A 57,671-nucleotide genomic window follows, 5' to 3' on the forward strand; every position below is an offset into this window, starting at 1 on the left:
CTGCCAAGGGCAGTGCTGGGTAGCTATGTCGGGAGCGGATAAGCACTGAAAGCATCTAAGTGCGAAACCGACCCAAAGATGAGACTTCCCACTACACAAGTAGGTAAGACTCCAGAAAGACGATCTGGTCGATCGGCCCGGCATGTACGCACCGCGAGGTGTTCAGTGGACGGGTACGAATCAGTCGAGGTCTTGACCTAACAGGATGTTAGGTCGTTCGCGGTGGCCTGGATGGCCACAACCGCGAACTTCCTTTCGTCCGCAGGACGACGTGAGGTCGTTCGTCGCCGCCCGGAAGGCGAGGGCGACGGACTTCCTTACTGATGGTCAGTTCGCGGCGGCCGTGATGGCCGACAGCCGCGAACATCCATTGTCCGCAGAATAATTCATCACTCACTAAAATGACTGTGCAGTTTTCAGGGAGCAGAGCAGATCCCCTTCAGGTCGGACCGGGGCGTAGCTCAGCTTGGTAGAGCGCTACCTTGGGGTGGTAGAGGCCGCACGTTCAAGTCGTGTCGCTCCGACCATAGAATTTCAAATGCGGTCGTGGCGGAATTGGCAGACGCGCAAGATTCAGGTTCTTGTAGTCGCAAGGCTGTGGAGGTTCAAGTCCTCTCGACCGCACCATTAAAAAAGTAACCCGTGTTATGAAATCATAACGCGGGTTTTTTGTTTACCTATATTGAGTAGCAAATTGGCATAAAGTATAATGATTTTACAAATAATATTTTATTCACAAAACGGATTATTGAAGGAGGGGATGAAATTGATCTCAAGAGCTGTTTGTAAGAGGCTCATTCTGACCATGATGGTGTACTGCTTATTTTCTTTCGCAACGATTTCAGCAGCAGTAGCATCCGGTGACAGTCCTTCCATTGAACTTAGTTCTTCTCAAGTCGGAATCCTCGACACCAGTGGAAATCGCTATTGGGATCTTGCCGGGAAGCGTAATGTGATGCATGCAAGTGGCGAAGTATTTCGAGTTATGGGCGTATCTTATTTTCGGGCCATTTATGATACGGCGCCGGGGTGCGGTTTTAGCGACTTAGGCAGTGTAAGTGAACCGGAAGAAGGGCAACGGCTAGCCCTTTCGCCCTATGCGATGGCTTTTATTGATACGCAAGAGATCACACAAGGTCACCTCTATCTTCTCAAATCCCAGTCACTTGGCTATTTTGCTGTCTATGTCCATAAGCTTGAGCGTACCGATGATGGCTCTGTCCGCATGACCTTCCGTATTTTTAATGTGAATAGTTCACCATCCCAACCTGCGACATCGAGTTCCGAGTCGACGCAACCAATAACGCCCCAGCAAACCACGGCACAATCAACAACATCTCAGCCTTCCGGAGCAACTCAATCTTCCGGAGCAATCCAATCTTCCGGCACGGAACGAACGACATTGACCGATCTGGACGGCACGATTTATACCGGTGAAGTGAAAAACGGCAAACCCGATGGTGCAGGTAACATGCTTTGGCCTGACGGTGCCGAGTACACCGGTGAGTGGCAAGAAGGGAAAATGCACGGACAAGGATCGATGACCTTTGCCGATGGCAGCAAATATATCGGCGATTACAAGCAAGGAAAACGTGATGGAACGGGTCTATACAAATGGGCGAATGGCGATCGCTATGACGGTGAATGGAAAAACGGTATGGAGAACGGACAAGGAACCTTTACGGCCGCTAATGGAACTGTACAAAAAGGCGAATTCCGTAATGGTAAATTGGTCAATAAGGCGCAAACACTGTCATCTGCATTAGCCAAACCGGATACAGCAGCGCCTCGACTGATTGATTTTGCCAAAGGTGTGTCCAAACAAGGCCCCAAAATCGTCAATGACCGGACCTTTGTTCCCATGCGTGTATTGTTTGAGGCGTTGGGAGCTTCTGTGCAGTGGAATGAGGAAAAACAATCAATCACCGCTTCACGGGGAACGAACTTTATTGAACTGGTTATCGGTGTAGATGAAGTTTCTTTTAACGGGCAACCCCGAAAAATCGATGCTGCACCGTTTAAGGTAGAAACCCCTGAAGGTGGGTTGACCTATGTTCCGCTGCGTGTGGCCGCCGATGCGCTTGGTGAGCCGGTCGCTTATGATGCGGCAACGAAAAAAGTGACTTTTGGCAATTTCTATTTTTATCTTGACGGTGGACAATCTTCGACCACATCGTCATCGCCATCATTACCATCTACGTCTCCCGCCATATCGCCATCCACAGGTGGGACAGCAGCGAATGCCCCGGCAGTATCCGATGAAAATCCTGCTCAGCCCGCTTCCACGAGCCCGGCCTTTACCGGCGCGAGCGGTTCTTTTGAACTGACTATCTATAAAGGATACATCTTTTCGATGCAAAGTGTTGTGGAAAGCAGCGAGAATGCCGATCTCAACTTTATCGACAGCCGCAAATATACGGGCGTTGCCCGGTTGACGGCCGCACAGATTAAAGAGTTTGCAGAGAAGCCTGATACAGCGGCAATTACAGCCCAAGAAATGAGCAACTGGAAAGATTATGTTCTCGGTATTGCACCGGATTATTACTATATCATCCGCGCCAAAGATGGCCGTTGCTACCGATTGAAGCTGAAAGCCTTTGAGAATCAAGGTAAGGCTATGTCCTACTGGCGTGCTTCCTTTGATTATGAAGAGATCGAAGTCAAGTAGACAGCATAAAAGTCAAATCGACAGACATATAAAAGCAAGGGGCCTTCGTGTGCAAACGAAGAGCCCCTCTTTTTTTACTGAATCAACCGGCGGCGCATCAGGTGAATGGGAGGAGCTAACAGCAGTGCAGAACCGATAAAAAACCACAGTACATGCTCGCCAATCGTCGGCCACGCCGGCTGCCCAAGGGCGAGGGCGCGACAAACTTCCACACTGTGTGAAAGCGGATTGAACCAAGCCAGCTTTTGTGCCCAGACGGGCATGCCCGTAAGCGGAAAGAAAACACCACCAAACAAGTACAGGGGCGTCACAAACAAAGTGATGTAGTAGTTAAAATAGTCGATGTTCGGTGCCAGACAAGTGTACGTGACGGCCATCAGCGAGAAAAAGAGGCCCGGCAGGATCAGAAACAGCGGGATTAGCAAGGCCAGGGAGGAGCGTACCTGGCCCATGACGGCAATCACGAGCAAGATAACGGCGCCAAAAACAACACACTTGATCATCCCAAAGAGCGCTTCGGCGATAATAATATCCCGTACTGTGACCGGACCAGCCAAGATGGCATGAAAGGTTTTCTGGTAATGAAGGCGGACAAAACTGCCATAAGTGCATTCAAAGGTTGCCGCAAACATGGCCGAAGAGGCAACGATGCCCGGTGCAATGTATTCCATGTAACTGATGCCTTCCATCTCCTGGACGAAAGCGCCAAGACCGTAGCCCATAGCTGTGAGATAAAGAAAAGGCTCAAAAAAGTTAAACATCGTGTTGGTCCAAAAGGTCCGGCTAAATATGGTCAGGTGGCGACGTAATATGCGCCATGGTTCGATCATCGTTTTTCCTCCTCGGACGTTGTACCGGTCAGTTTCAAATAGACATCTTCCAGGTGCGCCGAGCGTAGGTGGCATACTTTCGGTGGGAGTCCCCAGCTTTCTAAGCGGGACCAGAGATCGTTGCCGTCGTGGGCAAAAAAGAACAAGCTATCGGCCACGGTTTCGACTTGTCCGCCATAGGCGCGCACTTGATCGACAACAGCGGCAGGAACTTGGCTTTGCGGCAGATGAACCTCGATGACATAGGGAAGCACATGTTCCTGCACCAGTTGCTCCGGCGAGCCTTCCGCCAGAATCTGACCGGCTTCCATGATGACGAGGCGATCACAAAGTTGCCGGGCTTCCTCCATGTAATGCGTGGTGAGCACGAGGCTGATCCCTTCACTTTTAAGTAAGCGCAGTTTTTGCCATACCAGATGGCGCGCTTGGGGGTCCAGGCCTGTCGTAGGCTCGTCGAGAATCAGCAAGCGAGGGCGGTTCATCAACGCGCGCGCAATGACCAAGCGCCGTTTAAGACCGCCGGAAAGCTCATCGGGAGATACGTTAACTTTATCATCAAGGCCCCAAAACTGCAGATATTCGGTGGCACGGGCCTTGCCTTCCTGCGATGATAAGCCAAAAAGTGCGCCAAAGACAGTGAGATTCTCCAGCACCGTTAAGTCCGGATCCAGATTATCTTCTTGGGGAACTACGCCCAGTCGGGCTTTGAGGGACGGTGGTGTGAGCGTAATCTTTTGGTCAAACAGCCAGAGGCCCCCTTGATCAACCGTAGAAAGACCGTAGATCATTTTTAAAGTCGTACTTTTGCCGGCACCGTTATGGCCGAGAAAACCAAAGCATTCGCCTTCGTTAATGGCAAACGAAATATCCCGCACGGCCCGCAGTGATCCGTACGACTTGGATAGGCGTTCCGCACGAACAACGCAAGACATGAGCATCGCTCCTTTCGTGTATATAAATATCTTTCATATATATTAATGATCAATTATGCAAGCCAACGAAGAAGCTATTCAAAGTCCCTCGCTTTTATGGCATAATGGTAACAAGTAGCGTATCGCGTCACAAAAGGAAAGGTGACAAGGAGAGTGGCAGAAGTGGCCAACGAGCAATCAGGGACGATGGATGTATCGCTGTTACTCAGCGAACTGAAACAAGCGAATAGCCAAATGGGCCAAGTTGTGAAAACCATCGATCACATCACCAAGCAAACGAATTTGTTGGCGTTGAATTCTTCGATCGAAGCGGCGCGGGCCGGCGAGGCCGGTCGGGGTTTTAGTGTGGTCGCCAGTGAGATCAAAAAATTGGCCGACCGCAGTTTTTCCGCGACGAAAGAAAGTAACGAACTGCTCAATAATATCAAGAAAAAAGCCAACGATGTGATCGCTGTTCGTACGGCTGATGTTGCCTATGATACCATAGACAAAATTGATCGCAACTTGTTTGAGCGCAATTGCGATGTCCAAGCTTGGGCGACCTTTGATCTGATCCGCCAATGTGCGGCCGAGCCTTCGCCGAATAACGTCGATGAAGCGGGCCGGCTTTTGAAGCGAATCGCCGAGATTTATGAGATCTATTATGAAATCATGCTTCTTGACACGCAGGGCCGTGTGATCGCTACCGGCGTGCACCGCAACCTCATGGGCGAAAATTTGTCTGACCGCGACTGGTTCCGTGACGCTCTGCGCAATAATGATGTGACGGTGACGGATTTATATTATTCTCGGGCGGTTGACGGTCACACGGTTGCCTATTCTGCGCCGGTACGTGATGCCAGCGGCAGTGCGATCGGTGTACTGTCTACACGGTTTAACTGGAAATACATCTATGATATCATTGACTCGGCCCGGATTGGAACGCACAGTGATTTGTTTATTGTTAACAAAGAAGGCACCGTCATTGCTTCGCGGGATCGTGAGGGAATTCTGCAGCAAAAACTGACTAACCTTCAAGCGGTGCAACGGGCGCTGAACGGGGAGCCTTATGGCTATACGATCGAGCGTGATCAGTTTGGTAAGATGCAGATTTTTGGATACGCCCATACCCGAGGATATAACTCCTATAAGGGCAAAGGCTGGTCGGCCATTGTCAGCGAATTGCTAGACGGTTAAGTTCAAAGCGAAACGATGATGCGCTGATTGTCAAAGCGTAGCATACCAATAAATCAATGCGTAACGTACCAATAAATCAAAGCGCAGCCTACTAATGGAAAACACGCTATCTTTCTACGATAGCGTGTTTTTGATTTCATAAAAATCGCTGTAGTTCTCAAGAAGCAGGCCCACCAGATCGGCATCAATGGCTCCACTATGAACAGAATCACGGAGAATACTGCAAATACGATCTTTGGGCATTCCGGGACGGTACGGACGGTCTTCAATTAGTGCCGAGAAGATATCAGCAACGGCCACAATACGACTGCCTTGGCACAGTTTGGCGCCGGGGATACGAAAGGGGTAGCCGGAACCGTCGACCCGCTCGTGGTGATAGGCAGCCCACTCGGCGATATCGGCAAATCCGGGAATCTTGTGGAGAAGATGATAGGTATAATAGGTGTGTTGTTTCATGATGCTGTATTCATCACGGGTAAGTGCGCCCGGTTTTTCCAGGATCGATTCAGGGATGCTTAGTTTGCCCAAGTCATGAAGCAAGCTGGCGATTTCCATTTTCATTGTTTGCGATGGTGTCCAACCGGCAAGTTCGGCCAGACGTTTTGCTGATGCCGATACGAGACGGGAGTGGCGCAGGGTAAAGCGGCTTTTGCGATCGATCAGTTCGCCAAACAGTCGGGCGACGCCGCGCAGATCTTCATTATCAAATTGGATGACGGTGTTCCCTTGCTTCAAGGCAGCCAGGGTGGCTTCCTCGAGAAAGATGGAAGAGAGATCGAGCCAGAAGTTTTCCGGTTTGGCTGCCTCATAGAGCGCACTACGAATGTCCGGGTGGAGGGCACCATGAAAATAATTATCAATATGTTCCAAGATGGAGTTACGCTGGATCAAAAGTGGTTTACCGACGAGAGCGACTTCGAAGCGATCGGCGAGATGAATAATATGGCCCAGAAACGGCAACGAAGTATCCGGCAATGAAGCCGATGCCGGTGCCGACGCTGATGCCGATGCCGATGTCGGCGTTAAGGCGTAATCTGCCGTATCAGATTGCCAAAAATCATGATGGTGCAGGATAACTTCGGCAATGGAAGCGAAAGCAGGTACCGTTTTGAGCAAGTGATAACCTTCGGTGCAATGCAGGTGCGGTGTGACCATTTCCAGTTGGGATAAGGGTTGCTTATCCTGGAAGGTAATCGCGCCGATATCATGGACACTGGCGGCGCAGAAAAGAATGAGCATGTCCCGATCCGATAAGCCCAAATGCTTGCCGATCTGTACGGCGATGTAGGTTGCTCGTCGATGATGGCGGGTTAACCCCTCGGCCGTGAAGTCTAACGCAGTAGACAAGGCGCTGAGGAAATGGGTTATTTCGGTTGAAATAAAATGGGACATGATGTCACCCCTTTTATGCTGGTGAAGGAATTGCACATATGGAAATTCATCCTTTTTTAACTGTTCTCATTTTAACATAATTCAACAAAATCAGCAGAAGCATTTCTGTTAATTTTACCGGATAGCCTCTTGACTCGCTGGCCAGATGTAGTATTCTATTAATTGGGTCTTTTTCGAGGGGGTGAAAACCATGAATCATTGGCAAACCGTCGAATGTACGGAATGCGGAACGGTGCGCAATCGTGTGCCGAGTCACCGGGTAACGGACGAACTGCGCGCGGAAATGGAACGCACCCACCTGTGCCCTTATTGTGAGCATACGGAAGCACGTCCTCTGGAAGAGGGCATCGCCTAAGCATTTGGCTACGGTCAAAGACATATTGCACAGAAGCATCAGCGGGTCGGCAACAACGTCGGCCCTTTTTTTATTTTTGACGGTGAGATTAACAAAGACTTTGCATAGCATAAAGGAAAACCGTAGCCAATTCCCCCTATATTCAGGTATGATAGGGGTAGCATTAAAAAAAAGAGGTGAGGAAAGTTGGCGGAATGTTATACGATTCCTGGGATATCACGGGTTGCGTATTTTTGTATGGAATATGGCCTTGCGGCAGAGATGCCAATCTATTCCGGTGGGTTGGGGATTTTAGCAGGTGACTATATCAAAGCCGCAAAAGAACTGAGTCGCCCTTTGGTTGCAATTGGTATTCTTTGGAGACAGGGGTACACAGAACAACATATTGATGAAAATGGCCAACCTTATGATACGTTCAGGGATTATGACTTTTCCCATCTTCAAGATACGGGGATTACTGTCAAGGTACATGTTCGCAGTGATGAAGTGACCTGTAAAGTCTGGCTTTGTGAAAACTACGGTAATGTGCCGCTGTATCTTCTCGATGCCGGCTTCCCTGGCAGCCCTCATGCGTGGATGACCAAACAGTTGTATGGCGGTGGCCGAGAAGAGCGCATTGCCGCAGAGATTATTCTGGGCATTGGCGGTATCCGGGCGTTGCGTGCATTGAACCTCGATGTAGATGCCTATCATTTCAATGAGGGGCATGCTGTGTTTGCCGGGACTGAATTAATCCGTGAAAAGATGGCCGAGGGACATTCTTTTGAGCATGCCTGGCTCGAAACACGGCAATCGGTCGTCTTTACGACGCATACACCGGTAGCTGCCGGCAATGAAGTGCACGGCCATGATATTTTACAACAGATGAATGCCTATAACGGCTTAACCTATGATCAAATGCGCGAACTCGGCGGCGATCCTTTCAGCATGACCGTAGCCGGGTTGCGTCTGGCCTATATGGCCAATGGTGTTTCGAAGCTGCACGGTCGGACGGTACAGCGCATGTGGGGCCACCTCGAAGGTGTGCCGTTGATCTTCTCGATTACCAACGGTGTGCACCCGGGGACGTGGCAAGATCCGCGGATCAAGCAAGCTTTTGAAACACGGGGCGATCTCTGGGCGATCCACATGGATAATAAGCGCCAGCTTTTGCAGTATGTGAAAGATACGATGGGTGTCCAACTGCGTGAGGAGTCGTTGCTTCTCGGGTTTGCCCGCCGTGCCGCTTCCTATAAGCGCGGTGACTTGATTTTCCGTGATCTGGATATCATCGATCCGTACCTGGCCACCGGGAAGATTCAAATTATTTTTTCTTCGAAGGCGCATCCGGCTGATACCATGGGTAAAGAGATCATCGCCAACTTGGTTAAATTCCAGAAAAAGTATCCCAACAGCGTTGTCTTTTTGGAAAACTACAACATGGAGATTGCCAAAAAACTCGTTCGCGGTTGCGATGTTTGGCTGAACAATCCACGGCGGCCGCAGGAAGCCTCCGGTACTTCGGGGATGAAGGCAGCGATGAACGGTGTCTTAAACCTGACGGTGGAAGACGGCTGGGTTGGCGAAGGGGTTCAGCATGGCATCAATGGCTGGTTGCTGGATTTTCATCCCGGTGAAGACACGGCGCCGGCAGATCAGGATGTATGGGATATGCATTCCCTCTATCGCATCCTTTTGCAGGAAGTGTTGCCGACGTACTCGAAAAACCGCAAGCATTGGGTTGAGATGATGCAATTGAGCATTGATATGTCGCGTTGGCAGTTCTCGGCCCATCGCATGTGCCGTGAGTACTATGATTTGATGTATACACCGATCGTCAACAACCGTAAAAACCGTTTGCTTCAAACGGTAATGTAACCGTGCCATAACAAAAAGATCATGTTTTCATAACAGTGATGTCTTACGATGTACCAGTGATCACAGACTCCTCCTGGTAGACAATTTACTAGCCGCAAGGATGCTGCTAGGCTCAAGCCGTTACATTGTTGAGCAGGTACGAGCGATAAAAAAAGCGATAAAACGGGTGCATTGTGCTCCCGTTTTCGCTTATTAGGAGTGAATCGGGATGCCCACTGAGGCAACAGACAATGCTGGAATCCATGCAGCAAGTGGAACCGTGTCCAAGAATTTTGCAAGGTATGAATATTTTACAAACCGGGAATTAAGTTGGCTGGAATTTAATCAGCGGGTGTTGGAAGAAGCGATGGATGGAACCAATCCACTGCTGGAACGGTTGAAATTTATGGCTATCGTTTCTTCCAATCTCGATGAATTTTTTATGGTTCGTGTTGCTGGTGTACAAGATCAGATTGAAGTGGGCCTGACCAAGAAAGACCCGGCTGGTCTGACACCGATGGCGCAAATGAAGCAGATTGCTTTGCGTGCCCATGAATTGGTGAAGGAGCAATACGGTCATTTTTCGGAGCACATCGTCCCCGAACTGCGGGCGAAGGGAATTCGTTGCTTAGGCTATGATGAGTTAAATCGCCAGCAAAAGGCCTTTGTGGAACAGTATTTTGAGCAGACCGTCTATCCGGTATTGACACCGATGGCCGTCGATCAAAGCCGTCCCTTTCCCTTATTGGCCAATAAAAGCTTGAATTTGGCCGTACTCTTGGAAGCGGATCAAGCGCTGGTGGGACGCAAGACCGTCTTTGCTTTTGTGCAGATCCCGGTGCTGCTGCCCCGGTGTATCCGGTTACCCAGTAATCGTGGTGTATCTTTCATCTATTTGGAAGAAGTCATTAAAAGCAACTTGGATGTGCTTTTTCGCGGGAACCGGGTGATCGAGTCGGCTACCTTCCGGATTACCCGTAATGCTGATTTGGCGGTCGATGAAGAAGGTGCCGAGGATCTGCTGGAAGCGATCGAAAAAGAACTGCAAAAACGCAAATGGGGTGCTGCGGTTCGTTTGGAGATCGAAGCCGGTGTCAGCAGTCGGCTCAAGAATTACTTGAAAGATGATTTGGAACTTGGTGAAGAAGACGTCTATTTGATGCCGGGGCCGCTGGATTTGACGGCCATGTATCGCATTGCCGATCTTCCCGGCTTTGAACATTTGCGCCATCGTAAGATGGTGCCTTCCGTGCCGGAGGATCTAGCGGATGCCAAGGACTTGTACCAGGCGATCAGCCAAAAGGATATCTTGGTTCATCACCCCTATGAATCGTTTCAATGTGTCATCGATTTTGTGACGCAAGCCGCCAATGATCCCCATGTGCTGGCGATCAAGCAAACGCTGTATCGGGTCAGCGGTGATTCGCCGATCATTGCGGCCTTAGCTGATGCGGCGACGAAGGGCAAGCAGGTTACGGTGCTGGTGGAGTTAAAAGCGCGCTTTGATGAGGAGCGGAATATTGCCTGGGCCAAGAAGCTGGAACAGTCCGGTTGCCATGTGGTGTATGGCTTGGTCGGGCTGAAGACTCACGCCAAGATTACCTTGGTGGTGCGTCAGGAAAAAGGACGCATCCGGCGCTATGTTCACTTAGGTACGGGCAATTATAACGATTCCACAGCGCGGTTTTATACGGATTTTGGTTTGTTTACCTGTGACGAGCGCTTTGGCGCCGATGCGACGGATTTTTTCAATGAAATCACGGGTTACTCACTGCCTTCGAGCTGGCGGGAGATCGAAGTGGCGCCGCTGGGGTTACGCAAAAAGCTATTAGATCTGATTGAGCGGGAGATCAGTTTGACGACGCCGGAAAAGCCGGGTCGCATCATCGCCAAGATGAATTCACTGACTGATGAGCATATGATCCAAGCGCTCTATCGTGCGTCGACGGCTGGTGTGCATATTGAGTTGATCGTGCGCGGGATATGTTGTTTGCGGCCGGGGATACCGGGTGTGAGCGAACATATTAAGGTGATCAGTATTGTCGATCGCTTTTTGGAGCATCACCGGATCTACTATTTTCACAACGGTGGGCAAGAGGAGTTGTATCTCTCCAGTGCTGACTTGATGACGCGCAATTTGGATCGCCGTGTGGAATTGTTGTTTCCGGTCAAAAAACCGCGTTTGCTCCGGCGGATCAAGGGAATTTTGATCGTCATGCTCCATGATAATGTGCGGGCGCGCCGGTTGCGTTCTGATGGGAAATATGATCGTGTTCAGCCGCAAGGGCAAGCGCGCCTGCAAAGTCAGGTTTGTTTTTTGCGGCTCTTGCAGCGCAAGCCTCAGCGCGGTGGCGACCGGTGGGATGCCTTGCCGACATGGGAAGATGTGGCGACCTCCCCGCAGGTTATCTGCCCGGCTTGCACGACCGAAGAGGATTTGTGTACGCTGAAAACACCGGGTGCGGTAGCGCCGGCGGGGCCATGTGCGGTAGCGCCGGCGGAGTCAGATGCGGCAGCGCCGGAGGAGTCCGATGTGGCAGTGCCGGAGGAGTCGGATGCGGCAGCGCCGGAGGAGTCAGGTGCGGCAGCGCCGGAGGAGTCAGATGCGGCAGAGTCGGACGAGTCAGCAGCGGTAGCGCCGGAGGAGTCAGATGTGGCAGAGTCGGACGAGTCAGCAGCGGTAGCGCCGGAGGAGTCAGATGTGGCAGCGCCGGAGGAGTCAGATGCGGCAGCGCCGGAGGAGTCAGATGCGGCAGAGTCGGACGAGTCAGCAGCAGCAGAGTCGGACGAGTCGGTGGCGACATCGAAGATACCGCCATGGCGGCTCCAAGAGAACTGATGATCTACACCCATTGATTGGTATAAACGAAAAGCCTGAGCTCCCATCATGAGCTCAGGCTTTTATTATGTTGGAAAGAACCTTATACTAGAAAAAACGGTACGCAAATGAGGGAAAGCATTGCAAAAAGAGTGGCTTACGTATGTCGTTAAAGAAGCAGAGGACGGAAGGGTACTGCGGTCAGTGATGCGCGGCGGTATGAAGCTTTCGGGACGAATGCTGCAAAAATTAACGCGCAGTGACGGTTTTCGTGTTAACGGCAAAAAAACGTTTTTGAATCAAAAGGTACAAGCCGGCGATCAGATCACAATTTGTATCGCCGAAGAAGAGCAAAGCACCGTAGCACCGGTGGAGATGCCTTTGCAGATTGCCTATGAAGATGCTCATGTGTTGGTGCTCAATAAGCCGCCAGGCATCGAAGTGCATCCGCCGGAACAACGGGCCAAGTTCCGACCGACGCTGGCTCATGGCGTGGCCTACTATTTTGAGCAGATCGGCCTTCAAGCCAAGGTTCGGCCGCTGCACCGGCTAGATAAAGATACGACGGGCCTGGTTGTCTTTGTGAAAAGCGCCTTTGCCCATCAGGCCCTTGATCGGCAACTGCGCAAAGGTGGTATCAAGCGCACCTACCTAGCGATTGTCCACGGTACACCGGCGGAACAAGCGGGGACGATCACCGGGCCGATTGCCCGCGATCCGGATCGCCCCATGCTACGTTGTGTCGCCGAAGGCGGCGAGGAGGCCATCACCCATTACCGCGTGATCCAGTCTTTTCGTGAGCCCAATTCGGACAAACCTTGCGCGCTGCTGGCGCTTCGTCTGGAAACGGGACGAACCCATCAAATCCGCGTGCATTTGCGCTATCAGGGTTGGCCGATTTTCGGTGATGATGATTATGGCGGTTATGCGGAGTCAATCGATCGCCAGGCGCTCCATGCTGCGTCCGTGCACTTTGCCCATGTGGAAACGGGCCAACCGGTAGAAGTCAAGGCCGCGTTGCCGGAGGATATGGCACGACTCTTGCCGGAGACAATCGGTCCGGAGGGGTTTGATGAGTGGGTCGCTGAGTGGCGTTCAAAATGATAGCAACAAAGAAAGAGGCAGTACGATGCGGTTACGTAGAATAGCAGGCACAAAAGAGAAAATTGTCCAACATACCAACTACCTGGTGCTTGATCCTGGGCACTGGCGAGGCCGGTGGGATGAATTTTTTGAACAGCGACGTACAGGCACCCTGGCGGTACGGCGACCGCTTTATCTGGAACTGGGTATCGGTCGAGGTACTTTTATCACGACGATGGCGACAAGGTCGACCGATGTGAACTGGTTAGGTGCGGAACTTCGTGAAGAAGTGCTGCTGGAGGCGATTGAAAAAGCAAATGCAGGGGAAATGCCCAACTTGGCTTTTCTTTGGATCGACATCGAGCGGATTGCCGAACTGTTCGCACCGGGCGAAGTGGATCGTATCTATCTGCATTTCTCCGACCCGTGGCCCAAAAAGCGACAAGCCAAGCGGCGCTTAACGCATCCGCGTTTTCTGGAGCGTTACAAACAATTTTTACGTCCCGGTGGAGAGATTTACTTGAAATCCGATAATCGTGATCTTTTTGATTTTTCCCTGACATCACTGGCGGACCATGGTTTTTCCCTCACGGAAGTAAGTTATGACTGGCATGGTGAGCGAAAAACCAGTGACGAAGCAGAAGTCATGACTGAATATGAGCGCCGTTTTGTCGGTATGAACATGCCGATTCATCGTTGCGTCGCCGTTAACTTATCCCCGGCGGCTGAGCCGAGATGATCAGGTTGTGGTCAAATACTTTTTTGAAGTCACTGGCCACTTTGCAGGCATCGAACACTTCTAATTCCGCCGGTACGGACGTAATGGCGATCAGATGAACGGCCCCCACATGTTGATGGCAGCGCAGATCCTGGATAACGGCGGCTTCGCTGCGATCGAGCGATTCGGCAATGCGGAGGATGATCGAAAGTTTGCGCAGTGTTTTCCAATCTTCCTCGCTGAGGATATCGCGGTACGCTGTTGGTGAAGGGACCAGCGGTTTTGTATGCGCAGCGGCTACAAAGGCGGCCATGATGATCTCGCGATGGGTTAAGCCATTGATGCGGGAATTAGCGATCAGGTAGAAGCTGTGCTTGTAGTGTTCATAATAGTTTACTTGAATACCGACATCGTGGAGCAGGGAAGCCACTTCCAGAACCTTGCGCTCGTTGCTGCCTAATCCGTGCAGCGGCTGCAGTTGATCGAACATGGAAAGCGTTAAGTGCGCCACGTGGCAACTGTGACCTGTTTCCATGTGGTAGTAGCGCAAGATGTTGTTGACGCTGTGCTGCAGGACATTGTCAACTAACGGGACCGCTTGATGGCGCAAGAGATGCTGGTACCAAAGACCGTCGCGAAGGCCTGAGCCGCTGACGATCATCTCCTTGGCTTGCGTCATCTCACTGAGAATGTGAACAATGGCCGATCCGGCCACAATAATATCGGCCCGGTCTCTGGAGAGGCCGGGTGTTTTTTTGCGCTGTTCGAGGTTTTGGCCCCGCAATTGGCGATAGATTTCGCTGGCATCTTTGCATTTCATACGGTAGTTATGCATGATGCTCAGCGAGTATTTTTTGCGTTTGCGGTCGATTTTGGATAAGTTGCGGATGGTACCGCCGATGCCGATCAACACCGGCGCGGTGATGCCGGTGAGCCAGGGGATGGCGGCAAATTGTGAACGCAAAAAATCCTCCAACTTACGGATCTGCTCGTCCGACAGTTTATGCCCTTCAAGCACCGTTTCGGTTAAGTTGACGGCACCGTACGGAAGGCTGATGGCTTGAATCAACTGCCGATCTTGCATGAGAATGATTTCGGTGGAGCCGCCACCGATATCGACGATCAGGCCGTTAGGGGCGTCGAGGGTATTGGCAACACCGATATGGACGGCTTGCGCTTCTTCCATGCCGGAAAAAACACGGACACGCAGGCCGGTGGCTTCGTACACTTGCTGCAAGAATTGCCCTTGGTTGGTTGCCTGGCGCACGGCGGCTGTAGCGACGGCAATCGTTTCGGTTACGCCGTAGGCGCGGCATAAATGTTGGAAAAGCCGTAACGCGGCGATCGTTCGCTCGATGGCTGCCGGTTTGAGGGTAGCTTCTGCGCCCATGTGCTCACTGAGGCGAACGCTTTCTTTCGCTTCGTCAAGTAGTTTATAAGAACCATCGTCGGCGACGCCGACGATCATCAGGCGTACCGAGTTGGAACCCAAATCGATAATGCCGATATTTTTCAAAGAAATCGCCTCTCTTACAATTGATCCATGGCCCGGACCGGGCGCTCTGTGGCGCTGTTGTGTGGGCCCCTGAGGTAGAACAATGCGTTCGTCGTACAACAATACTTTCTAAATTAGAACAAAAAAATGAGCGATGTGCAATAACAACCTCTGCTTGATCGCAACAAAAATGTAACGGAAACAATTAATAAATTTGCTGTTGACAAAGATATATTTAGGTGCTAGAATACCTAATAGAAGGACGGTGAACACAAATGGCGGGAGCGATACGCATTACGGAAGCCACTTCGCTAGCGCTTCACGGATTGACCATGTTGGCCGGAACCGAAAAAGCAGTACTCAGTGTCCGGGAAATGGCCCAGGAGATGGCCGCTTCCGAAGCCCACTTGGCCAAAGTATTGCAACGTCTTGTCAAAGCCGGCTTGGTTCGTTCCGGACGAGGGCCTACTGGAGGGTTCTCGCTGGCGAAGCCCAAAGAAGAAATTAACTTATTAGACATTTATGAAGCCATGGAAGGACCGCTCATATCCGGTTGTTATCTCAATCATACCGAGTGTATGTTTGCCGAGTGCATCTTCGGCAATATGCTCGACCAATTAACCAAAGAATTTCGCAATTACCTAGCGTCCCGTGATCTGAATTCTTTTGCCGGGGCACTGCGCTGTAAACAGAAAGGAGATTCCCATGACACAACAAATGCGTGAAATCATTCGAATCGATGAAGAAAAATGTAACGGCTGCGGTCTTTGTGTTCCTTCCTGCGCGGAAGGGGCGCTGCAGATTATCGACGGCAAAGCACGGATCGTCAAAGATTCTTTTTGTGACGGCCTTGGCGCCTGCCTCGGTGAATGCCCGCAGGGGGCACTGTCGATTGAAAAACGCCTGACCGATGCTTTTGATGAAGAAGCGGTGCATGAGCACATGAAAACGCTGGGTAAAGCGGCGCCTGCCGCTCCAGCAGCTTCGCATGATTGTGGATGCGGTGATGGGGGCCACAGCCACCATGCATACCACAGCCACCAAGGCCACCATGCAGCCCAAGCCGCAGCCGCGACGCCGGCAGTAGCCGCTACAACAGCAACGGCCCCAGCAGCGGAACCGCCGCGCATGGGTGGCTGCCCCGGCAGTGCGCTTCGGATGATGCAGCGTGAAAAAGCGGCCCCAGCGCAGGCAGCAACGCCGGCACAAGGGGCAGAGCGGCCCTCGGAGTTGACCCACTGGCCGGTACAACTCAAACTGGTTCCGGTGCAAGCGCCCTTTTTTGAAGATGCCCGGCTCGTTGTCGCGGCTGACTGTGCGGCCTTTGCCTATGCGGACTTCCATCAGCGCTTTTTACAAGGCAAGTCGCTGGTCATCGCTTGCCCCAAGCTTGACGATATCGCTTTTTACCGTCAAAAATTGACGCAGATCTTCCGGCAAAACCGGATTCGCTCCATCGATGTGATCCATATGGAAGTGCCTTGCTGTACGGGGCTGGTTCATGTGGTGCAAGAAGCGTTGAACGATGCCGGCCGGGGTGCCCAGGCCGATGCGGGCCTGCGGATTCCGCTGAATCTCGTGAAAATCGGCATTGCCGGACAGGTACTGGCGGAGCAAAAGGGCTAAGCAGGAATATTGCGAATATTGAAGAATAATGTAATTGTCTGTGATTGTTATCGCCAGGCGGTCGGCGAACTACCGCCTGGTGTAACGATAAAGACAGTATCGGCGAGCGTGGCTTGCGATGATACTGCTCGGTGTATGCCTGATAAAAAAAGAGGAGGAACCCGAATGTTTTGTTTTCAATGTGAACAAACGGCAAAGGGAACAGGCTGTACAATCAAAGGTGTTTGCGGCAAGGACGCATCCACGGCAGCACTGCAAGATCTGCTCGTAGAAGTCACCAAAGGCATAGCACAATATGAACACCGCGCACGGTTGCTCGGCTCCCGGAACCGCGATGTTGATCACTATATCATCCAGGCGTTGTTTACGACGGTCACCAACGTCAACTTTGACCCGGAACGCCTGCAAGGCATCGTACTCGAAGGCGCTGCCCAAAAGCAAGCGGCCCGTCAGCGCTATGAAGCTGCTTGTGCCCAAGCGGGACAAACACCGGAGCAACTCGATGGACCTGCGCTTTGGGAACCGGCAGCCGATCTGGCTGGGTTAGTGGCCCAAGGCGGAGCCGTAGCGATTACCTCGCGCCAACAAACCCACGGTCAAGATATCTCGGCACTGCAAGAACTGATCGTTTACGGCCTCAAAGGCACGGCTGCCTATGCCGAGCATGCTTGTGTGCTGGGCCAAGAAGATGATGCCGTCTATGACTTTTTCCATGAAGCACTCAACTTTTTGACCTTGCCGCCGGCGCTGGATAAGCTGGTCGGTATGGCGCTGAAAGTGGGCGAAGTGAACCTGCGCGTCATGGAACTCTTAGATGCTGCCAATACGGGGGCCTACGGTCATCCCGTGCCGACGCCGGTGCGCGTCACCCCGGTTCAGGGCAAAGCCATCCTCGTGTCCGGCCACGATCTCAAAGATCTGGAAGCGCTGCTCAAGCAAACCGAAGGCACCGGCATCAACATCTACACCCACGGTGAAATGCTACCGGCCCATGGCTATCCGGAACTGAAAAAGTACGCCCATCTCGTCGGCAACTACGGCGGTGCTTGGCAGGATCAACAAAAAGAATTCGACGCCTTCCCCGGCGCGATTTTGATGACGACCAACTGCATTCAAAAGCCGGCGGAAACGTATAAAGCCCGCATCTTTACGAGCGGCCTCGTCGCTTGGCCCGGCGTTACGCACATTGCCGATCAAAACTTTGCCCCGGTGATTGCGGCAGCCCAAGAAGCGGCCGGTTTCGCCGCTGATGAAGCAGAAAAAACGATCCTCGTTGGCTTTGGACGCAATGCCGTACTCGGTGTGGCTGACAAAGTGATCGATGCTGTCAAAGCCGGCGCGATTCGCCACTTCTTCCTCATCGGTGGTTGCGACGGTGCCAAGTCGGGCCGGAACTACTTCACTGAAATGGCCACCCAAGCACCGCAAGATACGGTGATCTTGACGCTGGCCTGCGGCAAATACCGTTTCAACAAGCTTGATTTTGGTGATATCGGCGGCATCCCCCGCTTGCTCGACGTGGGACAATGTAACGATGCCTACTCGGCCATCAAAATCGCTGTGGCCTTGGCCGACGCCTTTGGTACTGATGTGAACTCCTTGCCGCTGTCGCTGGTGCTTTCTTGGTACGAGCAAAAAGCGGTATGTATCCTCCTCACGCTGCTCCACTTGGGCATCAAGAACATCCGTCTTGGCCCGAGCCTGCCGGCCTTTGTGACACCGGCGGTGCTGCAAGTACTGGTCGATAACTTCAACATCATGCCGATCGGCACGGCCGAAGAGGATCTGCAAGCCATCTTGGGCTAAGATCCGACGGAATGGCCAGGGATGGTCATCTACGCTCCTTGCTTCCCCCCCCCAAGGGAGGCAGGGAGCTTTTTTTATGGAAGGGCAGAACAGTGAAAAAATCGTGAAACCGGCGAAAGACCTTCCTGGGAGATGGTATAATAAACACCAAGAACAACAAGGAGGGGGTTCTATGGGCCTTGCTGACATCGATTTGTCACCGCGCATTTCGGAGCGGGAATACGAAGAAAAACTGCGCCGGTTGCAGCTTGAACTGCTGGACTATCAATATCGGATCATCGAAGAAAAAGTCCCGGTGATTCTCGTTTTTGAAGGCTGGGATGCTTCCGGGAAAGGCGGAGCCATCCGGCGCTTGACGGAGCAGTCCGACCCCCGTACATATCGTGTGCACCCGATCGGTGCGCCCACACCGGAAGAAATGCGGTATCACTATCTGCGCCGCTTTTGGGCACGGTTGCCTCGTCGTGGTCAGATCGGGATCTTTGATCGCAGTTGGTATGGACGCGTGTTGGTGGAACGGGTGGAAAAGCTCTGCTCCAAAAAAGAATGGCAACGAGCCTACGAGGAAATCAATGGTTTTGAGCAGGTTTTGGTTGACGACGGGACCTTGTTGATCAAGTTTTTTCTGCATATCAGCAAAGAAGAACAGTTACAACGATTTAAGGACCGCGAAAAAAGCCCCTGGAAACGCTGGAAGATCACCGACGAAGACTGGCGCAATCGGGAAAAATGGGATCGCTATGAGGAAGCGATTGAAGAAATGCTGGCAAAAACCCATACCAAGCATGCACCTTGGCAAGTCATTGCCGGTGAACAAAAGAAGTACGCCCGGATTCAGGTGCTGCAAATTGTGCTGGAACATTATCAAAAAGTATTTGGCAAGTAAGCGGCGTAGTAAGAAAGGATGAAGCGATTGGTGAAGACAACAAGCAAAAAAGCCATTCTCCTGGTGGCCTTTGGCACAGCCGTACCTTCGGCCCGGGCGGCTTTAGACAACATTGGTGAGCATATCCGTAGCGCTTTTCCTGATGTAGAAGTGCGCTGGGCCTTTACGGCCAACTTTATCCGGGCCAAGCTGGCTCGGCAAGGTGAACTGATCGATAGCCCGGTGACGGCGCTCGCCAAGCTGATGGATGAAGGGGTTACCCATGTGGCGGTGCAGTCACTTCACATGTTCCCGGGCTATGAGTATCATGATCTGGAAAATCTGGTGCAGCGTCTTGCCGGTGGGTCCCGTCGCGACGGCAGCAAGTTTCGCTTTCAGCGCGTCGTGGTCGGTAAGCCCATGCTCTACCGGGAAAGCGATTACCGGGAAGTGAGTGAGGCGTTGCAAGCCTTGCTGCCCGATGAAGAGCGGGCGGTGGTCTTGATGGGCCATGGCACAGAGCACTCATCCTTTGCTGTCTTTGGCTGCCTCAACGATATGCTCCGCCGCCAAAATGATCGGATCTTTTTGGGTACGGTGGAAGGCTATCCAACGATCGATGATGTCATGGCGGACCTGCAAAAAACAGCCCATCGTGCGGTGACGCTGGTGCCCTTTATGGTGGTGGCCGGTGATCATGCACTCCATGATATGATCGGCAACGATCCAGAATCGTGGAAGTCGCGGCTGAGCGCAGCCGGCTATGATGTGCAAGCCGATATGCGCGGCCTTGGTGAGATTGACGCCTTCGCCCAGATCTTTGTGCAGCATTTGCAGGAAGCCATGGCGGCGCTGCAACCGCCGACGCTGGTGACGGAGTAGGTTGGCAGAGGTCGTTGCTGATGTCGTTGCTGACGTGCGGATACACGTGATCAAGCTGAACCGACGCTAATGATGGAGTAGATTGGAAGTCGTTCTCTGCGGTGACCGTTTTGGCCTTTGCTTGTGCGCATAATGAATACATGGTAAAATTATGTAACCAAAGGCTCAGTGGATCGCTGGGAGGGAAGGAAATGCGTTTTTTTAATACGGCCGGTCCGGTGAATGAGCAAGATCATTATTGTTTGCCTCCGCTTGAACGATGGGATCTGGAAGAAATTATTCGACTCATCGATCAAAAAAAGTATTTTGTACTCCATGCGCCACGGCAGACGGGCAAGACGACTTGTTTACTGGCATTGATGAATTATTTGAACCAAGAGGGCCGATACCGTTGCGTGTATGTGAATGTAGAGTCAGCACAAGCGGCACGGGAAGATGTGGATCGCGGCATCAGTGCGATTTTGCGCCGGTTGGCGACGCAGGCGCGGGATCTTTTTGATGATTCTTATCCGGAACAACTGCTGCCCGATATCCTAGCCACCAACAGCGGCGTTTCGGCATTGGAAGAGATGTTGATCGGCTGGGCGAAAAAAAGCCCGAAGCCTTTAGTGCTTTTAATCGATGAGATTGATTCGCTGGTTGGCGATACGTTGATTGCCGTGCTGCGCCAGTTGCGTTCGGGATACGCAGGGCGGCCTAAGCGATTTCCGCAAAGTATCTTGCTCTGTGGTGTGCGCAATGTCCAGGACTATCGCATTCATTCAGCGCAGGAAAAGGCGATCATCACCGGTGGGAGCGCTTTTAATATTAAGGCGGAATCATTACGCCTTGTTGATTTCCGTCGAGACGATATGGAACGGCTTTACGGGATCCACACGGTCGAGACGGGCCAAGTTTTTACGCCGGAAGCGCTGGATGAAGCATGGCTACTGACACAAGGACAACCGTGGTTAATCAATGCGTTGGCTTATGAAGTTTGTTTCAAAATCAAAACAGGCCGTGATCGCCGTCAGTCGATCACCCGGGCGATGATACAAGCGGCGAAGGAAAATCTGATTCTGCGACGAGAAACTCATCTGGATCAGTTAACGGACAAGCTGCAAGAGGAACGGGTGCGGCGTGTGATCGCTCCAATGCTTTCCGGTGTACCGGTGATGGGGAATTTGCGCCCTGATGACATTCAGTATGTGGTCGATCTGGGGCTGTTGCGGCAAGCTCGCAATGGGGAATTGTCCATCGCCAATCCAATTTATGCTGAAGTCATTCCCCGGGAACTGGCATGGACGATCCAGTCGGGGTTATCGGAAAAAACGGCTTGGTATGTGACTGCTGACGGTCGGTTGGATATGAGTAAGCTGCTGACGGCGTTTCAGCATTTTTTTCAAGAACATGCGGAACATTGGGTTGAGCGATATCAGTATAAAGAAGCTGGGCCGCAGTTGTTGTTGCAGGCTTTTTTGCAACGGATTGTCAACGGTGGTGGCCAGATTGAGCGGGAATACGGTTTGGGGCGGATGCGTACTGATTTGCTGGTGACCTGGCCCTATTTGGTAGGGCAAGCGGGATCAGCGCAGGAATATCGGCAAGCCCAAGAAAAAGGCCGACAAAAAATCGTGATCGAGCTCAAGTTGTTGCATAAAAGCCGCCAAGCCACTATCGATGCCGGGTTAGCGCAAACCTGGGAATACCTTGACCGCATGCAGGCGGCGGAAGGGCACTTGGTGATTTTTGATCGAACACCGGAAAAGTCCTGGGAGGAAAAGTTGTTTCAAGACAAACAAAAGTACCGTGGACGGGAGATTTGGATCTGGGGGATGTAGCACCGGATATGCCGTTGAACGATGAGGAGCCATCGAATGTTTCGGTGGCTTTTTTTATTGCCGAAAAGCCAAGGTCACTTCCTTTTATTCCCTCTGAACATATAGTAGTCATAAGGAGGGGATGTTGATGTGGTCCAGAACTCAAATCACGTTGATGGCAGCGGTCGGTTTCGGTGTAATTTCCTTTTTGATTCTCGGTGTTGCTTATTTTATGAGGCTTCCCAGTGAAGGCGCTATTGTATCAGTTTTTACGTCCACGGCTACCGGTGTTGTCGCCTTTCTCTTAGGAATGACGCAACCGTTGCGCGAAGAAATCAACCGGGAAATCGCCCGGGAAGAACGTAAGGAAGGCGACCCTAAATAAAGCCTATGGTATAATGAAGCGACCGCTCCAAAGAAAGAGGTTGGAAGAGGATTGCTGCTAGTTATTGCTGAAAAGCCATCAGCGGCGCGCGACATTGCCCGTGTGATCGCACCACAGGCGCACAAAACGCCCGATGGATTTCTGGCCGATGCGAACTGTGTGATCGCCCACGCACGGGGCCATCTGGTCGAACTGGTCTTGCCGCCGGAGATCGATCCCAAATACAAACGCTGGAGTTATGAGCACTTGCCGATCCTGCCGGAGCGGATTCCGCTTAAACTGCGGTATGGCGCTGCCAAGGAGTTTGAGGCGCTCAAACGCCTGCTGCGCGATCGCCGCTTTGAAGCGGTCGTCTGCGCGACGGACGCCGGGCGGGAAGGCCAGTTGATCTTTGACTTTATTTACGAGCATGCCGGCGGACAGTTGCCAGTGCAGCGGCTGTGGCTTTCCACGTTTACCGATGATGGTATTCGCCGGGCTTGGCAAGCGATGAAAAGCCACAGCGCCTATGCCAACTTGTCCTTGGCGGCGCGCTTGCGTTCATACTCGGATTGGGTCGTCGGGATGAACGCCTGCCCGGCTGTTTCGCTGGCAGCCAAGGCGACGATCAATGTAGGACGAGTCATGACGCCGACGCTGAAATTGATCGTGGAACGGACACGCGAAAACGAGAACTTTGTCCCGCGCACTTATTTTCAAGTGGTTGCCGAATTCGGCGAATTGTACCGCGGTACCTTGCTCGATGATGCCGGAGAAAAGCTGGCTGAACTGGAGCAGCGCGAAGCGGCGGAGCGTGTGGTTGAGCGCATTACCGGGCAGATGGGCCAAGTGCTCAGCTATCAAGTGAAGCGGGAAAAGCGCTACGCCAAGCCACTGTACAACCTCGGCGACTTGCAGGTAGAAGCCGCGCGGTTGCTGGGTTTTACGGCCGATCACACGCTGGAAGTGGCGCAAAAGCTTTATCAGGATCGCAAGTGCCTTTCTTACCCGCGGACAAGCTCTCGCCATTTGGAAAAAGCCATGCTGCCGGAGTTGCCCAAGCATATCCGGGCTGTGGCTGCCATCCCGGAAGTGAGCGAAGTGGCCCAAGCGATTTTAGCCAAGCCCTTGCCGTCGTTAAGCAAAGCCTATGTCGATGACACGAAAGTCACCGATCACCATGGCTTGATCCCCACGGAAAAGCCGGCCACCATGGCCGGTTGGTCTGAAGATGAACGGCGGCTGTTTTTGATGGTGGTCCGGCGTTTTCTGGCGATCTTTTTGCCGCCGGCCGAATATGACAAAACGACGATCATTACCGGCGTGCCCGATCAAAAAGGCGATCGCTTTCGCTCGACCGGCAGCCAGTTGATCGTGCCGGGCTGGCAAGTGTTGTACCCCTCTGCTTCGGCAGGCGGGGAGAAGAACGGCGAATCCGGTGCCAAAAATGATGACGATGAGCCCGATCAAGGCGCGTTGCCGGTCGTGGCTACCGGTGCAACCTATCCCGTTACCGGTAGCACTATAGAAGAAAAGCAAACCAAACCACGGCCTCTCTATACGGATGGTTCCTTGATCCGGGCGATGCAAAACATTGCGGCGCAACTGGACGATGCTGCGCTCAAATCGATTCTCAAACCGCTGGGGCTGGGCACCGAAGCGACGCGGGCAGCAACGATCGAAAAGCTGATCAAGCTGGGCATGGTGGCCCGTACCGGCAAAGGTAAGACGAAGCAACTGGTCGCTACCCAATTTGGCCATCAAGTGATCGATGCCATTGCCGATGAAGCGATCAAATCACCGGCCTTGACGGCGCTTTGGGAAGACAAACTGGCCCAAGTGGAAGAGGGTCAATTGCCGGAAGCGATCTACCGGCAGGAACTGGGCGAATATGTGCGCCGCCTGATCGATACGCTGCGCAGTCAGGCCAAGCCGGTGCAAGCGGCGCCGAAACGGGGAACCGGTACGAGTGCGGTAATGACCGGTGCGGAGGAAGGGGCAACCGGCGGTAGCGCTCGGGGACGCGGACGGAGCACAAGCGGTAAAGCCGGTGGTGCAACGAAAGTAGGCGCAACCTCAGCCGGCGTCGCCAAGCGGGCTGCGCGATCAACCGAATTGTCCCCTACCGGCGATGCCCCGTTCGGGACTTGTCCGCTTTGTGGTAAACCGATCATCGAGGGGAAGCGCGGTTATGGCTGCTCCGGTTGGCGCAGTGGCTGCCCCTTTGTTATCTGGAAGCAGATCGCCGGCAAAACCTTAACCTCATCGATGGTCAAGGACCTGATCCAAAAGGGACGGACCCGCAAGCTTACGGGCTTTACTAACAAAGAAGGACAAAAGTTCGAAGCCAGCCTGGTTTTGCAAAACGGGCAGGTTACCTTCGACTTCCGCAACGGTTAGCCATGGTCTATACGTACATTGTGCGCTGCGCTGATGGTACGCTGTATACCGGGTGGACTGTCGATGTGCCGGCCCGCATGGCTGCTCACAATGCCGGTCACGGAGCACGCTATACGCGGGGGCGCCTGCCGGTAACGCTCGTTTATACCGAAGAGCACCCCACTCGCCGCCAAGCCCAGCAGCGGGAAGCAGCGATCAAAAAACTGTCACGAAAGGCCAAAGAACAGTTGCTTCAGCAAACCGGCGAAACGGAGAACGATGAAAAACACAAGCAATTCGATTGCTCGAAATTAACGTAATAACGTACTACGAAGAGTCAGGAGGAGAAATCGTTGAGTAAAGGCGTAAGTTTGGTTATCGACGGCATGACCGGTGTGGGGAAAACCTCCTTGATGGATATCCTGGTCGAGAAAATCGAGATTACCCCCTATCGCGAGATCTTTCGCGATGAAAATGACTTGCTCGGCAAATTTTTCACCCAAGGCAACCGCTGGTGCTTTCCCATGCAAGTCAGTTTTCTCAACAATCGGTTTAATCAATATCAAGAAGCGTGCACCATGACCAATGCACTCATGGACCGTTCGATTTTCTCCGATCCGATCTTTGCTGACTTTTATCACCGTACCGGCGCCATGGAGCCGGAAGAATATTTTGTGTACCGTTCCTTGTTTCGCACCTTAGTGGAGACACTGGAGCCGCCCAAACTGGTGGTGTATCTGGACGTATCCGCCGATGAAGCGCTTCGGCGCATCCGCATGCGCGGCCGGGCCGACGAGTTGCAGATGCCCGAGAGCTACTGGCGTGACTTGCATAGCGTCTATACGGAATATTACGATAACTATCAATTATCACCGCTGCTGCGTATCGATGTGAGCGCCTGTGATTTCGTCAATGATGTGAAAGATCGTGCGGCCATCGTACGCCAAATCGTAGAACGATTGGGCTAACCGGCAGTGAGCCGGTAAGACGAGCCGGATCGCGATAAAAAGAATTACATACGAAAGACCCCTCCTTGTCCGTGCTTGGAACGTGCCAACCACCGCAAGGAGGGGTCTTTTTGCTGTATGTTTACACTTTGGGGATATTGCGACCGCTGAAGATCTCCGACATTTCTTTTTTGAGCCGCTGTTTGATCTTCTTCTTATCGCCGGGGAGCAGTTCTTTTTTGGCGGCACCAAAGAGGTAGTTCTCCAGATCAAACTCTTTGAGAATCATCTTGGTGTGGAAGATGTTGTCCTGATAGACGTTGACGTCGACCATTTGATAAAGGTCGCGCGTTTCTTTGGCGATGTAGTTTTGAATGGAGTTGATCTTGTGGTCGATAAAATATTTTTTGCCGTTGACATCGCGGGTAAAGCCGCGAACCCGATAGTCGATAATGGCGATATCGGAGCAGAAGCTGTTGATCAAGAAGTTCAGCGCTTTGAGCGGTGAAATATGGCCGCAGGTGGACACGTCAATATCGGCGCGGAAGGTGCTGATCCCTTTGTCGGGATGGCTTTCCGGGTAGGTATGAACGGTGATGTGGCTCTTATCCAGGTGGGCGACCACCGCATCCGATGCCGGTTCCGGCAGCGATAACTGGCCGTCTTTGGGGGGCACGCCGCCATAACAATCGGGGCGCTCGCACTCCGCTTGTTCTTCCGAGATCAACATGGTTACCGAAGCGCCTTGGGGATCGTAGTCTTGCTTCGCAATGTTTAAGATATTGGCACCGATAATCCGGGCCACTTCCGTCAGGATGCTCGTCAGCCGATCGGCATTGTATTCTTCATCGATGTACTCGATATAGGCTTTGCGATGCTCTGGGGTAATGGCGTAGCAAATATCATACATGTTGAAGCTGAGCGTTTTGGTAAGGTTGTTAAACCCGTATAGTTTTAGCTTTTTGATCGATTTGACTTCCATCATTTATCGCCCTTCCTCACATGGTTTTTTCCTCATCACACTTTACGCCATCTGAGAAAAACCTGCAATATCCAACAAGGCGAATCGGGCCGATCTGCAAAAAAAATTTTCTGTGATCGCCTAACAAAAGGAGTATGTATGCTTTTTTGTTGTTTTATGTAATTTTACTGAAGCCGTGTGGAAGAACATAATTTGTGGGAAGGGGGAAAAAATAGAAGGCGAGACAGGTCTAACTTGAGAAATGAGGGATAAGTCGTGCATTCTAAAGAATTGACGATCTTAAAAAGGGCGATCACCCATGAACATGAAAACGCCCAGTTTTACCGAATGGCCGCTGAGCAGGTGGCGGAAGAGGAAGTAAAAAGCGTTTTTTTGTACATGGCTACGGAAGAAGACAGCCATGCCGATTGGCTGGTCAAAATTCATCATGATCTGGCCCACGGCAAACCGGTCACCAGCAAAGACCTGCCGGTCCATCGCGATGACCCGGGAACGTTGACCCATGATGCGCTGACCGATGCGGCCACGACGGTGGTGTCGGCCCTGCATGTAGGCGTCATGCTGGAAAAATCGGCCGTTGATTATTACCGCGGGGCGGCCAAGGAGACCGGTGAAGCTACGTTAAAGGAACTATATAACCGGCTGGCCAATTGGGAAGCCGAGCATCTCGGGCAATTGGAAAAGGCCTATGATTTCGCCAAAGAAGAGTGGTGGGATCGGCAAGGTTTTTCCCCGTCCTAGCCGCAATCCGGTGAACCTGAAAAACGCATCTACCCCGGTAAAACCGGCGGGACGCCATACCTGGCAGTGATGGGCCGGTTACGTTACGATGACAGCGCAAGGGCTTCCTTAGCCTTGACGAGCAGCGTGATGGTTTCCAACACCGGTGTGGATACATGATGGGCTTGACCGAGACGCACCATGGCGCCGGTTAAGGCATCGATCTCTGTACGGCGTTGCCGTTGCAGGTCTTGCAGCATCGAGGGGTAATGGGCTTTGGTGGATGGAACCATCTTGGTGAAAAAGTCATCCAGATAGGCATCGGCATCGGGCCATAACGTCCGAGCGTTCATGGCGTCCATTACGGCGAAGATCTCCCGTACCATGGTGATCAGCAGCGCGCGGGAATCGGGGTCGGCGGCAAGTTCACCATAGGTTACCTCGAGAATGGCACCGAGGGAGTTCAACACGCTGTTATAGATGATTTTGCCCCAGATATATTGCATCACGTCGGCCGAAACTCGAGTCGGGATGCCGGCTTGGCGGCAAGCAGAGGCGATGGCTTCCAAACGTGCCGGGTCAATGAGGTTGTGCGGTGAACCGATGATGACGTCGTCGGCCATAACCGTTACTTGCGATGTGGCCGGGTGGGTGACTTCGGCACCAAAAATAACGCGACTGGCGATGAGTTGATGGGCCGGCAGGGATTGCAATGCCGTCTCATAGTTGCCATAGCCGTTTTGCGTAAGCAATACGAGGGTTTGCGGTCCCACAATCGGCGCAAGGGCGGCGGCGACAGCTGCCGTGGCATGAGACTTGACGGCGACGATCACCAGATCCAAAGCGCTTTCGCCGGGCGTAAGTTGATCAAGATCGGTAATTACCTGATCTAAGTGGGCCAGGTGCTGGCCCCAGATGCCATGCACGGTGAGCGGTTCTGATTCCAGTATGGTTGCGAGGTCCGGGCGGCCAAGTCCAATGACGTGGTGCCCGGCTTTTTTTAATAGGCAAGCATAGACGGTGCCCAGTGCGCCAAGACCGAAAACCAGGATTCTCATCATGAACCCTCCTAAGATCGTGGTTTGTTACGAATCAGTAGATCGTGGCTTGTTACGCTATCAGCGTAGCACTATGGTGCAGGAACTGCAAGGGTATGGGGGCTTGCTGGTTCTGCGATAATTATTTTGGTTGAAGAGAAGGAAATCCCGAAAGAATGCAGAATAGTTATTGATGTGTAACCTCAGAATCGTGCAGCACGGCTCTTTCATCTCCGATCGTTCCCTGCACACAATTTATACGGTCTTATTTTTCAGTACGGATTGACCGGGGAATATGAACCGGAATGCACTTTTCAAGGGCAACGAACCAGAAATAAATTTGAGAAAGGGGAACAGAAAGATGAAAGAAAAAATGATGAAACCGGTTCTCGCTGCGATGACCACGGTGATGATGATCCCTGGTGTAGCTATGGCGGCAGGAACAGCGCCTACCACTGCGAATGCAGGTTTTCCTCCCGTGTCCGCTGCTTTCATGATTTTCGGATTCTCGCTCGTCGGCATCGTTTGGGCCGGCATGGCAGCTCGCGAAAACTAGTCTTTTTTATTAGCACTTATTATTCCATAGGCAACCATCAAGCCAACCTTGCGGTTGGCTTTTTTATCTGCCTTGCATTACTATAATATAGTATCCATATATTGTACTTTGAGTTTATCAACAAGCTTTGCTATAATCCTTTATGGTGTTCGTTGCATTTAGCCATTGATAGTGTACAAGACAGCGCAGGCTTTTTTACAGCAATTCGCTTTTTTTGGCTTTGTTTTTCTACTTTAACGTGATTTTAATGTAACTTTTAAGAAGCATGCTAGTTTCCGGTGGATTGAGTAATCAAACTGCCATATCATAGAATCACATGCAGGTAGGAGGTTATTAATGATGCTATCGCAGCGTTTGCGCAATGATGCATTACGCCAACGGATTGTAAGTGCGGAAGAGGCTTGTACATGGATTGAAGATGGGATGACCGTCGGCATCAGCGGATTTACTTCGGCCGGTGATGTCAAAGTCGTTCCCAGTGCACTGGTGGAGCGGGTTAAAAAAGAAGGGAAGCCCTTTAAGATCAATCTTTACACCGGAGCATCGATCAGTGCGGCCGATGGACTGATGGCGGAAGCAGGGATTATTAACTGCCGATTGCCCTATCAGTCGGATCGGCGGATGCGCAAGGCGATCAATCGCGGTGAAGTTCATTATCTGGATCAGCATTTGTCCCATACAGCAGAAATGCTGCGTTCCGGAGCGATTCACACCATTGACGTGGCATTGATTGAAGCCATTGCCATCACTGAAGAAGGGCACATTATTCCCAGTACGTCCTTAGGTAACTCGCATATTTATGCGCAACAAGCCCAAACGATCATTGTCGAATTGAACTTGGCCCAAAACTTAGCCTTGGAAGGGTTGCACGATATCTATGACCCCGGCGAGCAGGGCCACCGTTTACCGATTCCTTTGACGTCGGCAGGACAACGGATTGGCTCGACGAAAATCGAGATCGACATTGAGAAGATCAAGGGAATTGTGATCACCAACCGGCCGGACTTCACCTCGGAGATGACGCCGCCCGATGCGGAAACGGAACAAATGGCTGAGCATTTGGTGCAGTTTTTGATGGAAGAAGTGGAGCAAGGGCATCTGCCCAAGCATCTGGAACCGTTGCAGTCCGGCGTGGGTTCCGTGGCGAATGCCGTGTTTTACGGTTTTTTGAAGTCCGATCTGACCGATTTGGAAGTGTACTCGGAGGTACTGCAAGATTCGGTCTTTGAACTGATCGATGCCGGCAAGATTAAAGTGGCGTCCGGTTGTGCTTTTACCTTATCGCCGGCTCGTTATGGGCAAGTGATGAGCAATCTTGATAAGTACCGCGATCGCATTGTCCTTCGTCCTCAAGAGATGTCCAATAATCCGGGGATCATTCGTCGTTTGGGCTTGATTGCGATCAATACGGCATTGGAAGTTGATATCTATGGCAATGTGAATTCGACGCACGTCATGGGAACGCAGATGATGAATGGGATCGGCGGTTCCGGCGACTTTGCCCGGAATTCACGATTGACCTTCTTCTGTACCAAGTCCTATGCCAAAGACGGCAAGATCTCCAGCATTGTGCCGATGGTTTCCCACGTTGATCATACCGAGCATGATGTCGACGTGGTCGTCACAGAGCAGGGCTTGGCCGATCTGCGGGGGTTAGCACCGCGACAACGGGCTGAGCAGATCATTGAGCATTGTGCCCATCCTGATTATCGTCCGCAACTGCGGGCCTATTTGGAGGAGGCATCGGCGCTGGGCGGTCATACGCCGCATGTGTTGGAAAAAGCCTTGTCGTGGCATGTGCGGTTCCAACAAACCGGTACCATGAAAGATGAAACCACGGTGCACTAAGCAGGTAACGCGGTACTTTCCTCTGGGGGAGGGTACCGCGTTTTGATGTTCCGTGGTGACTGCTTACAATCTGAAGCGGAAAAGGAGAAAAAATTAAAAAAATACCGAATTCCTAAATCTACCGGAATACAAATCGATAATTATGGTTTATAATACATAGGATAGGATATTTTCATGAGAGAGGTCGGGTGTCACGGAATGAAAGGAAACGAAGTGCGCTCCTACGTACTTTCTCCGGAAGAGCTGAAGGCACTCTGGGCGGAACAAGGAAAACCGGGGGAATGGTCGCCAGGTGTGAAAGCACCAAAGAAACGTCCGAAACCGATGGTCGCGTTGCCGGTCAAGCCGCAAAATGCCTGATTCTGCTTCTTGTTTTTACGAAGGAAATACCCGACCGTGAAAAAACACGCCTCCCAGCACTGCGATGGTGCCGGGAGGCGTGTTTTTTCTTGGTCGGGGTGCCGGGATGTATGAGGAAAGGAGTTTTTCGGGATACGAAGAATAAGTTAAGGATGAACTTTTCAAGTTACCTCGGTACAGGTTGTTCATGATAAAAAGGGGAGGCAGCGAAATGCATATTCCCGATGGGTTTCTAGACGCTAAGACATGGATCGGTGCGGCTGCCATCAGCAGCGCCGGTATCGCTTTGGCGGTAAAAAAAACACGCGATTTGCTCGATGAGCGGCAAGTGCCCTGGATGGGCGTCATGAGTGCCTTTATCTTTGCGGCGCAGATGATTAATTTTCCCATCGTCGGTGGTACATCGGGACATTTACTCGGTGCTTTGTTAGCCGGTATTACGCTGGGGCCCTGGCCGGCGATGCTGGTGATGACCACGATTTTGGGCATCCAGTGTTTCTTTTTCCAAGATGGTGGCTTGACGGCGCTTGGTGCGAATATCTTGAACATGGCTGTTGTCGGTGTTTGGAGTGGCTATGGGGCGTACCGGCTGTTGCAACGGTGGTTGCCCGGTGACGGAGGACGCAATGCCGCTGTCTTTATCGCCGCTTGGTTGTCAGTGCTCATGGCGTCTCTGGCGGCAGCGGTGGAACTGGCCTTGGCGGGAACATTGCCGTTTGCGGCGGCGTTGCCGGCGATGGCGGGATGGCATGCCTTGATTGGTGTTGGCGAAGGCTTAATTACGATGGCGGTGATTCAGTTTGTCTGGCGGGTGCGGCCGGATTTACAAAGCATGATCAGACAAGGAGGCGTTCGTTTTCATGAGCAATAACGTGCGCAAGCCAAGATGGTCTTGGCCTTGGTTACCGGTGTTGGTTGCAGCTTTTATCGTAGCGGCATTGCTGTCGCCATTTGCGTCAAGCCATCCGGACGGATTGGAGCGCGTCGCTGAAGATTATGGGTTTGCGGAACAAGGGGAGCGGCCCGTGCTGGCGGCATGGATTCCGGATTACGTCATGCCGGGGATCGGTAACGCGTCGCTGGCGACGTCGGCGGCGGGCGTACTGGGTACGGTGCTGGCTTTTGCCGGCATCTATGGGTTCGGAAAGTTGCTCCTGCGCCGGCCCTCAGCGCCGTCGTGAGCCCATCGGCAGGCCCTCTCGCTGTGGGGTTGACGGTGATTGCCGGGGCAACGCTGCTCGGGCAACCACGGGCCTTGGCCGGGCTGCTGGCCTTGGTCTGGGCGCTTTGTTTTTACCGAGGGGTTTCATGGCGCTTGCTCGTTCGCCGGCTCCTGCAGGTGGCCCCTTTTGTGGGATTTACGATTGTGCTGATGCCTTTTTGGGTGCCCGGTCCGGCCGGCCCCGTGATCACGCTGCCCTGGGGCACGACAGTAGCGTTATCGGTGGAAGGGATAGCGAGGGCGCAAGTGCTGGCGCTCAAGGTGATGATTTCTGTCAGCCTGTTGGTACTGCTGTGGCATCATTACGGCGAGCGGCATTTTTTTGCGGCCTTGGCCCGACTGCGGGTACCGCTGATTTTGATTCGGCTAGCGGAACTGACGCTGCGCTACGGGCAAGTGATTACCGGGGAAGCGCGGCGGATGGAGCGGGCCCGCCAAGCTCGTGGGTTTCGGCTGCATCATGGACTAACTCACAAAGCGATTCGGGCTGTCTATGGCGGATGGCTGGGTACGCTATTCTTGCGAGCGATGGAACGGGCAGAAAGGGTGTATCAAGCGATGCGTGCGCGCGGCTATGATCATCGTGCCGGTGAAGGGCAACGTAGCGATAGCATGGAAATGAGCGGGGAACAGCGGAAGCCTGCAAGGATGGCGCCTGCAGTGACAGGGCCCACAGTGACGGCGCCTTCAGCGATGGCACTAACTGTAGATCAACTGAGCTTTGCCTATGCCGGTGCCGGTGAGACGTTCACCGCGCTGCGCCATGTGTCGCTGCAAGTGCCTGCCGGGGCCAAGGTGGCCTTGTTGGGGCCAAACGGTGCCGGCAAATCGACGCTGCTTCATCATCTCTGCGGGCTTCACGTGCCGCAAACGGGAACGGTGACGGTCTTGGGTTCACCGGTTACGGCAGCGACGGTCTGGTCGGTGCGCAGTCAAGTGGGCCTGTTGTTTCAAGATCCCGATGATCAGCTTTTTTGTCCGACCGTCTGGGATGATGTGGCCTTTGGACCGCAGAATCTCGGCCTGGCGGCGGATGAAGTGGAGCGCCGTGTTCGAGCGGCCCTGCAAGCCGTCGATGGCCTCGATTTGTCCGCGCGGCCGCCGCAACGGTTGAGTTACGGGCAAAAAAAGAGGGCTGCCTTGGCCGGGGTGCTGGCCATGGAGCCGTCGGTGTTGCTTTTTGATGAGCCTATGGCTTATCTGGATCCGCAGGGGCAAGGGGAAGTGCTGGCGATTTTAGATCGTCTGCATCAAGCCGGCAAGACCATCATCTTGGCCGTCCATGATCTGCAATTTGCCTATCATTGGGCTGATCGTGTGATCATTTTGGCGGATGGACAAGTACTGGCTGACGGTGGCGTGGAAGTGCTTGATGACCAAGCGCTGATTGCTCGGGCTCGGCTGATCGGCCCTTCTTGGACGCACCGTTAGTGCGGGCGAGGGCGGGGGCTTTTGTTCGTACGTCGTTTTTTGGGCAGGGAGATAAAACCGGCTCGTTGCATGGAGCAGCGCCGGCGGTGATAGGATGCAAAATCAAGCAGGGTACATTGGCGGGGAGGGTAGCTTTTAACGCCCCGCTTTTGAAACAAAAGCCGCACCGTGCTGGCGAGAATTTGCGCCTTTTCTTCCGGCGTCAGGCCGCAGATGCTGTAGATCAGCATAATGTTATCGGCTTGGGCGTGGTACGAGGAATATGTACTGGAAGCAAACCGGCGACGTTCGGACGGTGAGAGTACGTGAATGCCCGGCGGCACCATAGCCGGAACGACGCGGCAGAGCGTAGGATAAGCGGAGCCTTGCAGGTGTTTCATCAAAATCGTTTGCTCGATACGCACAAACAGCGACTCCTTATGCAATTAATCAGTTGTGGATGATCTTTCTATATCATCATAACTGAATCAGGATAAAGTCGCCATAAAAATTTTAAGCCCTGCCGGTTTTGCGGCAGGGCCTGGAGTCGCTGACAATGTCAGTGGCTTTTTTGTTTTCATAGGGTGTTTTTATGTTTTTATAGGGAAAGATTCAGGTACGCTGCAAGCGAATGGTTTCAGCCACCATGGCAATAAACTCGGCATTCGTCGGTTTGCCGCGACCGGCATCCATCGGTTGCCCAAGAATATGGCTGATTTTCTGGGTATCGCCGCGGGTCCATGCCAATTCAATGGCGTGACGAATCGCCCGTTCGACGCGAACCGGCGTGGTATGGTGATGCTCGGCGATACGTGGATAGAGCGCTTTCGTGACGGCATCGAGCAGTTTCGGCTGTTGAACCGCCAGGATAATGGCGTTACGCAGGAATTGATAGCCTTTGATGTGTGTGGGAATGCCGATGAGGCGAATCATATCGGTCGCTTGAATATCGAGGCGGTCGGGTGGGGGTAAGGTTGTGGTCGTTACCGATGAAGTTGCCGGCGAAGCTGCCGGGGTCAGGGAAGAAGACGAAGGGAACGACGATGCCGGAGTCTGAGACGTTATTGATGCTGCAGCATCGCTTTGCGCCGTTGCCGGTGCAAAGTCGCGCCTGAGGATTTGGCGAACCCGTTCGCCGAGGGTGGGCACGTCAAAGGGCTTGGCAATAAAGTAATGAGCACCGAGGGCACCGGCGCGGCGCGTCAGTGCTTCTTGATTAAAGGCGGAAAGAACGACGAAGAGGGGACGTTCCGAGAGCGGTACGTCGGCCATTTTTTCTAATACGCCCAGACCATCAAGATGGGGCATGACGATATCGAGGATGACCAGATCGGGTTTTTCTTTTTGAATCAGGGGGAGGGCATCGAGACCATTGGAGGCAGTACCGACAATGGTGATGTCCGGTTGCGATTGAAAGAAGTCGCATAAGATGCTACGAAAATGCGGATTGTCATCGACGATTACTAGGCGAAAGGGCTTGAGCATCCCTTACATCCCCCCATAAACGGCTTGCTTGTGTTGTTCTATATTCACTTTTTCAACATCAATGACAAATATCCTGTTTTGATGATCGGGGAAACCTGAAATCTCGACACGGATCGCGGAGGGGGGATGGTTTTGCACGATAATTAGGAAGTTTGTGAAGGGGATTCTTTTTGCTCTGCCGCAGGCAGCGAAGAGTTACGAAACCAATAAACGATGGCCAGGAGGAGCGGAAAAAGTACCCCATGAGTGAACGCGTAGAGGGGCCAGACTTCCCGGTTCCACTTCGCGGCATAATCAAAATCAGGGTAAATAAACAGCGAAAACAGCAGCACAATCATCCCAAGGGGGAGCGTAACCACACGAAAATCGCTCAGCCGAACAACTTGAGCGAAACCAACAACCAAGCAATGGAAGTATAGGGTGATGCGGATCAACATGCTGATATACCATAATGTGGTCATCGTCCCTTCGATGCGCTCAATAAATTGGCCCACGCTGATAACTCGCGCCAACGTATGGCCGGCATAGGCAAGGAGCGGCGATAGTTGCGTACCGAGGGCCAAAATAGATAATACGATGATCACGAGCAGGACTCCATTGCCGATGAGCGTTCCGACGAGAAAGGCTCGCGCTGTGGCACGGCCGGGCGGGACGTGTTGAGGATAGAACATCAGTAGGCGGAACAAGGTTAATGATGTAAACGAAAGGAGGATAAAGGCGGCTTGCCCCAAGGCAGGCGTGGTTGCCTCCAAGACCGGTTGAATGTTTTCCAAGTGAATTTGTGGCAAGATCAATATGCTGAAAACAACATAGATACCGAGGAACACCAAAAAAAGTATTTCGGCAGAACGGGCGATGGTGACCACGCCGAGCCGTACACTGGCGATCACAATGATTAAATAAGTAAAGTTAATCACCAGTCGCGGTGTATCGGTAAGCACGGAAGATGTGGTGAATTGGCCAATATCCCAGAGCAAAGTGGTGGAGCCGATAAAAAAAAAGAAGATATAGAGTAAGGCGATGCCGTTACCCAGGTATTTCCCTAACAGGTGCTGACAAAACTGAATAAGTGTTTGACCTGTGAAGAGGCGCCCAAATAAATAGAGCAAGCCTGCGAGCAGAAGGCCAAAAAACGAAGCGAGCAAGGCAGCGATCCAGGCGTCTTGTTTCGCGATATCGATGACTATGGAGGGAACAGAGAGAATGCTGACACCGATAATGTCTAAGGCTACGATTTTTGTAAACTGTTGGTGCGTTATGCTGTTTTTATTCATTTGAAACCTGCCTTATCCCGAAGCAAATGGTCGAAAAGTGGTTGATAGATGAAGGCGATCCAATCAAGCGGATTAGCAAGTTGCAACCCTAAGAAATAAATGGCGGAGAGCACGCAGGCAATCGCCAAGAGACCAGTAAAAAAAGCAAGTTCTTTACGAGTCCCCTTTTTCCTTATGTCGGGCAGATCGTAGGCTACGATCAGAGCGGCCACCACCATAATGCCGAAAATCATCATTGCGCACGTTTGCTTTTTTGGATGGCTTCTCTAAGGGGTGTCACAATATCGCCGCTTTTTTTGATTTTTACTCGGGCGACAATTTCAACCGGCAGATTGACAAATTCTTGATCCCAGTTTGGTTGCAATCGCTTCCACGTTTGAGGGTCGGCGCGATGAATGACGCCGCCGAAGCCAAAGACGTCCGTTTGGTAGGATTTTGCCTTGGCGATGGCTTCAAAAATGTAACTGCTGATTTTATTTTCCAAGCTCCTTTCCAGGTCGCTTAAGGCACCGGGCCTTTTTAAGTCGATCGGTACGTTGATCTCACCAAGATTGGCTTCGGTGTTGACTTCGATCATGATCATCGGACGGCCATCTTGATTTTGACTGCGCAATTTGGTCGTGCTATTGCTTATTTCGAGGATGATGTTTTGGCCATCAGGACCATCGATGGGCGCAACAGAGGAGGAAATCTTATTGACGATGTAGTTGTATCCTTTGCTTTCCCCCTCATTCAACCACGCGACTAAGCGACCGTTGTGGAAGAGGCCAATGCTAAACAGCAGGACTTGGGTGGGTGGGGCGCTCTTTTGTACGTTTTGGGTGCTGTCCTTGCTCGGTGAATTGCCAACGACAACCAGGCCGGTGATCACCGGGTTTTTTCCCGGTGTCAGCAAGTCTGTGACCAACGGTGCTAATTGAACCGAATGGGTCGGTGCCCAGAAACGGGCCGATGTACTTAATGTGCGATAGAAACTAACCGATGGAATCAATTCTGCTGGTGTGATTATTTCTAATACTTCGGCTGCGGTGGTTTCCCGGGCGACAATGAAGAAAAAATCACCCCGAAATTCGTGATCACGCACGAGAAAATCCACCACTTCTTCAATTCCTTGACGGGCTAATACTTCGCCCAGCACGACCAGGCGTAAATGAGCAAAAAACAGTTTTCGTGGGGAAACGGTCGTCAGACGGCGGATGCCTTCGAAAATCGTGTCCGTCTCGATGCGATAGGTGACGACGGGCGCGCGGCTTTCCACTTTCGTTTGCGATTGGATGGCGATTTGATTGATGACTTGGACGGTGAACACATAGTGGCTGTCTTTTTTATCAATGCCGATGCCGACCACGATAGCCAGATCATTGAGTTCCCGCCGATTCCAACAGCCCGTGAGCGCCACAGTCAGGATTACGATGAGTAAAAGGACGATCTTGGTCTTTTTCATAGATCTTGTACCTCCAAGCAGTCACTGGCGGGTAGGATTTTTATGGGCTGTGTGGCGAGGACGAAGGGAGCGGGACCAGATCGGCGCCCGATAGATCGTGTCTTTTTGCGCCTCTTGATCCATCGGTGCAAAAGAGGTCAAGTAGGGAACACCAAAAGGATTTAAACTGCACAGATGGATGAGCACACCGAAGAGCCCGATAAGAATGCCGTAGTAACCAAGCGTCGCGGCTAGTACCATCATCAGGAAACGCAGCATCCGTATAGCGATAGCTAAGTTATAGGCAGGGATGATGAAGGAAGAGAGGGCGGTGATCGATACGATGATCACCATGGCGGGCGTGACAAAGCCGGCTTGGGCAGCGGCTTGGCCGATCACCAAGGCACCGACGATCGAAATGGCCTGCCCGATCGGGCGGGGCATGCGCACGCCGGCTTCGCGCAGGATTTCAAAGGTAATCTCCATGATCAATGCTTCGACAAAGGCGGGAAAAGGAATGCCTTCCCGTTGGGTTGTTAAGCTGAGCAGGAGTTGGGTCGGTAGCATCTCTTGGTGAAAGGTGGTGATGGCAATATAAATAGCCGGTCCCAGCATGGCTACAAAAAAAGAAAGGTACCGCAGGGTGCGCAGGAACAGCGTAATATCAAAGTGTTCATAGTAATCTTCGGCAGACTGCAAAAACTGGATGAAATAAGCAGGCGCGATTAAGACAAAGGGGGTGCCGTCGACGATGATGGCGACTTTTCCTTCGAGGAGATTGGCACAGACCACATCGGGTCGCTCGGTGTTGTAGATCATGGGGAAGGGGCTGTAACCGTCTTTCAAAAGAAACTCTTCCAGGTTGCCGCTTTCCAAAATGCCATCGACTTGGATGGCTTTGAGCCGATCCCGTATTTCGGTCACGATGTTCTTGTCGGCAATGTTGGTGAGGTACATGAGGCCCACGTTTGTTTGGCTCACATGACCGACTTTCAACACTTCCAAGCGCAGGTGCCGGTCTTTAAGCCGACGCCGGATCAGCACGGTGTTTTTCGTAATGGTTTCCGTGAAACTGTCGCGGGGACCGCGGATCGTCACTTGGTTGGTCGGCTCTTCGATAGCACGAAATTCGGTCGAGGCGATCGATAAGGCCAGTCCTTTGGGACACTGGTCAAGCAAAAGGATGGCGTGCCCTTCCAGGAGATAACGGACCATTTTTGTGTGGATGGTAAAACTGCGAACTTTACCTATGGTCAAAGCGGAGCGCTGGATCGATTCGAGCAGTTGTTGGGGACTGCCATCGTTATGGGGGAGATTTTGCGGGGTGTCGACGAGTAATGATGTAAGCACAAACTGGTTCAGCAACTGATCGTCGATGAGCCCTTCCATGTATAAAATGGCGCCTTTAACGGCAAACGGTGCCGGGATGAGGACTTCGCGTTTCACCAAGTCGGAACTGTTGCCCAGCGACGCTTGAACTGTACGGATGTTTTCCGTTAGGTTGTTGCGTAAGGGCAATTGCACTGTGCCTTGTTGGATAATCGAAAAGTTGCGATTTAATGGCGGAGTGTAACGACGATGCTTGACCATAACATCTCCAGCATGATTATTTGCCACTAGTGTTTTCGGGAGGGATCAAAAAAATGTATAACCGGCATAAAAAGAGCACCGGCAGTTCTCTATCGGGAGAACCACCGGTGCTTTTGGATTTATGATCTCATCAACATGATCGCATCAATAGAACCGTTTATAGGAGAGATGATCCTGCACATCGTTCAGCGCTTCGCCGAAGCGTTGGAAATGCACCACTTCCCGTTCCCGCAGGAACCGGAGCGCATCTTTCACGCCGGGATCATCGGTGAGATTGATCAAGTGTTCATAGGTAGCCCGTGCTTTTTGCTCGGCCGCCATGTCTTCGGTCAAGTCGGCCACGGGGTCGCCGGTGGCTTGAATATAAGCGGCCGTCCAGGGGACACCGTTAGCATCCGTATAAAACAGCGCATTATCATGATGGGCATAGTGACCACCAAGGCCGGCTGCGCGCAGTTGTTCCGGCGACACGCCTTTGGTCAATTTATAAATCAACGTCGCGATGATTTCCAAGTGCGCCAGTTCTTCCGTGCCGATGTCGGTGAGCAGGCCTTTGGCTTTTTTTGTCGGCATCGAATAGCGCTGGTTTAAGTAGCGCAGGGACGCTGCCAATTCCGAATCTGGCCCACCGTACTGGGCGTTGAGATAGCGCGCCATGGCGATATCACATTTCTCGACGCGTACAGGGTGCTGCAACTTTTTCTCGTAGATCCACATCCCGAAGTTTCCCTCCTTTGCTGCTTAACCGTCGATTTCCCAAGGCCACGGCGTTTCTACCCAATTCCAGGGAGAACGGCCGGAACCAAAGCCTGCCACCGTCAACAGGCCGTAGCGCTGTTCGTAGGCAATCTTAAGCTGGCGCAGGTCTTCGGAGATACGGGCAAAATCTTGAAGGGCCGCTTGGCAATCGGGATGGGTATCGAGATAAAGATTCAAGTCCGTCAGGACAAACTCCAACGCTTGTAGCCGTCGGAGCATCTCACGTTGCTGGGAGTCCATAGTGGCGGTACTCCTTTCCGTTAGCATTTGCCGTTTTTTCTGTGGTAGGGTTGATACAATTCCGGAAACACTGTGCCTTTACACAAAGCATCCATCGGTGAGAAAAAAGGCGGCTTATAAGCTTGACCGGCGACGCGTGCTTGGGCTAAGGGGATACATTGCGGTTGGCGAGGGGCGGGGCAGGTGGCCGCCGCTTGCGCAGGGGGGCAAGCACAAGGGTTTTTTGGCGGGCTGCAACGTTCGGGGGAATACGAGGAATGCATTCACAAAACACCTCCTTGAGACTACTCCAATGTATGTACGCCAAGGGATAGTGTGCTTGCGGAAACAAAAAAACCATGCCGGACAGGCATGATTTTACGTAAATGCGTATAAAATTGAAGATTACCTAGGGTAGTGACATGGTTATGGGCCTAACAAAAAACCGCACCGGGCGCGATGGCCACGCCGGTGCGGTAGAAGTGATGGGGTTAGACGAGACCGAGCGATTGGGCCAATGCCGTAAAGGCCGGTAGGGACCGTTCGATCATGGCTTTTTCTACGCAATAAGCAATGCGGAAGTAGCCCTTTTGGCCGAAGCCGCTGCCGGGAACAAGCAAGATGTTGTGCTTTTGCGCTTCTTGGACGAAGGCGATGTCATCTTCCAGGGGCGAGCGAGGGAAGAGATAAAAAGCGCCTTGGGGCTTGACCATCTCGAAGCCCAGCGAGGTGAGGTGATGATAAAGCAGGTCCCGCTTTTCCTGGTAGGCGGCAATGTCGACGGACTCCCGCTGTAGCTTGGCGATGAGGCGTTGCATCAGCGCCGGTGCGTTGACGAAGCCGAGAATGCGGTTGCAAAAGACGAGGGCTTCCACGAGCATACCGACATCAGCGATAGCCGGGTTGGCGGCAATATAGCCGATACGTTCACCGGGCAACGCCAGATCTTTGCTGTGCGACGTGACGAGCAAGCTGTTTTTGATATAGCGTAATACCGGCGGGACGGTGACGCCGTCATAGGAAATTTTCGCGTACGGTTCGTCGGAAATCACGTAGATGGCTCGTCCCAGTTCAGCGCTTTTTTGCTCGACGATCTGGTTCAAAGCGGCCAGCGTTTCGGCCGGGTAGATGACGCCGGTCGGGTTATTGGGTGTGTTGACGATGATCGCCCGGGTTTTGGCCGTAATGGCGCCGGCAATGGCATCCAGGTCAAGCTGGAAATCGGGCAGGCTGGGAACGACTGTCGTCGTGCCGCCGTGGTTACCGACGTAGAACTTGTATTCCACAAAGTAAGGCGCCGAAATGATCACTTCATCGCCGGGATCGAGGATGGCTTTAAAGACAACGTTGAGGCCGCCGCCGGCGCCGACGGTCATCACTACATGATTGGCCCGAACCGGCTGACCGCTATCTTCGGCCAGCACTTCAGCAATGGCGGCCCGTGTTTCTTCGTAACCGGCATTGCTCATATAGCGGTGCATACCGGGAATGGGCTCGTTGGCTAACTCGCGCAGGGCTTGGCCAAAGGCGGCCGGCGGCTCATCACCGGGGTTGCCGAGGGTGAAATCGTAGACGTTATCGGCGCCGTAGATCGACTTTAGGCGCGTTCCTTCTTCAAACATCTTGCGAATCCAAGAGGATCCGGTCAGTTGACTTTTGATCTGCTGTGCAACAGGCACGACGATCGCCTCTTTTCATGTTTTTCTCCGATATTATCATAACGAAAAGCGGCGCAAGGGGAAAGGGGGATTTAGCCGCGAATCTGGGCTAGGGCCTCTTTCAGGCTGGTCGTCGGTGCTTGACATGCTCGGTTTTGGCAAATGTAAAAAGTCGGCTCGTTGTTCAGCGCTGTCATGGCCGCTGTAAAGGGAGCGAGGGAAGAGATGCCGTCGGCAGCCCCGTTGGCCCCGCCGGTTGTGGCCCCTTTCGTTGCGTTGCCATCACCAGCAGCCGGCGCCGCTCCGGTGCGGTATAAAAAAACTGTATCGGGCAAAAAGGACTGCTGCAACGGTTCCAGTAAGGTTGGCGGCAAGGTCGCTGCCGGTGTGACGATGACCACTTCTTTGGTGGGCATCACGGCAAACTGCAACGCCATCAGCAAGTGCGTATAGCCGATGGGCATATCGCCGACTAGAGCGCCGCAACTGTCCAAAAGTTGCGCTGCCCGCTGTTCATGGGCAGGGTTGCCGGTTAACCGGGCCAAGCGCAAGAGATTCAGCGCAGCCACGGAGTTACCGGCCGGCATGGCGCCGTCGTAGGTTTCTTTGGGACGGGTGATCAAGGCTTCGCTGTCGCGGCCGGTAAAATAGTAGCCGCCATGTTCCGCATCCCAGAACAATTCATCTTGTTCCGCTTGCAATTCCAGCGCCAGCGCCAGATGCTTGGCATTCATGCCGCTTTGATAAAGCTCCAGCAAGCCCCAGATCACAAAGGCGTAATCATCGACATACCCCAAGTAATCGGCATGACCGTCACGGTAGCGCGCCAAGAGGCGACCGCGGGGCGAGCGCAGATAGCCGGTGATCATATCCAACGCTTTTTCCGCAGTCGCTAAGTACGCCGGCTCACCGAGAATCCGGGCGCCCATGGCCAAGGCGGCAATCATCAAGCCGTTCCAGGCGGTTAAGATCTTATCATCTTTGTGCGGACGAATTCGCTGTTGACGCGCTGCCAGCAAAGCTTCCCGCGCCTTGGCCAGTTGTGCCGGCCAGTCAGCGGGCCAGCGATGTTCCAGTGCCGGGTCATCGATGGCTTCCCAGCGATCACCGGTGCCGCCGTAGAGGCTGTCCAAGGTGCCGATGCGGTGAAGAATGTTTTTGCCTTCAAAGTTGCCGATATTGGTGACGCCGTACCAGGCGTTGAACAGTTCGCCAGTGTCCTCGCCTAATACCCCGATGACTTCCGAGGGCGTCCAGACATAGTATTTGCCTTCGACGCCTTCCGAATCAGCATCTTCGGCCGAGTAAAAGCCGCCTTCCGGGGAGGTCATATCGCGCAGGACGTAGGTAAAAATCTCCCGGGCCACGACGGCATAGCGCTCTTTGCCGGTTTCCTGATAGGCTTCCAGGTAGGCCATGGCCAAAAGAGCATTGTCATAGAGCATCTTTTCAAAGTGGGGAACAAGCCATTTTTCGTCGGTCGAGTACCGGGCAAAGCCGCCGCCCAAGTGGTCGTAGATCCCGCCGTCATGCATGGATTGAAGGGTTTTTTCGACCATCTGCAAAGCCCGCTTTTCACCGGTCCGATGCCAGTGACGGAGCAAAAACATCAGTTGATGCGGAGTAGGAAATTTGGGCGCATGGCCAAAACCACCGTACTGCTCATCGAATTGCTGGCTGAGCAAGCGAAAGGCCTTGTCCAGTGCCGTTTTATCTAACGGGGCCGTTGCTGAACCGTCGCCCTGAGCGGTGATGCGCTCATTGAGCATTTCGGTGACGCGCTTTCCGGCGGTGATTAAGGTACTGCGATCACTTTGCCATTTTTCCTGGATCGCTTCCAGCAGTTCCATAAATCCAGGGCGGCCATGGGTGTTTTTAGGGGGATAATAGGTGCCGGCAAAAAAAGGTGTTTTATCAGGCGCCAAAAAGACGGTAAGGGGCCAGCCGCCATGACCGGAAATGGCCTGGCACACGGTCATGTAAATATGGTCAATGTCGGGGCGCTCTTCGCGATCCACTTTGATCGAGACAAAGTGCTCGTTAAGGTAAGCGGCCACATCTTGGTCTTCAAAGGATTCATGTGCCATCACATGACACCAGTGGCAAGTGGAATAGCCGATGCTTAACAGCACAGGCTTGCCTTCCTGTTGGGCTTTGGTGAAGGCTTCGTCGCCCCAGGGATACCAGTTGACGGGGTTATGGGCATGTTGCAGGAGATAGGGGCTTTTTTCATGGATAAGTTGGTTTGGTTGTTGCTCGGTGGTGCTGATCGCCATAGTAACTGACCTCCATTATTTTGATAACCGTAGCTATAGTATACACAACAAACCGCTCATCCCTTACGGTGCGGATGAGCGGTGCAAATAATCCAGCACTTGTTGTAATTCCGCTTCTATCGCTTGCGCTTGTGAGGTGAAATGACTATCGCCGGAGCCATCATGACCAACGGTGCGAGCCACCAGGGCCAGATCATGACACAAACGGTAAAGCCGCAACGCCCCGATGGCAGCGCACTGCGATTTCCATTGCCCGGCGGTGGCGGCGATGAGCGGGACGTTATTATTACCGATGGCGGCTTGGAGAGTCGCAAACTGTTCAGGCGCTTCGCTGGTAAAGCGGTGAAAAAGTAGCTCCATCGCTGTTTTGTCATCTGGTGCGATTTGGTTGATCAGCGCCATGGCATAGCGATCGATCGGCGGCGTCACGCTGGTTCCCTGGGGCAGCGCTGTCGGCGACAGCCAGTAGGCCAGCGTCTCACAGAGGGTCTGCAAGAGGATCGGCTTGACAATGATATCATCCATCCCACAGAACAAACAGCGCTCGTGATCTTGCCGGGTATTGGAGGCGGTAATGGCGATGATGCGGGAACGGTGGCCCGTAAGCGCTTCTTGGGCACGGATCGCTTGAGTGGTATCATAGCCATCGAGGATGGGCATCAGGCAGTCCATTAAGAGCAGGGTATACTGTTTTTGCGAAGCCAATCGCTGGGCGATCCGACCGTTGGCGGCTTCATCGATCGACGTAAAGCCAAGCGATTCCAGTTGCATCCGCAGGACTTGGCGGTTGGGTTTGCTGTCATCGACGATCAGCACAGGAATGTCGACAACGCAGCTTTTCGCTGTATGGTTCAAGGCGCTGCTGTTCGTAGCGGCAAGGTCCTTTGGGGCCTGTGCTGCGGTGGTGGCAATGATGTCCGAAGGAATCGCTGTTGTTTCCGGCAGGGGAAGAATCACCCAAAAGGTGGAGCCTAGACCGGGTTGGCTGGTGACGCCAATGGTGCCTTCCATCAATTTCGTTAACTGTTTGCAGATCGATAAGCCCAGCCCGGTACCGCCATATTTGCGAAAGGTAACGTGATCGGCCTGCGAAAACGGTTGAAAAAGGCGCGACTGTTCTTCCGGAGAAATGCCGATGCCGGTATCTTGTACGGCAAAGCGGATGTAGGGGTCGCCGGAGGGGGTACGATGGGGCTCGCAGGTGACGGTTACGTTGATTTCGCCGGTTTCCGTAAAGGTAATGGCGTTGCTGATCAGATTGAGCAGGATCTGCTTGATGCGCAAGTTATCACCGATCACATAAGGCGGTACGTCGGCAGCGATCGTGCATTGATACTGAAGTTGCCCTTCGGCAATGCGTGGTTTGACCATTTCATTGATGTTCTGCATGACATCATGCAAATGCATGGGGACAGGCTGTAAGGACATATAACCGGCTTCGATCTTCGACAGATCCAAAATATCGTTGATGATCTTCAGCACCATGTCGACAGAATTACGAATGATCATTGTTTTCTGCTGTTGGGCCGGCGTCAGGGTGGAGGTAAGCAGCAGTTCGGTGGTGCCGACGATACCGTTCAGGGGGGAACGGATCTCATGGCTGATCGTCGACAGAAAGTCTGACTTGGCTCGATTGGCTCTTTCCGCAGCTTGACGGGCTTGATCCAACTTTTCAAAAAGATAATACATCGTGATCAACCAGGTGATCAGTACGGCGGCTACAATGACGAGACCAACGCCCACGCGTATTCGTTGGGCTTGCAGGGCCATTTCCAAACTGTGATTGTTATGGACGATTTCGATCAGGCGGGAATTATAATAGTCGGGCTGACCGGTGGGAGCGGAAGTGATAAAGGGAATATAGCGGTAGGTGAGCGTGGTCCGCTCCACGGGATCCCAGGTGCTAAACTCCTGAGTTTGATTATTCAGGATGGCCTTGCGTGCCAATTCTAACTGAGTCGGTGAATTGGCCGGGTGATGGTTCCGGGAATAGTGGCTCAAGGGACCGCGAATCTGCGAGTCCGCTTTGAGTGAATAGATCGTCGCTTGGGAAACGGAAGGATAGGGTTCAACGACCTGGTATGCAAGGCCCGTTAAATCCAATTGTTGCATACGATTGGTAAAATCATTAACGTTGACGCCCAGTTCAAAGAGATAGCGATGATCCGGCGTCGGCATGTAGCCGAATTTGCGTGTTTCTTTGACGAGTGAGATGATAAAGCGATCGCTGTGAAACTTGTTTCCTTGGATGCGTTCGTTAAGCATCGTAATAAAACCCGGTTGGTACGAGGTCTTAAAATCCAGGCCCAGTTGCCGGCGATCGGTGGTATGTACAATCGTGTGGTTCGTATCAATGATATAGATGTCAAAGTTTTCAAATTGTTTTTTTAACGCCTCCAGATCCCATTGAAGGACATCGGGCTCAGCACGATATTTTTCCAGCATGACCTGACTGTAACGGGCCATTTTGTCGTGAATAATTTGCTCGATGATTTGATAGGCCGTATCGGCGTTGGACACCGAAGACAAGATGTTCTCTTCAATCAGTTGACGTTGATAATTGCGGTCACCGGTTAAGGTATCTTTTAATTCGAAGTAGTAGCGATAGGAAAAAATGATCTGTAAACAGATCGCCAATACACCGAAGGCCATGATCCATTTCATCTTTTGTGACAGTGCACTGGTGCCACGTTGCTTCAGTTGCATGCAAGATCCCCCTGATGCGGCTGCGGCGAAAATCCGCAGTTATGCAGTTATGATTAGGTTCTTTTCCCTGACCGGATTTGATTTTCCTGCTCCTATCAACGAAATTTAACATCCGTAATGTGGCAAATGCCCAAAAACCGCAATCATGATCGTGATCCGCGGTGTACTGGTTGAGTTTTTTTGGTGTTTCATGCAAAATTCCGGGAGAAGGTTTTGCCTACTAGAGGAATATGCTCTATAATTTATTACTATCGGCAGTCCTATCCCTATTTTTCTTTAACTAAATATACATATAACTCATTTATATTAAAAAATGAAAGGTTGACTTGAGTGGCCATGAGTAAACGGAAGATTGTGATTATTGGTGCCGGCTACGGCGGTATGTTGACAACCGTACAACTGCAGAAAATCATACCGGAGGGGACCGCAGAGATTGTTCTGATCAATCGGAACCAATATCACTATCTAACGACGCTTCTCCATGAAACGGCGGCAGGGACCAGAGAAGATGAAAAAGTCTGTATTGATATCCGAAGCTTGATTGACCCACGCAAAGTGACGTTTATCGAAGATAATGTTATCGATATTGAAAAAGAAAAACAGCAAGTGATTTTGCAAAACGGTGAACCGATCAGCTACGACTATCTGGTGATCGGGTTGGGCTTTGAGCCGGCCACCTTTGGCATTCCGGGACTGAAAGAACATTCGCTGAGCATTCGCAGTGTCAAAACGGCGCGAGAAATTCGCCTCAAGATCGAGGAAGCCTTTGCTCGTTATGCTGTGCAACCCAACCGGGAGCACCCGCTTACGTTTGTGGTCGGCGGTGGCGGCTTTACCGGTGTCGAATTTGTTGCTGAACTTGCCGAGCGGTGCTACGATTTGTGTGAATTCCACAAGATCCCTTATGAGCAAGTTCGCGTGATTTGTGTGGAAGCCGGTCCGGGCGTCTTACCAGGATTTCCTCCGGCCCTCGTGGAATACGCGATGAAAAGCCTCAGCTCGCAAGGTGTGGAATTCCGTATCGGGACGGCGATCAAGGAAGTTACACCGGGCCGTGTCAAACTGGCCAAAGGCGACCAGATGGATGAAGTGATCGCCGATGTGATCATTTGGACAGGCGGTGTGCAAGGCTGTGAACTGATTGGTCGCTGTGATTTTGACAACCTTCGCGGCCGGATTAAAGTGGAAAAAGATTTGCGGGCGCCGGGCTTTAACAACATCTTTGCCGTTGGCGATTCGGCGCTGATTATGGATGAAGCGAATGGACGCCCCTACCCGCCGACGGCGCAGTTCGCTGTGCAGGAAGCCTTTGTTTGTGCGAAAAATATCTTAGCGTCCATCCAGGGCCAACCACTCGTGCCGTTTGTACCGGACAATAAGGGTTCCGTCGCTTCCATCGGCCAGCATGATGCCATCGGCGTTGTGTTTGGCAAGCAGATTCAGGGTGTGCCGGCCGTGTTTATGAACCGTATGATTGATAACCGCTATCTTTTCTTCCTGGGCGGCTTGCCGTTGGTGATGAAAAAAGGACGCATTCCTTTTTAAATAGCCACGGTGGGTGTCCATGGCCGTGCATGATTGACAGATGGCTGTTTTTCCTCTACAATGAAACACGTCACTAGGGGAGTAGTCGGCAGGGGAAAAAACCTGCGGACAGGGTCAACAAACTGGCGTAATGCCTGGCCCTGTCGCCTCATCGGGAAGACGAGACCTATGACGGGAAGTATGTTGATACGCCCGTCATAGGTCTTTTTGTTTTCTAGGCCCTAAAAACTTGATTGCACACAAGAAGGAGAATGACTCTATGACTGCGCTTTGGGTATCGTTTGCTCTCATCTTTCTGGCCGAAATGGGCGATAAAACGCAGCTGGTCGCATTGACTTTAGCTACGCGCTATCGACCGGCTATAGTGATTCTGGGCATCACGGTGGCGACAACTGTTGTCCACTTGCTTTCTGTCTTTATCGGTGATGTTGTGGGCAACTGGATCCCGTTGTTCTACATTAAAGTGGCTGCTGGACTTTCCTTTTTGGGCTTTGCCGTTTGGACCTTGCGCGGCGATGAGCTTGATGATGATGAAGTCAAAGAACACCGATGGGGCCCGTTCATGACGACGGCCATCATCTTTTTTCTTGCTGAATTAGGGGACAAGACGCAGTTGGCTACGATCACCTTGGCTACGTCCTATGATATCTGGTGGACCTGGATTGGCTCTACGCTCGGCATGGTGGTTGCCGACGGACTGGCAATTGCCGTCGGTATTGTGCTGGGCAAACGTATTCCGGAAAAAGCCATTAAGTATGGCGCCGTCACGATCTTTATCCTTTTTGGTATTTTGACGATCGTGGAAGCTTTTTACCCATTGAACTTCGCTGGATAACCTGCAACAACGAAGGCCGGACCGTAAGGTCCGGCCTTCGTCGATCTGATGCACCAAAAGGGTGTCACCTACATATCGATGGAAATATAATGGAAAGGCGAAAGGGTGGAAAAATGATGATGCATGATGATCCCGAGGATCTCTCCGGTTATCAAGCTTATAACGTGCTGACGCCGAATGTCGCTTATTTGCGCTTTTTGCACGCATCGCCCAATGCACCGGCCGTCGATGTGTTTTTGAATGAGCGCTTGGTGGCACGGAATTTTACCTATGCTGATTTTACACACTATTTGCCGGCGTTGCCTGGCCGATATCGTGTTCGCTTGTTTCCGGCCGGAAGGCGCCGTGACCCCTTGATCGACCGTGTCCTTACCCTCGCACCGCAGTCGATTGCCACTGCCGCTGTGATTGGGATGCCGCAGGCCCTTAGTTTGCAAATTCAACCGGAACCAAAATTACCTTTTTTACCGGGCCGTCTCTACTTGCGCTTCGCTCATCTTTCACCGAATGCACCGGCCGTTGACTTGACCTTGGCCGACGGCACCGTTCTATTTCGCAATGTGACGTACCCGGCAACCACCGATTATCGTGTGCTTTTGCCCGGCACCTATACGCTGCAACTACGCCTGGCCGGCACCGATCAAGTCGTTCTGCGTGTTCCCAATGCACGCCTGCGGCCGGGACGTTTCTATACGGTCGATGCCGTGGGTCTCGTCGGTGAACGCCCGCCACTGCAAGTGCTTATCCCCTTAGATGGCAACACCTACCTACGCTAATGTCCTAATCGCTTGAGAGGCTGACCAGACGGGCGGTTCGCGAAGGAAGTAGCTGGAAATTCGATATGGTAATTGTAACCAATCCCCGTTCTGAGAATACCATAAACTATCTCAGAAAGAGGAGGGATAAGGATGTGCAATCGCTGTAAACGCCGTCGGTCGACGCGGGTCATTCGTGTAACACTGCGCCCCGGTGAACGGTTACGCCTTTTAGTCCGTGCCACCGACGACTAGCAACCCTTGGAATGGGTGAAAGCACCGCAAAGCATCTGCTTGCGGTGCTTTTTATTTGTCATAAAATGCTGTAATATATCGTTTTACGTAAGTGGTATGATTGTGGTAATATCTCCTTGATGAGCAAAAAGCTTAAAGCAAAAAGTTTCAGCAGCATCGTTTGATTAACAACAAGAATCGCGCTGCGGGAACATGCTAGAACAGGATGATAACAGGAAGTTGAGGTGTGGGAATGGATTTAGCAACGATTATTGGTGTGCCGTTGGCTTTTCTGGTCGTTGTTGTCGGTATGGTTGTTAAAGGAGCTAACCCAGCGGCACTGCTGAACCCAGCGGCCATTATCATTATTTTTGTCGGCCTGGTTGCGGCAATGCTCAACTCGTACCCCATGAAGGAACTGAAAAAAATTCCGACACTGTTAGGTATTATCTTCAAAGAGCAAAAACTGGTCGAACCAAAAACGATCATCGTTCAAATGACCGAAATGGCCCAACAAGCACGACGGGAAGGGTTGCTTTCGCTGGAAACGGTGATTGAGAACTTGGACGAGCCTTTCTTAAAAAACGGAATTCGCCTGATTGTCGACGGCCAAGCCGAAGAGTTTGTCCGAGAGTTGCTGGAAGCCGATATTGAAGCCATGGAGGAGCGCCATCGCGCCAACGCCGGGATGTTTACCGCTGCTGGTGGTGTTGCGCCGACCCTCGGTGTGCTTGGTGCTGTGATTGGGTTGATTGGTGCGCTGGGGAACCTAAGTGATGTCAACAAGCTGGGCACCATGATTGCCGCTGCTTTTGTGGCGACGCTTTTTGGTATTTTTACGGGCTACGTCATTGCGCACCCCTTTGCCTCGAAGTTAAAGCGCAAGTCAGCGGAAGAAGTTAAAATCAAAACGATGATGTTGGAAGGGATTCTTTCGATTCAGATCGGCAGCAGTCCCATGCAGATCAAAGATAAAATGATGATTCACCTGACCCAAAAAGAGCGGGAGGAGCTGGAGAAGGAAACGGGAGGACGCTAGATGGGCAAGAAAAAACAGCACCATGAAGAACATCCGGATGAAACGTGGCTTGTTCCTTATGCCGATGTGCTTACGCTGCTCCTGGCGCTTTTTATCGTTATGTTTGCGGTCAGCCAAACCGATGCCCAAAAGTTTAACCAATTGAAGCAAACGATGGAGTCGATCTTCAAGGGCGGAACGGGCGTGCTCTCCGGCGCCAGTGTCATGACGTCGGAAGTGCCCAATGAAAGCGGCACCGATCTGCAGATGATCCAATCGATGCGCGAAAATGAAGAACTGCAAAAAATGAAAGAGCAGATGGATCAATTTGCACAAGATCAGAATTTGGACAAGCAGATCAAAACGGAGATTTACTCCGAAGGGCTGATGGTGACGATCCGTGATGCCGCGCTGTTCGCTTCGGGCCGCGCCGATATCAACCCGGAAGCGAACCGTGTGCTGGAAACGATCGCGAAGATGCTGCAGACGATGCCCAATGAAGTGCGTATCGGCGGCCATACGGACAATCTGCCGATCGCGACGGCGGAGTTTCCGTCCAACTGGGATTTAAGTGCCAAGCGGGCACTGAACGTCATGAAAGTGGTCTTAAACAGCGTGCAGCTTGATCCGGTGCGGTTTATGGCCGTAGGCTTCAGTGAGTATCGTCCGAAAGCATCGAATGATACCGAAGAAGGCCGCGCTCAGAATCGCCGCGTAGAAATTTTCGTAGTTCGCCGTTATCCCGATCCGTCAAACAATGTATCAGCCAATTCGCCGCTTACCAATAGCGCTGTTCCCAAGACCACGACGCCTGCCGGTGAATCAGTGAAATTCATTGAAATCGGTCCGGCCCGCTAAGTCTAAGTACATAAAAAAAGAGCCGCCCACCGGCCACCGGGGCGGCTCTTTTTTTATGAATCAAGTCATTAACGGGCAATTTCAAAGGTTAGATCATAACGGGCTTTGAGAAAATCAACGAGATCATCTTTTTCGTGCGATAAGATCACTTTGAATGCTTTACGTACGCGCTTGATATTGCAGTCATCGATGGCTTCTTCATAAGCAGCAATTGTCGACAACTCCTGGGCGATGGAGCGAGAAAGATATTCCCGCGTACGGGCGATCAAGATCGCATCACCGGTTAAGGGGCCAAGCGCGTCGAGATTCTCCTCGTCATCGTCTTCGTTATCGTCGGCATGGTTCGTTTCTTCGCATGACGATGATTCAAATTCTGAATGTTCCTCATCCGCTTCCGTTTCTTTGGTTGACGAAGCATCTGATGACGGTTCTAAGAAAGCAAAAGCAGAAGGGAGGGCGTTGGCGTAATGGAGCCCGTCTTTTTCCGCGCAGGTGGCAAAAACGGAATCGACTTCCATCAGCAAACGCGTCAATACGGCAAGGTGTTCTTTTTCATGTTCCGCTTCTTTGACGAAAAAGGACTGTAAAGCGGGGTGCACCCGTAAAGCTGCTTCTTCGTAAAGCTGAATGGCGGCATTTTCATGACAGATGGCCTCGCGTAAAAGGGTGCGCACATGCGTCGCCATGACCTCAACTCCTTATTTCGTGTTTTCCCAACATATATTTTCCTCATAGAAGGAAGAAATCCTCTACGGTAACAATAATTTTCTTGGGCATAAAAAAAGAGGGAGCCGAAGCTCCCACCTTTAAGCAATCATCCCTACTCCTTGAACTTGACAACCAGAGAAGATCAACCTACTTTATGGCGTACTTTTCCGAGTTAGAACAATCGTAATTAACGAGAAGGGATATCTATTAACCAAAGATCAGGATCTAACAGGCAACCTAGAACCCGTAACCCAGTACCTCCATTTCAGTACCGAAAGCCAGGAAAACGGAAACCTAACATCGGAGACCCCGCATCGGAAAACTACCAATACCAAAGGAGAAGCCGTTCATTTGCCTAAGAGTTTGGAACCGTCCGTTCGTGAACCTTGATTCATGACTCGTTAACTAACACAGAGAAAACTCGAACCGAAGAAGTAAGAACCTGAACTCCGAACATCAAACAACCAAACGAAGGAATTGAAAATCCGACCATACTCCCGAACCGTGAGTCATGAATCCTTAACCGTACAACCCGAACTATCTGGGGAAAACCGGGGATAATAAGCGAATCTTTTTCCGAAGCGAAGAACTCAAAGACCCCAAAATACCCGAGAAAACAAAAAAACCAACAAACCCAGTACAATGGACTACTTCAGGTGATCAAGAACCGTTGCGTTTTCCAGTGGCTTTCTCTTGCAGAAACAACCTAGACCGGACAACCAATCAGACTTGTTAAACCGTGAACTGTCTCTTTAGTAGGGATGTTGCTCACCTGTATGGTAGCACATCGGGATCGTCTTTGCAAGCGCTTTTTCGAAAAAGGCCAACGAAATTTTGCGCGGTAAAATGGGGTGGAATTATTGACACCAAAGGCATCTGTTGACTATACTAAAGGTCAAGTGTAATAGGAAAAAGGCGATGACGGGTGCCAAAACATCGACCGTCCCTTAGATCCAGAGAGCCGGGGTAGCTGAGAACCGGCGCTAATACGGACGATGTTGTCTCTCCCATGAGTTGCTTAGCCCAACGGCCAGATTCCATGGCCCAGTAGGTGAAGCCGGATGGAGCGTGAAACGCGAGCGTCCGTTATCTTGCTATGATGCTCCTGCGTCAAAAAGGGGTTGCGCTTGACGCAACAACCAGGGTGGTACCGCGAGAAAAATCCCTCTCGTCCCTGGCAGATGTGATCATCTGCTAGAGCGAGGGGTTTTTTTATATGCTTTTTTTAAACTACCCAATCATAATCGGTGAAGGAGAGCGAAGAGGAAGATGAGTCTCATTATCTATCTTGACGGTGAATTTGTAGGCGAAGAAAACGCGAAAATTTCCGTATTTGATCACGGATTTCTGTATGGGGATGGAATCTTTGAGGGGATTCGCGCCTATAACGGACGTGTCTTCCGTTTGGATGAGCACCTGGAACGCCTGTACGATTCCGCGAAAGCGATCCATATGACGATTCCGATCTCCATCAGCGAAATGGAAGAGGTAGTGTTAGAAACCCTCCGCCGCAACAACTTGCGCGACGCCTATATCCGATTGATCGTCTCGCGGGGCAAAGGCGACCTGGGCCTCGATCCGCGCAATTGCCCGCGTCCCCTCGTGCTGTGCATCGCATCGGGCATCAAATTGTATCCGCCGGAATTCTATGAAAACGGCATGGAAGTCGTGACGGTACCGACACGCCGCAATATTCCGGAAGGGTTGAACCCCCGGATCAAATCGCTCAACTACCTGAACAATATCCTGGCGAAAATTGAAGCGATCCGCGCCGGTGTGCTGGAAGCGGTCATGCTCAACCAAGAAGGATACGTTGCCGAGTGCACCGGCGATAATATCTTCATCATTAAAAAAGGCAAATTGATCACCCCGCCGCCGCATGTAGGCTTGCTGGAAGGCGTAACGCGTAATTCTGTCATGGAACTGGCCGCCAAAAACGGTATCGAAGTCAAAGAGACCGTCTTTACCCGTTACGATCTCTACACTGCCGATGAAATGTTCCTGACCGGTACGGCTGCCGAGATCATTCCTGTGGTTCGTGTCGATGACCGGGCCATCGGTGAAGGCAAACCGGGCCCCGTCACGCAGCAATTGATTAGCAAATTCCATGAATTTGTGCGAAGCGAAGGCACCGACATTTTCAAATAAGCAGACAAATCAAGCAGGTACTGGGGACAACCTGAAGTAGCTGCATCAATTAAAGGAGGCGATTTGCGTTGACCACGCAGATTCGCAGTCACCGTGTCAAAGGCGGAACTGAAAAAGCGCCCCACCGTTCGCTGTTTCGCGCCTTGGGCCTTACCCAAGCCGAACTCGATCGTCCCTTGATCGGAATCGTCAACTCACAAAACGATGTGGTACCTGGCCACATTCATCTCGATACGATCGCCGAGGCCGTCAAAGCCGGTGTGCGCATGGCCGGCGGCACGCCACTGGAATTCCCGGCCATCGCCGTTTGCGACGGCATTGCCATGAACCACATTGGCATGAAGTACTCCCTGGCGTCGCGGGAACTGATCGCCGACTCCATCGAAGTCGTCGCTACGGCCCATGGCTTTGATGCGCTGGTCTTTATCCCCAGCTGCGACAAAGTGGTGCCGGGCATGCTTATGGCCGCAGCCCGCCTCAACATTCCTTCGATTTTTATGAGCGGCGGCCCCATGCTGGCCGGTCGTTTCCAAGGTAATGCTGTTTCGCTCACCACGGTCTTTGAAGGCGTCGGCGCTTGTTCCGTCGGCAAAATGACGGCGGAAGAACTGACTGAACTGGAAGACAATGCCTGCCCGACTTGCGGATCCTGCTCCGGCATGTTCACGGCCAACTCGATGAACTGCCTGACGGAAGTCCTCGGTGTGGCCCTGCCCGGCAACGGCACGATTCCGGCCGTCTACTCGTCGCGGATTCGCTTGGCGAAGGAAGCGGGCATGCAGATCATGAACCTGCTCGAGAAAAACATCTGCCCGCGCGACATGATGACGGAAGCGACCTTCCGCAATGCCATTACCGTCGACATGGCCCTCGGTTGTTCCACGAATACGCTCCTGCATCTGCCGGCCATCGCTTACGAAGCCGGCGTGGAACTCAACTTGGACCTGGTCAACGAGATCAGCGCCAAGACGCCGCACCTGTGCAAACTGGCACCGGCCGGCAACTTGCATATTGAAGACCTCGATGCTGCCGGCGGCATCCCGGCCGTGATGAACGTGCTCTACGAAGCGGGCCTGCTGGATGGCAGCTTGATTACCGCCACCGGTAAAACGGTAGCCGAGAACGTCAATGGCCGCGTCAACCGCAACCCCGAGGTCATTCGTCCCATCGACAATCCCCACAGCACCACCGGCGGTCTCGCCGTCCTGCGGGGTAACCTGGCGATGGACGGGGCTGTCGTCAAAAAAGGCGCGGTGGCTGCAGAAATGATGGTTCACCAAGGCCCGGCCCGCGTTTTTAACTCGGAAGAAGACGCGCAGGTCGCCATCTTGGGCGGCAAGATTCAAAAAGGCGATGTCATTGTCATCCGCTACGAAGGACCGCGCGGCGGCCCCGGGATGCGGGAAATGCTTTCGCCGACGGCATCGATCGCCGGTATGGGCCTGGATAAAGATGTAGCGCTGATTACGGACGGCCGTTTCTCCGGTGCGACCCGCGGTGCATCGATCGGCCACGTATCGCCGGAAGCCGCCGACGGCGGTGTGATCGCCCTGGTCCAAGAAGGCGACACCATCGCTATCGATATCCCCAAAGGCAAGCTGGAATTGTGCGTCGACGAAGCCGTCCTGGCCGAGCGCCGCGCCGCCTGGCAGCCACCGGAACCCAAAATCAAAGAGGGCTACATGGCACGGTATGCCCGCAATGTTCTTTCTGCCTCGACCGGAGCGCGCATGCGCTAGACGACCAAGGAGGTACCCTATGCGCCATACCTTGTCGGTAACCGTTGAAAATAAACCCGGCATTTTGACGCGAGTTGCGGGACTCTTCGCGCGCCGGGGGTACAATATTGAGAGCTTAGTGGTAGCGGAAACCGAAAACCCCCAGATCTCGCGGATGACCATCGTCGTTGACGGTGACGGCCGGATCATCGAGCAGGTCAGCAAACAGCTCCACAAGCTGATCAACGTGCTGAAGATCCAAGACATCACCCATGAAGAAGCGGTGCACCGTGAACTGATCTTGCTGCGCGTCAACGCCGATGCCACCAACCGCACGGAGATCCTGCAAGTGGCCG

Annotated in this window: 51 protein-coding genes, 2 tRNA genes and 1 rRNA gene (1 of these 54 running past the window's edge); 35 read left to right on the forward strand and 19 right to left on the reverse strand. The window is 52.4% G+C overall.

The window, feature by feature from the left end; genetic code table 11:
* The 4 genes from EDD73_RS04970 to EDD73_RS04985 all read left to right on the forward strand — a co-directional run.
* A 23S ribosomal RNA gene (locus EDD73_RS04970) occupies positions 1 to 200 on the forward strand; the annotation flags it as partial.
* A 250-nt stretch (positions 201 to 450) separates the two neighbouring features.
* Positions 451 to 527, forward strand: a tRNA-Pro gene (locus tag EDD73_RS04975).
* 13 nt (positions 528 to 540) lie between these two features.
* Positions 541 to 627, forward strand: a tRNA-Leu gene (locus tag EDD73_RS04980).
* A 178-nt stretch (positions 628 to 805) separates the two neighbouring features.
* Positions 806 to 2,668 (forward strand): copper amine oxidase N-terminal domain-containing protein, encoded by a 1,863-nt coding sequence (locus tag EDD73_RS04985; RefSeq protein ID WP_165876335.1) that lies wholly within the window; start codon positions 806 to 808, stop codon positions 2,666 to 2,668.
* 74 nt (positions 2,669 to 2,742) lie between these two features.
* Here the strand turns inward: EDD73_RS04985 and EDD73_RS04990 are convergent, their stop codons facing one another.
* Both EDD73_RS04990 and EDD73_RS04995 read right to left on the reverse strand, forming a co-directional pair.
* Complete coding sequence (locus EDD73_RS04990) at positions 2,743 to 3,498, reverse strand: ABC transporter permease (protein ID WP_131918681.1); 756 nt, start codon at positions 3,496 to 3,498, stop codon at positions 2,743 to 2,745.
* Positions 3,495 to 4,430 carry an ABC transporter ATP-binding protein gene (locus EDD73_RS04995; RefSeq protein WP_131918682.1) on the reverse strand — a complete coding sequence of 312 codons (936 nt, stop codon included), beginning with the start codon at positions 4,428 to 4,430 and terminating at the stop codon, positions 3,495 to 3,497. Before EDD73_RS04995 ends, EDD73_RS04990 begins: the two co-directional genes overlap by 4 nt.
* Before the next feature lie 162 nt (positions 4,431 to 4,592).
* Between EDD73_RS04995 and EDD73_RS05000 the strand changes: the two genes are divergently transcribed.
* On the forward strand, positions 4,593 to 5,606 hold the full coding sequence (locus EDD73_RS05000; protein ID WP_131918683.1) for a methyl-accepting chemotaxis protein: 1,014 nt from the start codon (positions 4,593 to 4,595) through the stop codon (positions 5,604 to 5,606).
* Between the two features lie 114 nt (positions 5,607 to 5,720).
* Here EDD73_RS05000 and EDD73_RS05005 read toward each other — a convergent pair whose 3' ends face one another.
* The gene (locus EDD73_RS05005) at positions 5,721 to 6,998 is read right to left on the reverse strand and encodes an HD-GYP domain-containing protein (RefSeq protein ID WP_131918684.1); all 1,278 of its coding nucleotides are present in this window, start codon (positions 6,996 to 6,998) and stop codon (positions 5,721 to 5,723) included.
* A gap of 190 nt (positions 6,999 to 7,188) precedes the next feature.
* Between EDD73_RS05005 and EDD73_RS14800 the strand changes: the two genes are divergently transcribed.
* From EDD73_RS14800 to trmB, 5 genes are all read left to right on the forward strand, one after another.
* A complete protein-coding gene (locus tag EDD73_RS14800; RefSeq protein ID WP_165876336.1) occupies positions 7,189 to 7,353 on the forward strand; it encodes a hypothetical protein in 165 nt (54 codons plus the stop codon).
* A gap of 186 nt (positions 7,354 to 7,539) precedes the next feature.
* Positions 7,540 to 9,210 carry an alpha-glucan family phosphorylase gene (gene glgP, locus EDD73_RS05010; RefSeq protein ID WP_264672912.1) on the forward strand — a complete coding sequence of 557 codons (1,671 nt, stop codon included), beginning with the start codon at positions 7,540 to 7,542 and terminating at the stop codon, positions 9,208 to 9,210.
* Positions 9,211 to 9,418: 208 nt separating this feature from the next.
* Complete coding sequence (locus tag EDD73_RS05015; protein ID WP_131918685.1) at positions 9,419 to 12,028, forward strand: RNA degradosome polyphosphate kinase; 2,610 nt, start codon at positions 9,419 to 9,421, stop codon at positions 12,026 to 12,028.
* A 120-nt stretch (positions 12,029 to 12,148) separates the two neighbouring features.
* Positions 12,149 to 13,111, forward strand: coding sequence for an RluA family pseudouridine synthase (locus tag EDD73_RS05020; RefSeq protein WP_131918686.1), 963 nt, complete (start codon positions 12,149 to 12,151; stop codon positions 13,109 to 13,111).
* 25 nt (positions 13,112 to 13,136) lie between these two features.
* Positions 13,137 to 13,829 carry a tRNA (guanosine(46)-N7)-methyltransferase TrmB gene (gene trmB / locus EDD73_RS05025; RefSeq protein WP_131918687.1) on the forward strand — a complete coding sequence of 231 codons (693 nt, stop codon included), beginning with the start codon at positions 13,137 to 13,139 and terminating at the stop codon, positions 13,827 to 13,829.
* On the opposite strand, the gene ppx is transcribed toward trmB, so the two are convergent.
* A complete protein-coding gene (gene ppx, locus EDD73_RS05030; RefSeq protein ID WP_131918688.1) occupies positions 13,798 to 15,324 on the reverse strand; it encodes an exopolyphosphatase in 1,527 nt (508 codons plus the stop codon). The two genes, trmB and ppx, sit on opposite strands and share 32 nt — an antisense overlap.
* A 254-nt stretch (positions 15,325 to 15,578) precedes the next feature.
* On the opposite strand from ppx, the gene EDD73_RS05035 reads away from it, so the two are divergent.
* The 10 genes from EDD73_RS05035 (at position 15,579) to EDD73_RS05080 (ending at position 25,992) form a co-directional block, all read left to right on the forward strand.
* Complete coding sequence (locus EDD73_RS05035; protein ID WP_131918689.1) at positions 15,579 to 16,028, forward strand: RrF2 family transcriptional regulator; 450 nt, start codon at positions 15,579 to 15,581, stop codon at positions 16,026 to 16,028.
* Positions 16,009 to 16,929, forward strand: a complete 921-nt coding sequence (locus tag EDD73_RS05040; protein ID WP_243116802.1) for an ATP-binding protein — start codon at positions 16,009 to 16,011, stop codon at positions 16,927 to 16,929. The genes EDD73_RS05035 and EDD73_RS05040 overlap by 20 nt, the downstream gene beginning before the upstream one ends.
* Before the next feature lie 165 nt (positions 16,930 to 17,094).
* On the forward strand, positions 17,095 to 18,735 hold the full coding sequence (gene hcp, locus EDD73_RS05045; RefSeq protein ID WP_131918690.1) for a hydroxylamine reductase: 1,641 nt from the start codon (positions 17,095 to 17,097) through the stop codon (positions 18,733 to 18,735).
* Positions 18,736 to 18,907: 172 nt separating this feature from the next.
* Positions 18,908 to 19,621, forward strand: a complete 714-nt coding sequence (locus EDD73_RS05050; RefSeq protein WP_131918691.1) for a polyphosphate kinase 2 family protein — start codon at positions 18,908 to 18,910, stop codon at positions 19,619 to 19,621.
* A gap of 30 nt (positions 19,622 to 19,651) precedes the next feature.
* Complete coding sequence (locus EDD73_RS05055) at positions 19,652 to 20,482, forward strand: sirohydrochlorin cobaltochelatase (RefSeq protein ID WP_243116803.1); 831 nt, start codon at positions 19,652 to 19,654, stop codon at positions 20,480 to 20,482.
* A gap of 191 nt (positions 20,483 to 20,673) precedes the next feature.
* On the forward strand, positions 20,674 to 22,302 hold the full coding sequence (locus tag EDD73_RS05060; RefSeq protein ID WP_131918693.1) for an ATP-binding protein: 1,629 nt from the start codon (positions 20,674 to 20,676) through the stop codon (positions 22,300 to 22,302).
* Positions 22,303 to 22,429: 127 nt separating this feature from the next.
* On the forward strand, positions 22,430 to 22,666 hold the full coding sequence (locus tag EDD73_RS05065; protein ID WP_131918694.1) for a hypothetical protein: 237 nt from the start codon (positions 22,430 to 22,432) through the stop codon (positions 22,664 to 22,666).
* A gap of 51 nt (positions 22,667 to 22,717) precedes the next feature.
* Positions 22,718 to 25,045 (forward strand): type IA DNA topoisomerase, encoded by a 2,328-nt coding sequence (locus EDD73_RS05070; RefSeq protein ID WP_131918695.1) that lies wholly within the window; start codon positions 22,718 to 22,720, stop codon positions 25,043 to 25,045.
* A gap of 2 nt (positions 25,046 to 25,047) precedes the next feature.
* Positions 25,048 to 25,344 carry a GIY-YIG nuclease family protein gene (locus EDD73_RS05075; RefSeq protein ID WP_131918696.1) on the forward strand — a complete coding sequence of 99 codons (297 nt, stop codon included), beginning with the start codon at positions 25,048 to 25,050 and terminating at the stop codon, positions 25,342 to 25,344.
* Between the two features lie 33 nt (positions 25,345 to 25,377).
* Positions 25,378 to 25,992 carry a deoxynucleoside kinase gene (locus EDD73_RS05080; RefSeq protein ID WP_131918697.1) on the forward strand — a complete coding sequence of 205 codons (615 nt, stop codon included), beginning with the start codon at positions 25,378 to 25,380 and terminating at the stop codon, positions 25,990 to 25,992.
* 121 nt (positions 25,993 to 26,113) lie between these two features.
* On the opposite strand, the gene speD is transcribed toward EDD73_RS05080, so the two are convergent.
* Positions 26,114 to 26,953 carry an adenosylmethionine decarboxylase gene (speD, locus tag EDD73_RS05085; protein ID WP_131918783.1) on the reverse strand — a complete coding sequence of 280 codons (840 nt, stop codon included), beginning with the start codon at positions 26,951 to 26,953 and terminating at the stop codon, positions 26,114 to 26,116.
* A 255-nt stretch (positions 26,954 to 27,208) separates the two neighbouring features.
* On the opposite strand from speD, the gene EDD73_RS05090 reads away from it, so the two are divergent.
* Positions 27,209 to 27,694 carry a ferritin-like domain-containing protein gene (locus tag EDD73_RS05090; protein WP_131918698.1) on the forward strand — a complete coding sequence of 162 codons (486 nt, stop codon included), beginning with the start codon at positions 27,209 to 27,211 and terminating at the stop codon, positions 27,692 to 27,694.
* Between the two features lie 83 nt (positions 27,695 to 27,777).
* On the opposite strand, the gene EDD73_RS05095 is transcribed toward EDD73_RS05090, so the two are convergent.
* Positions 27,778 to 28,731 carry a ketopantoate reductase family protein gene (locus tag EDD73_RS05095; protein ID WP_131918699.1) on the reverse strand — a complete coding sequence of 318 codons (954 nt, stop codon included), beginning with the start codon at positions 28,729 to 28,731 and terminating at the stop codon, positions 27,778 to 27,780.
* 340 nt (positions 28,732 to 29,071) lie between these two features.
* On the opposite strand from EDD73_RS05095, the gene EDD73_RS05100 reads away from it, so the two are divergent.
* The 6 genes from EDD73_RS05100 (at position 29,072) to EDD73_RS05120 (ending at position 34,127) form a co-directional block, all read left to right on the forward strand.
* Positions 29,072 to 29,266: a hypothetical protein gene (locus tag EDD73_RS05100; protein WP_131918700.1), complete on the forward strand. Its 195-nt coding sequence runs from the start codon at positions 29,072 to 29,074 to the stop codon at positions 29,264 to 29,266.
* 339 nt (positions 29,267 to 29,605) lie between these two features.
* Entirely contained in the window at positions 29,606 to 31,114 is a 1,509-nt protein-coding gene (locus EDD73_RS05105; protein ID WP_131918784.1) for an acetyl-CoA hydrolase/transferase family protein, read from the forward strand.
* A gap of 198 nt (positions 31,115 to 31,312) precedes the next feature.
* Positions 31,313 to 31,474, forward strand: coding sequence for a hypothetical protein (locus EDD73_RS14805; RefSeq protein ID WP_165876337.1), 162 nt, complete (start codon positions 31,313 to 31,315; stop codon positions 31,472 to 31,474).
* A 211-nt stretch (positions 31,475 to 31,685) separates the two neighbouring features.
* Positions 31,686 to 32,345, forward strand: coding sequence for an energy-coupling factor ABC transporter permease (locus EDD73_RS05110; RefSeq protein ID WP_131918701.1), 660 nt, complete (start codon positions 31,686 to 31,688; stop codon positions 32,343 to 32,345).
* Positions 32,335 to 32,655: a PDGLE domain-containing protein gene (locus EDD73_RS05115; RefSeq protein ID WP_131918702.1), complete on the forward strand. Its 321-nt coding sequence runs from the start codon at positions 32,335 to 32,337 to the stop codon at positions 32,653 to 32,655. Before EDD73_RS05110 ends, EDD73_RS05115 begins: the two co-directional genes overlap by 11 nt.
* 23 nt (positions 32,656 to 32,678) lie before the next feature.
* Positions 32,679 to 34,127, forward strand: coding sequence for an ATP-binding cassette domain-containing protein (locus EDD73_RS05120; RefSeq protein ID WP_165876338.1), 1,449 nt, complete (start codon positions 32,679 to 32,681; stop codon positions 34,125 to 34,127).
* Here EDD73_RS05120 and EDD73_RS05125 read toward each other — a convergent pair.
* From EDD73_RS05125 to EDD73_RS05180, 12 genes are all read right to left on the reverse strand, one after another.
* Complete coding sequence (locus tag EDD73_RS05125; RefSeq protein WP_131918704.1) at positions 34,124 to 34,531, reverse strand: hypothetical protein; 408 nt, start codon at positions 34,529 to 34,531, stop codon at positions 34,124 to 34,126. The genes EDD73_RS05120 and EDD73_RS05125 overlap by 4 nt on opposite strands.
* Positions 34,532 to 34,718: 187 nt before the next feature.
* Entirely contained in the window at positions 34,719 to 35,591 is an 873-nt protein-coding gene (gene spo0A, locus EDD73_RS05130; protein ID WP_131918705.1) for a sporulation transcription factor Spo0A, read from the reverse strand.
* A gap of 143 nt (positions 35,592 to 35,734) precedes the next feature.
* Entirely contained in the window at positions 35,735 to 36,865 is a 1,131-nt protein-coding gene (locus EDD73_RS05135) for a GerAB/ArcD/ProY family transporter (RefSeq protein ID WP_131918706.1), read from the reverse strand.
* Positions 36,862 to 37,101 (reverse strand): hypothetical protein, encoded by a 240-nt coding sequence (locus EDD73_RS05140; protein WP_131918707.1) that lies wholly within the window; start codon positions 37,099 to 37,101, stop codon positions 36,862 to 36,864. The genes EDD73_RS05135 and EDD73_RS05140 overlap by 4 nt, the downstream gene beginning before the upstream one ends.
* Positions 37,098 to 38,309 (reverse strand): Ger(x)C family spore germination protein, encoded by a 1,212-nt coding sequence (locus EDD73_RS05145; RefSeq protein WP_131918708.1) that lies wholly within the window; start codon positions 38,307 to 38,309, stop codon positions 37,098 to 37,100. The genes EDD73_RS05140 and EDD73_RS05145 overlap by 4 nt, the downstream gene beginning before the upstream one ends.
* A 21-nt stretch (positions 38,310 to 38,330) precedes the next feature.
* Positions 38,331 to 39,878 (reverse strand): spore germination protein, encoded by a 1,548-nt coding sequence (locus EDD73_RS05150; RefSeq protein ID WP_131918709.1) that lies wholly within the window; start codon positions 39,876 to 39,878, stop codon positions 38,331 to 38,333.
* Positions 39,879 to 40,022: 144 nt separating this feature from the next.
* On the reverse strand, positions 40,023 to 40,595 hold the full coding sequence (locus tag EDD73_RS05155; RefSeq protein WP_131918710.1) for a manganese catalase family protein: 573 nt from the start codon (positions 40,593 to 40,595) through the stop codon (positions 40,023 to 40,025).
* A gap of 24 nt (positions 40,596 to 40,619) precedes the next feature.
* Complete coding sequence (locus EDD73_RS05160; protein ID WP_131918711.1) at positions 40,620 to 40,877, reverse strand: spore coat protein CotJB; 258 nt, start codon at positions 40,875 to 40,877, stop codon at positions 40,620 to 40,622.
* A 20-nt stretch (positions 40,878 to 40,897) separates the two neighbouring features.
* On the reverse strand, positions 40,898 to 41,140 hold the full coding sequence (locus EDD73_RS05165; RefSeq protein WP_131918712.1) for a spore coat associated protein CotJA: 243 nt from the start codon (positions 41,138 to 41,140) through the stop codon (positions 40,898 to 40,900).
* Positions 41,141 to 41,347: 207 nt separating this feature from the next.
* A complete protein-coding gene (locus EDD73_RS05170; RefSeq protein ID WP_131918713.1) occupies positions 41,348 to 42,535 on the reverse strand; it encodes a pyridoxal phosphate-dependent aminotransferase in 1,188 nt (395 codons plus the stop codon).
* 71 nt (positions 42,536 to 42,606) lie between these two features.
* A complete protein-coding gene (locus EDD73_RS05175; protein WP_207668817.1) occupies positions 42,607 to 44,790 on the reverse strand; it encodes a thioredoxin domain-containing protein in 2,184 nt (727 codons plus the stop codon).
* A gap of 63 nt (positions 44,791 to 44,853) precedes the next feature.
* Positions 44,854 to 47,496, reverse strand: a complete 2,643-nt coding sequence (locus tag EDD73_RS05180; protein WP_131918714.1) for a sensor histidine kinase — start codon at positions 47,494 to 47,496, stop codon at positions 44,854 to 44,856.
* A 336-nt stretch (positions 47,497 to 47,832) separates the two neighbouring features.
* On the opposite strand from EDD73_RS05180, the gene EDD73_RS05185 reads away from it, so the two are divergent.
* From EDD73_RS05185 to EDD73_RS05205, 5 genes are all read left to right on the forward strand, one after another.
* Positions 47,833 to 49,041, forward strand: coding sequence for an NAD(P)/FAD-dependent oxidoreductase (locus tag EDD73_RS05185; protein ID WP_131918715.1), 1,209 nt, complete (start codon positions 47,833 to 47,835; stop codon positions 49,039 to 49,041).
* A 259-nt stretch (positions 49,042 to 49,300) separates the two neighbouring features.
* Entirely contained in the window at positions 49,301 to 49,876 is a 576-nt protein-coding gene (locus EDD73_RS05190; protein WP_131918716.1) for a TMEM165/GDT1 family protein, read from the forward strand.
* A gap of 116 nt (positions 49,877 to 49,992) precedes the next feature.
* Complete coding sequence (locus EDD73_RS05195) at positions 49,993 to 50,652, forward strand: DUF4397 domain-containing protein (protein ID WP_243116804.1); 660 nt, start codon at positions 49,993 to 49,995, stop codon at positions 50,650 to 50,652.
* A gap of 466 nt (positions 50,653 to 51,118) precedes the next feature.
* Positions 51,119 to 51,904 carry a flagellar motor stator protein MotA gene (gene motA, locus EDD73_RS05200; protein WP_131918787.1) on the forward strand — a complete coding sequence of 262 codons (786 nt, stop codon included), beginning with the start codon at positions 51,119 to 51,121 and terminating at the stop codon, positions 51,902 to 51,904.
* Positions 51,905 to 52,741 (forward strand): flagellar motor protein MotB, encoded by an 837-nt coding sequence (locus tag EDD73_RS05205; protein ID WP_131918717.1) that lies wholly within the window; start codon positions 51,905 to 51,907, stop codon positions 52,739 to 52,741.
* Between the two features lie 68 nt (positions 52,742 to 52,809).
* Here the strand turns inward: EDD73_RS05205 and EDD73_RS05210 are convergent, their stop codons facing one another.
* On the reverse strand, positions 52,810 to 53,427 hold the full coding sequence (locus tag EDD73_RS05210; protein WP_131918718.1) for a hypothetical protein: 618 nt from the start codon (positions 53,425 to 53,427) through the stop codon (positions 52,810 to 52,812).
* Between the two features lie 1,291 nt (positions 53,428 to 54,718).
* On the opposite strand from EDD73_RS05210, the gene ilvE reads away from it, so the two are divergent.
* From ilvE to ilvN, 3 genes are all read left to right on the forward strand, one after another.
* Positions 54,719 to 55,597 (forward strand): branched-chain-amino-acid transaminase, encoded by an 879-nt coding sequence (ilvE, locus tag EDD73_RS05215; RefSeq protein WP_131918719.1) that lies wholly within the window; start codon positions 54,719 to 54,721, stop codon positions 55,595 to 55,597.
* Positions 55,598 to 55,677: 80 nt separating this feature from the next.
* Positions 55,678 to 57,336 carry a dihydroxy-acid dehydratase gene (ilvD, locus tag EDD73_RS05220; RefSeq protein WP_131918788.1) on the forward strand — a complete coding sequence of 553 codons (1,659 nt, stop codon included), beginning with the start codon at positions 55,678 to 55,680 and terminating at the stop codon, positions 57,334 to 57,336.
* Between the two features lie 19 nt (positions 57,337 to 57,355).
* A protein-coding gene (ilvN, locus tag EDD73_RS05225) for an acetolactate synthase small subunit (protein ID WP_131918720.1) crosses the window boundary here: on the forward strand, positions 57,356 to 57,671 show its 5' portion. It continues 161 nt past the right edge of the window; the window shows 316 of its 477 coding nt (coding positions 1-316); the start codon lies at positions 57,356 to 57,358; the stop codon falls past the right edge of the window.

This window comes from Heliophilum fasciatum, assembly GCF_004341395.1.
GTDB classification, from domain to species: Bacteria; Bacillota; Desulfitobacteriia; order Heliobacteriales; family Heliobacteriaceae; genus Heliophilum; species Heliophilum fasciatum.

Excerpts from the sequence above, each read along its gene's own strand:
- EDD73_RS04985 (WP_165876335.1), top strand. The coding sequence starts at position 806 with ATGATGGTGTACTGCTTATTTTCTTTCGCAACGATTTCAGCAGCAGTA.
- EDD73_RS04990 (WP_131918681.1), bottom strand. The coding sequence starts at position 3,498 with ATGATCGAACCATGGCGCATATTACGTCGCCACCTGACCATATTTAGC.
- EDD73_RS04995 (WP_131918682.1), bottom strand. The coding sequence starts at position 4,430 with ATGTCTTGCGTTGTTCGTGCGGAACGCCTATCCAAGTCGTACGGATCA.
- EDD73_RS05005 (WP_131918684.1), bottom strand. The coding sequence starts at position 6,998 with ATGTCCCATTTTATTTCAACCGAAATAACCCATTTCCTCAGCGCCTTG.
- EDD73_RS14800 (WP_165876336.1), top strand. The coding sequence starts at position 7,189 with ATGAATCATTGGCAAACCGTCGAATGTACGGAATGCGGAACGGTGCGC.
- EDD73_RS05015 (WP_131918685.1), top strand. The coding sequence starts at position 9,419 with ATGCCCACTGAGGCAACAGACAATGCTGGAATCCATGCAGCAAGTGGA.
- trmB (WP_131918687.1), top strand. The coding sequence starts at position 13,137 with ATGCGGTTACGTAGAATAGCAGGCACAAAAGAGAAAATTGTCCAACAT.
- EDD73_RS05035 (WP_131918689.1), top strand. The coding sequence starts at position 15,579 with ATGGCGGGAGCGATACGCATTACGGAAGCCACTTCGCTAGCGCTTCAC.
- EDD73_RS05040 (WP_243116802.1), top strand. The coding sequence starts at position 16,009 with ATGACACAACAAATGCGTGAAATCATTCGAATCGATGAAGAAAAATGT.
- hcp (WP_131918690.1), top strand. The coding sequence starts at position 17,095 with ATGTTTTGTTTTCAATGTGAACAAACGGCAAAGGGAACAGGCTGTACA.
- EDD73_RS05050 (WP_131918691.1), top strand. The coding sequence starts at position 18,908 with ATGGGCCTTGCTGACATCGATTTGTCACCGCGCATTTCGGAGCGGGAA.
- EDD73_RS05060 (WP_131918693.1), top strand. The coding sequence starts at position 20,674 with ATGCGTTTTTTTAATACGGCCGGTCCGGTGAATGAGCAAGATCATTAT.
- EDD73_RS05065 (WP_131918694.1), top strand. The coding sequence starts at position 22,430 with ATGTGGTCCAGAACTCAAATCACGTTGATGGCAGCGGTCGGTTTCGGT.
- EDD73_RS05075 (WP_131918696.1), top strand. The coding sequence starts at position 25,048 with ATGGTCTATACGTACATTGTGCGCTGCGCTGATGGTACGCTGTATACC.
- speD (WP_131918783.1), bottom strand. The coding sequence starts at position 26,953 with ATGGAAGTCAAATCGATCAAAAAGCTAAAACTATACGGGTTTAACAAC.
- EDD73_RS05095 (WP_131918699.1), bottom strand. The coding sequence starts at position 28,731 with ATGAGAATCCTGGTTTTCGGTCTTGGCGCACTGGGCACCGTCTATGCT.
- EDD73_RS05100 (WP_131918700.1), top strand. The coding sequence starts at position 29,072 with ATGAAAGAAAAAATGATGAAACCGGTTCTCGCTGCGATGACCACGGTG.
- EDD73_RS05105 (WP_131918784.1), top strand. The coding sequence starts at position 29,606 with ATGCTATCGCAGCGTTTGCGCAATGATGCATTACGCCAACGGATTGTA.
- EDD73_RS14805 (WP_165876337.1), top strand. The coding sequence starts at position 31,313 with ATGAAAGGAAACGAAGTGCGCTCCTACGTACTTTCTCCGGAAGAGCTG.
- EDD73_RS05110 (WP_131918701.1), top strand. The coding sequence starts at position 31,686 with ATGCATATTCCCGATGGGTTTCTAGACGCTAAGACATGGATCGGTGCG.
- EDD73_RS05115 (WP_131918702.1), top strand. The coding sequence starts at position 32,335 with ATGAGCAATAACGTGCGCAAGCCAAGATGGTCTTGGCCTTGGTTACCG.
- spo0A (WP_131918705.1), bottom strand. The coding sequence starts at position 35,591 with ATGCTCAAGCCCTTTCGCCTAGTAATCGTCGATGACAATCCGCATTTT.
- EDD73_RS05135 (WP_131918706.1), bottom strand. The coding sequence starts at position 36,865 with ATGAATAAAAACAGCATAACGCACCAACAGTTTACAAAAATCGTAGCC.
- EDD73_RS05140 (WP_131918707.1), bottom strand. The coding sequence starts at position 37,101 with ATGATGATTTTCGGCATTATGGTGGTGGCCGCTCTGATCGTAGCCTAC.
- EDD73_RS05145 (WP_131918708.1), bottom strand. The coding sequence starts at position 38,309 with ATGAAAAAGACCAAGATCGTCCTTTTACTCATCGTAATCCTGACTGTG.
- EDD73_RS05150 (WP_131918709.1), bottom strand. The coding sequence starts at position 39,878 with ATGGTCAAGCATCGTCGTTACACTCCGCCATTAAATCGCAACTTTTCG.
- EDD73_RS05155 (WP_131918710.1), bottom strand. The coding sequence starts at position 40,595 with ATGTGGATCTACGAGAAAAAGTTGCAGCACCCTGTACGCGTCGAGAAA.
- EDD73_RS05160 (WP_131918711.1), bottom strand. The coding sequence starts at position 40,877 with ATGGACTCCCAGCAACGTGAGATGCTCCGACGGCTACAAGCGTTGGAG.
- EDD73_RS05165 (WP_131918712.1), bottom strand. The coding sequence starts at position 41,140 with ATGCATTCCTCGTATTCCCCCGAACGTTGCAGCCCGCCAAAAAACCCT.
- EDD73_RS05175 (WP_207668817.1), bottom strand. The coding sequence starts at position 44,790 with ATGGCGATCAGCACCACCGAGCAACAACCAAACCAACTTATCCATGAA.
- EDD73_RS05180 (WP_131918714.1), bottom strand. The coding sequence starts at position 47,496 with ATGCAACTGAAGCAACGTGGCACCAGTGCACTGTCACAAAAGATGAAA.
- EDD73_RS05185 (WP_131918715.1), top strand. The coding sequence starts at position 47,833 with ATGAGTAAACGGAAGATTGTGATTATTGGTGCCGGCTACGGCGGTATG.
- EDD73_RS05190 (WP_131918716.1), top strand. The coding sequence starts at position 49,301 with ATGACTGCGCTTTGGGTATCGTTTGCTCTCATCTTTCTGGCCGAAATG.
- EDD73_RS05195 (WP_243116804.1), top strand. The coding sequence starts at position 49,993 with ATGATGCATGATGATCCCGAGGATCTCTCCGGTTATCAAGCTTATAAC.
- motA (WP_131918787.1), top strand. The coding sequence starts at position 51,119 with ATGGATTTAGCAACGATTATTGGTGTGCCGTTGGCTTTTCTGGTCGTT.
- EDD73_RS05205 (WP_131918717.1), top strand. The coding sequence starts at position 51,905 with ATGGGCAAGAAAAAACAGCACCATGAAGAACATCCGGATGAAACGTGG.
- EDD73_RS05210 (WP_131918718.1), bottom strand. The coding sequence starts at position 53,427 with ATGGCGACGCATGTGCGCACCCTTTTACGCGAGGCCATCTGTCATGAA.
- ilvE (WP_131918719.1), top strand. The coding sequence starts at position 54,719 with ATGAGTCTCATTATCTATCTTGACGGTGAATTTGTAGGCGAAGAAAAC.